Origin of the sequence: Actinomycetospora callitridis (assembly GCF_028737265.1) — a bacterium.
In the GTDB taxonomy this organism is placed as follows: domain Bacteria; phylum Actinomycetota; class Actinomycetes; order Mycobacteriales; family Pseudonocardiaceae; genus Actinomycetospora; species Actinomycetospora callitridis.
On record NZ_JAQZAK010000002.1, the window covers coordinates 1 to 55241 of the forward strand.

The 55241-nt window shown below is 73.9% G+C and carries 60 protein-coding genes (1 of these 60 running past the window's edge); 22 read left to right on the forward strand and 38 right to left on the reverse strand.

What is annotated here, in order from left to right; all coding sequences use genetic code 11:
- Positions 1–277 (forward strand): hypothetical protein (locus PH191_RS05885; RefSeq protein ID WP_274193706.1); only part of this gene is annotated, 277 nt, incomplete at its 5' end.
- Between the two features lie 222 nt (positions 278–499).
- Here PH191_RS05885 and PH191_RS05890 read toward each other — a convergent pair.
- The 11 genes from PH191_RS05890 to iolC form a co-directional block, all read right to left on the reverse strand.
- A complete protein-coding gene (locus PH191_RS05890) occupies positions 500–859 on the reverse strand; it encodes a universal stress protein (RefSeq protein ID WP_274193707.1) in 360 nt (119 codons plus the stop codon).
- A gap of 34 nt (positions 860–893) precedes the next feature.
- On the reverse strand, positions 894–2312 hold the full coding sequence (locus tag PH191_RS05895; RefSeq protein ID WP_274193708.1) for a sugar porter family MFS transporter: 1419 nt from the start codon (positions 2310–2312) through the stop codon (positions 894–896).
- 491 nt (positions 2313–2803) lie between these two features.
- Positions 2804–3790: a sugar phosphate isomerase/epimerase family protein gene (locus PH191_RS05900; protein WP_274193709.1), complete on the reverse strand. Its 987-nt coding sequence runs from the start codon at positions 3788–3790 to the stop codon at positions 2804–2806.
- Positions 3791–3866: 76 nt separating this feature from the next.
- A complete protein-coding gene (locus tag PH191_RS05905; protein WP_274193710.1) occupies positions 3867–5372 on the reverse strand; it encodes a CoA-acylating methylmalonate-semialdehyde dehydrogenase in 1506 nt (501 codons plus the stop codon).
- Positions 5369–6274, reverse strand: a complete 906-nt coding sequence (locus tag PH191_RS05910) for a sugar phosphate isomerase/epimerase family protein (protein ID WP_274193711.1) — start codon at positions 6272–6274, stop codon at positions 5369–5371. Before PH191_RS05910 ends, PH191_RS05905 begins: the two co-directional genes overlap by 4 nt.
- On the reverse strand, positions 6271–7329 hold the full coding sequence (locus tag PH191_RS05915; protein WP_274193712.1) for a Gfo/Idh/MocA family protein: 1059 nt from the start codon (positions 7327–7329) through the stop codon (positions 6271–6273). Before PH191_RS05915 ends, PH191_RS05910 begins: the two co-directional genes overlap by 4 nt.
- 12 nt (positions 7330–7341) lie before the next feature.
- Entirely contained in the window at positions 7342–8271 is a 930-nt protein-coding gene (locus PH191_RS05920; RefSeq protein WP_274193713.1) for a sugar phosphate isomerase/epimerase family protein, read from the reverse strand.
- Positions 8268–10172: a 3D-(3,5/4)-trihydroxycyclohexane-1,2-dione acylhydrolase (decyclizing) gene (gene iolD, locus PH191_RS05925; protein ID WP_274193714.1), complete on the reverse strand. Its 1905-nt coding sequence runs from the start codon at positions 10170–10172 to the stop codon at positions 8268–8270. Before iolD ends, PH191_RS05920 begins: the two co-directional genes overlap by 4 nt.
- Complete coding sequence (gene iolB / locus PH191_RS05930; RefSeq protein ID WP_274193715.1) at positions 10169–11047, reverse strand: 5-deoxy-glucuronate isomerase; 879 nt, start codon at positions 11045–11047, stop codon at positions 10169–10171. Before iolB ends, iolD begins: the two co-directional genes overlap by 4 nt.
- Positions 11044–11937, reverse strand: coding sequence for a Cgl0159 family (beta/alpha)8-fold protein (locus tag PH191_RS05935; protein WP_274193716.1), 894 nt, complete (start codon positions 11935–11937; stop codon positions 11044–11046). Before PH191_RS05935 ends, iolB begins: the two co-directional genes overlap by 4 nt.
- Positions 11934–12899 (reverse strand): 5-dehydro-2-deoxygluconokinase, encoded by a 966-nt coding sequence (gene iolC, locus PH191_RS05940; RefSeq protein WP_274193717.1) that lies wholly within the window; start codon positions 12897–12899, stop codon positions 11934–11936. Before iolC ends, PH191_RS05935 begins: the two co-directional genes overlap by 4 nt.
- Positions 12900–13049: 150 nt before the next feature.
- Here iolC and PH191_RS05945 point away from each other — a divergent pair, with 150 nt between their 5' ends.
- Positions 13050–13799, forward strand: a complete 750-nt coding sequence (locus PH191_RS05945) for a GntR family transcriptional regulator (RefSeq protein WP_274193718.1) — start codon at positions 13050–13052, stop codon at positions 13797–13799.
- A gap of 15 nt (positions 13800–13814) precedes the next feature.
- Here PH191_RS05945 and PH191_RS05950 read toward each other — a convergent pair whose 3' ends face one another.
- The 4 genes from PH191_RS05950 to PH191_RS05965 form a co-directional block, all read right to left on the reverse strand.
- Positions 13815–14594: a CYTH domain-containing protein gene (locus PH191_RS05950; protein WP_274193719.1), complete on the reverse strand. Its 780-nt coding sequence runs from the start codon at positions 14592–14594 to the stop codon at positions 13815–13817.
- 156 nt (positions 14595–14750) lie between these two features.
- On the reverse strand, positions 14751–14987 hold the full coding sequence (locus tag PH191_RS05955; protein WP_274193720.1) for a hypothetical protein: 237 nt from the start codon (positions 14985–14987) through the stop codon (positions 14751–14753).
- Positions 14988–15055: 68 nt separating this feature from the next.
- A complete protein-coding gene (locus tag PH191_RS05960) occupies positions 15056–15655 on the reverse strand; it encodes a TetR/AcrR family transcriptional regulator (protein WP_274193721.1) in 600 nt (199 codons plus the stop codon).
- An 11-nt stretch (positions 15656–15666) separates the two neighbouring features.
- A complete protein-coding gene (locus PH191_RS05965; RefSeq protein WP_274193722.1) occupies positions 15667–15993 on the reverse strand; it encodes a DMT family transporter in 327 nt (108 codons plus the stop codon).
- Between the two features lie 135 nt (positions 15994–16128).
- Here PH191_RS05965 and PH191_RS05970 point away from each other — a divergent pair, with 135 nt between their 5' ends.
- Entirely contained in the window at positions 16129–17112 is a 984-nt protein-coding gene (locus PH191_RS05970; RefSeq protein ID WP_274193723.1) for a helix-turn-helix transcriptional regulator, read from the forward strand.
- 85 nt (positions 17113–17197) lie between these two features.
- On the opposite strand, the gene PH191_RS05975 is transcribed toward PH191_RS05970, so the two are convergent.
- From PH191_RS05975 to PH191_RS05985, 3 genes are all read right to left on the reverse strand, one after another.
- Positions 17198–18019 (reverse strand): adenylate/guanylate cyclase domain-containing protein, encoded by an 822-nt coding sequence (locus tag PH191_RS05975; RefSeq protein WP_274193724.1) that lies wholly within the window; start codon positions 18017–18019, stop codon positions 17198–17200.
- 50 nt (positions 18020–18069) lie between these two features.
- Positions 18070–18924, reverse strand: coding sequence for a GAF and ANTAR domain-containing protein (locus tag PH191_RS05980; protein ID WP_274193725.1), 855 nt, complete (start codon positions 18922–18924; stop codon positions 18070–18072).
- Positions 18925–19001: 77 nt separating this feature from the next.
- A complete protein-coding gene (locus tag PH191_RS05985; protein ID WP_274193726.1) occupies positions 19002–19931 on the reverse strand; it encodes a pseudouridine-5'-phosphate glycosidase in 930 nt (309 codons plus the stop codon).
- A 91-nt stretch (positions 19932–20022) separates the two neighbouring features.
- Here PH191_RS05985 and PH191_RS05990 point away from each other — a divergent pair, with 91 nt between their 5' ends.
- Entirely contained in the window at positions 20023–21537 is a 1515-nt protein-coding gene (locus PH191_RS05990; RefSeq protein ID WP_274193727.1) for a class I adenylate-forming enzyme family protein, read from the forward strand.
- 136 nt (positions 21538–21673) lie between these two features.
- Here the strand turns inward: PH191_RS05990 and PH191_RS05995 are convergent, their stop codons facing one another.
- From PH191_RS05995 to PH191_RS06020, 6 genes are all read right to left on the reverse strand, one after another.
- Complete coding sequence (locus PH191_RS05995) at positions 21674–22516, reverse strand: cytochrome c oxidase assembly protein (protein ID WP_274193728.1); 843 nt, start codon at positions 22514–22516, stop codon at positions 21674–21676.
- Positions 22517–22521: 5 nt separating this feature from the next.
- The gene (locus PH191_RS06000; RefSeq protein ID WP_274193729.1) at positions 22522–22989 is read right to left on the reverse strand and encodes a DUF2243 domain-containing protein; all 468 of its coding nucleotides are present in this window, start codon (positions 22987–22989) and stop codon (positions 22522–22524) included.
- A 37-nt stretch (positions 22990–23026) separates the two neighbouring features.
- Positions 23027–23503: a MarR family winged helix-turn-helix transcriptional regulator gene (locus PH191_RS06005; RefSeq protein WP_274193730.1), complete on the reverse strand. Its 477-nt coding sequence runs from the start codon at positions 23501–23503 to the stop codon at positions 23027–23029.
- A gap of 87 nt (positions 23504–23590) precedes the next feature.
- Positions 23591–25105, reverse strand: a complete 1515-nt coding sequence (locus PH191_RS06010; RefSeq protein WP_274193731.1) for a flavin-containing monooxygenase — start codon at positions 25103–25105, stop codon at positions 23591–23593.
- Entirely contained in the window at positions 25102–25569 is a 468-nt protein-coding gene (locus PH191_RS06015; protein ID WP_274193732.1) for a cupin domain-containing protein, read from the reverse strand. Before PH191_RS06015 ends, PH191_RS06010 begins: the two co-directional genes overlap by 4 nt.
- Positions 25570–25695: 126 nt before the next feature.
- A complete protein-coding gene (locus PH191_RS06020; protein ID WP_274193733.1) occupies positions 25696–26472 on the reverse strand; it encodes an IclR family transcriptional regulator in 777 nt (258 codons plus the stop codon).
- A gap of 34 nt (positions 26473–26506) precedes the next feature.
- Here PH191_RS06020 and PH191_RS06025 point away from each other — a divergent pair, with 34 nt between their 5' ends.
- From PH191_RS06025 to PH191_RS06040, 4 genes are read left to right on the forward strand one after another with little or no spacing between them, the layout of a single operon-like run.
- Positions 26507–27313, forward strand: a complete 807-nt coding sequence (locus tag PH191_RS06025) for an SDR family oxidoreductase (protein ID WP_274193734.1) — start codon at positions 26507–26509, stop codon at positions 27311–27313.
- A gap of 7 nt (positions 27314–27320) precedes the next feature.
- A complete protein-coding gene (locus tag PH191_RS06030) occupies positions 27321–27812 on the forward strand; it encodes a cupin domain-containing protein (RefSeq protein ID WP_274193735.1) in 492 nt (163 codons plus the stop codon).
- A complete protein-coding gene (locus PH191_RS06035; protein WP_274193736.1) occupies positions 27809–28726 on the forward strand; it encodes an alpha/beta fold hydrolase in 918 nt (305 codons plus the stop codon). The genes PH191_RS06030 and PH191_RS06035 overlap by 4 nt, the downstream gene beginning before the upstream one ends.
- On the forward strand, positions 28723–29652 hold the full coding sequence (locus PH191_RS06040; protein ID WP_274193737.1) for a DODA-type extradiol aromatic ring-opening family dioxygenase: 930 nt from the start codon (positions 28723–28725) through the stop codon (positions 29650–29652). The genes PH191_RS06035 and PH191_RS06040 overlap by 4 nt, the downstream gene beginning before the upstream one ends.
- 2 nt (positions 29653–29654) lie before the next feature.
- Here the strand turns inward: PH191_RS06040 and PH191_RS06045 are convergent, their stop codons facing one another.
- Both PH191_RS06045 and PH191_RS06050 read right to left on the reverse strand, forming a co-directional pair.
- Positions 29655–30587 carry an endonuclease/exonuclease/phosphatase family protein gene (locus PH191_RS06045; RefSeq protein WP_274193738.1) on the reverse strand — a complete coding sequence of 311 codons (933 nt, stop codon included), beginning with the start codon at positions 30585–30587 and terminating at the stop codon, positions 29655–29657.
- A 75-nt stretch (positions 30588–30662) separates the two neighbouring features.
- Positions 30663–31247 carry a TetR/AcrR family transcriptional regulator gene (locus PH191_RS06050; protein WP_274193739.1) on the reverse strand — a complete coding sequence of 195 codons (585 nt, stop codon included), beginning with the start codon at positions 31245–31247 and terminating at the stop codon, positions 30663–30665.
- A gap of 91 nt (positions 31248–31338) precedes the next feature.
- Between PH191_RS06050 and PH191_RS06055 the strand changes: the two genes are divergently transcribed.
- From PH191_RS06055 to zwf, 3 genes are read left to right on the forward strand one after another with little or no spacing between them, the layout of a single operon-like run.
- Positions 31339–32373: an NAD(P)-dependent alcohol dehydrogenase gene (locus PH191_RS06055; protein ID WP_274193740.1), complete on the forward strand. Its 1035-nt coding sequence runs from the start codon at positions 31339–31341 to the stop codon at positions 32371–32373.
- Between the two features lie 59 nt (positions 32374–32432).
- Complete coding sequence (locus PH191_RS06060; protein ID WP_274193741.1) at positions 32433–32861, forward strand: SRPBCC family protein; 429 nt, start codon at positions 32433–32435, stop codon at positions 32859–32861.
- Positions 32862–32915: 54 nt separating this feature from the next.
- A complete protein-coding gene (zwf, locus tag PH191_RS06065) occupies positions 32916–34412 on the forward strand; it encodes a glucose-6-phosphate dehydrogenase (RefSeq protein WP_274193742.1) in 1497 nt (498 codons plus the stop codon).
- Between the two features lie 6 nt (positions 34413–34418).
- Here the strand turns inward: zwf and PH191_RS06070 are convergent, their stop codons facing one another.
- From PH191_RS06070 to dinB, 3 genes are all read right to left on the reverse strand, one after another.
- Positions 34419–34742 (reverse strand): hypothetical protein, encoded by a 324-nt coding sequence (locus tag PH191_RS06070; protein ID WP_274193743.1) that lies wholly within the window; start codon positions 34740–34742, stop codon positions 34419–34421.
- A 219-nt stretch (positions 34743–34961) separates the two neighbouring features.
- A complete protein-coding gene (locus PH191_RS06075) occupies positions 34962–35483 on the reverse strand; it encodes a VOC family protein (protein WP_274193744.1) in 522 nt (173 codons plus the stop codon).
- 43 nt (positions 35484–35526) lie between these two features.
- Positions 35527–36726 carry a DNA polymerase IV gene (gene dinB, locus PH191_RS06080; RefSeq protein ID WP_274193745.1) on the reverse strand — a complete coding sequence of 400 codons (1200 nt, stop codon included), beginning with the start codon at positions 36724–36726 and terminating at the stop codon, positions 35527–35529.
- A gap of 129 nt (positions 36727–36855) precedes the next feature.
- Between dinB and PH191_RS06085 the strand changes: the two genes are divergently transcribed.
- On the forward strand, positions 36856–37311 hold the full coding sequence (locus tag PH191_RS06085; protein WP_274193746.1) for an Hsp20/alpha crystallin family protein: 456 nt from the start codon (positions 36856–36858) through the stop codon (positions 37309–37311).
- A 105-nt stretch (positions 37312–37416) separates the two neighbouring features.
- Entirely contained in the window at positions 37417–37782 is a 366-nt protein-coding gene (locus tag PH191_RS06090; protein WP_274193747.1) for a MerR family transcriptional regulator, read from the forward strand.
- Here the strand turns inward: PH191_RS06090 and PH191_RS06095 are convergent, their stop codons facing one another.
- The gene (locus PH191_RS06095; RefSeq protein ID WP_274193748.1) at positions 37783–38205 is read right to left on the reverse strand and encodes a PPOX class F420-dependent oxidoreductase; all 423 of its coding nucleotides are present in this window, start codon (positions 38203–38205) and stop codon (positions 37783–37785) included.
- Between the two features lie 54 nt (positions 38206–38259).
- Between PH191_RS06095 and PH191_RS06100 the strand changes: the two genes are divergently transcribed.
- The 4 genes from PH191_RS06100 (at position 38260) to PH191_RS06115 (ending at position 40663) form a co-directional block, all read left to right on the forward strand.
- Entirely contained in the window at positions 38260–39303 is a 1044-nt protein-coding gene (locus PH191_RS06100) for a patatin-like phospholipase family protein (RefSeq protein WP_274193749.1), read from the forward strand.
- Positions 39304–39367: 64 nt separating this feature from the next.
- Positions 39368–39676, forward strand: coding sequence for a Dabb family protein (locus tag PH191_RS06105; RefSeq protein ID WP_274188328.1), 309 nt, complete (start codon positions 39368–39370; stop codon positions 39674–39676).
- A 25-nt stretch (positions 39677–39701) separates the two neighbouring features.
- A complete protein-coding gene (locus PH191_RS06110) occupies positions 39702–40145 on the forward strand; it encodes a universal stress protein (protein ID WP_274193750.1) in 444 nt (147 codons plus the stop codon).
- A 98-nt stretch (positions 40146–40243) separates the two neighbouring features.
- Positions 40244–40663: a hypothetical protein gene (locus PH191_RS06115; RefSeq protein WP_274193751.1), complete on the forward strand. Its 420-nt coding sequence runs from the start codon at positions 40244–40246 to the stop codon at positions 40661–40663.
- A gap of 19 nt (positions 40664–40682) precedes the next feature.
- On the opposite strand, the gene budC is transcribed toward PH191_RS06115, so the two are convergent.
- Positions 40683–41456 (reverse strand): meso-2,3-butanediol dehydrogenase, encoded by a 774-nt coding sequence (budC, locus tag PH191_RS06120; RefSeq protein ID WP_274193752.1) that lies wholly within the window; start codon positions 41454–41456, stop codon positions 40683–40685.
- Between the two features lie 125 nt (positions 41457–41581).
- Here budC and PH191_RS06125 point away from each other — a divergent pair, with 125 nt between their 5' ends.
- Positions 41582–42130, forward strand: a complete 549-nt coding sequence (locus tag PH191_RS06125; RefSeq protein ID WP_274193753.1) for a PadR family transcriptional regulator — start codon at positions 41582–41584, stop codon at positions 42128–42130.
- On the forward strand, positions 42127–43395 hold the full coding sequence (locus PH191_RS06130) for a cytochrome P450 (protein WP_337994042.1): 1269 nt from the start codon (positions 42127–42129) through the stop codon (positions 43393–43395). The genes PH191_RS06125 and PH191_RS06130 overlap by 4 nt, the downstream gene beginning before the upstream one ends.
- Positions 43396–43419: 24 nt before the next feature.
- On the opposite strand, the gene PH191_RS06135 is transcribed toward PH191_RS06130, so the two are convergent.
- The 4 genes from PH191_RS06135 to PH191_RS06150 all read right to left on the reverse strand — a co-directional run bounded on the left by PH191_RS06135 (position 43420) and on the right by PH191_RS06150 (position 51308).
- Positions 43420–44175 carry an ANTAR domain-containing protein gene (locus tag PH191_RS06135; RefSeq protein ID WP_274193754.1) on the reverse strand — a complete coding sequence of 252 codons (756 nt, stop codon included), beginning with the start codon at positions 44173–44175 and terminating at the stop codon, positions 43420–43422.
- Positions 44176–44307: 132 nt separating this feature from the next.
- Complete coding sequence (locus tag PH191_RS06140; protein ID WP_274193755.1) at positions 44308–45972, reverse strand: acetolactate synthase large subunit; 1665 nt, start codon at positions 45970–45972, stop codon at positions 44308–44310.
- Positions 45973–46048: 76 nt separating this feature from the next.
- The gene (locus PH191_RS06145) at positions 46049–49027 is read right to left on the reverse strand and encodes a cutinase family protein (RefSeq protein WP_274193756.1); all 2979 of its coding nucleotides are present in this window, start codon (positions 49025–49027) and stop codon (positions 46049–46051) included.
- Between the two features lie 163 nt (positions 49028–49190).
- Positions 49191–51308: a S9 family peptidase gene (locus PH191_RS06150; RefSeq protein ID WP_274193757.1), complete on the reverse strand. Its 2118-nt coding sequence runs from the start codon at positions 51306–51308 to the stop codon at positions 49191–49193.
- A gap of 74 nt (positions 51309–51382) precedes the next feature.
- Between PH191_RS06150 and PH191_RS06155 the strand changes: the two genes are divergently transcribed.
- A complete protein-coding gene (locus PH191_RS06155; RefSeq protein WP_274194670.1) occupies positions 51383–52408 on the forward strand; it encodes a tryptophan--tRNA ligase in 1026 nt (341 codons plus the stop codon).
- A gap of 25 nt (positions 52409–52433) precedes the next feature.
- Here the strand turns inward: PH191_RS06155 and PH191_RS06160 are convergent, their stop codons facing one another.
- Together PH191_RS06160 and PH191_RS06165 are read right to left on the reverse strand one after the other, a co-directional pair.
- Entirely contained in the window at positions 52434–52745 is a 312-nt protein-coding gene (locus tag PH191_RS06160; RefSeq protein WP_274193758.1) for a hypothetical protein, read from the reverse strand.
- Positions 52746–52961: 216 nt separating this feature from the next.
- Positions 52962–53384 carry an HIT family protein gene (locus tag PH191_RS06165; protein ID WP_274193759.1) on the reverse strand — a complete coding sequence of 141 codons (423 nt, stop codon included), beginning with the start codon at positions 53382–53384 and terminating at the stop codon, positions 52962–52964.
- An 83-nt stretch (positions 53385–53467) separates the two neighbouring features.
- On the opposite strand from PH191_RS06165, the gene PH191_RS06170 reads away from it, so the two are divergent.
- Positions 53468–54178 carry a type 1 glutamine amidotransferase gene (locus PH191_RS06170; protein WP_274193760.1) on the forward strand — a complete coding sequence of 237 codons (711 nt, stop codon included), beginning with the start codon at positions 53468–53470 and terminating at the stop codon, positions 54176–54178.
- Positions 54175–55104 carry a TIGR03854 family LLM class F420-dependent oxidoreductase gene (locus tag PH191_RS06175; protein ID WP_274193761.1) on the forward strand — a complete coding sequence of 310 codons (930 nt, stop codon included), beginning with the start codon at positions 54175–54177 and terminating at the stop codon, positions 55102–55104. Before PH191_RS06170 ends, PH191_RS06175 begins: the two co-directional genes overlap by 4 nt.
- On the opposite strand, the gene PH191_RS06180 is transcribed toward PH191_RS06175, so the two are convergent.
- Positions 55101–55241 carry the final stretch of a TIGR03618 family F420-dependent PPOX class oxidoreductase gene (locus PH191_RS06180; protein WP_274193762.1) on the reverse strand. It continues 270 nt past the right edge of the window, so only the last 141 of its 411 coding nucleotides appear in the window; the start codon falls outside the window, past its right edge; its stop codon occupies positions 55101–55103. The genes PH191_RS06175 and PH191_RS06180 overlap by 4 nt on opposite strands.

The window sequence follows — 55241 nt, forward strand, 5'->3', positions numbered from 1 at the left end:
CCCGAAGCCCCCGACGGCCTCCCCGGTCACGCCGACCCCGGCCACCCCCGCACCACCCCCGGCCCCCGATCACCACCGGGAGGGCGTCGTCGACACGGCGGTGGCCACCGCCTCGGAGGTGGCGCGGTTCGTCAACGGCGTGGTGCCGCAGCGCCTGCCCGCGTACCTCGGGGGCGCGGCACTGCTGGTACTCGGGGTCGTCGACCCGCCGCTGGTCCTCGGCGGCGTCCTCGCCTACGAGGCGATCCGGCGCTGGGGTCCCGCGCCGCGGGCATGACCAGCGGGCATCACGTCGACGGGCTGGACCCGGGTTCCCGGGGATGACCCCCGCCGCGCCGCCTCCTTCGCGTCCCCGCCCGCCGAGGCGATCGACCTGCCGCACGACCCGGTGCCCGCGTCGGCCTGAGGACGGCCCGGGGCCGCCCCCCGGAACGACCTCGGTGGCGGAACCCGCGCTGAGCGCGGATTCCGCCACCGAGGTCGCAGAGGTGGGGCCGGGTCAGTCCTCCGGCTTCACCGCCAGCACCGGGATCGGGCTCTCCAGCAGCAGCCGCTGACTGATGCTGCCGAGCAGGGCCTTCGACACGGGCGACCGGCGCCGCAGGCCGATGACGAGGCGAGAGACGTCGGGCCGGTCGGCGATCTCGTCGAGCACGGCGTCGGCCGGGTCGCGGTCGCCGGGGCCGGAGCGCTCGAGCAGCGTGACCTTGAGGTCCTCGGGCACGCCGGAGACGTCGATCGTGGACAGGGTCAGGTTGAGGACGACGAGGTCGGTGTCCAGCAGCCGGGCCTCGGTGATGCCGGCGTCCAGGGCCTGCGGACCCTCCCGCCCCTCGGGGACGGCGACGAGCACGGTCATGGGTCTCTCCTTCCGTAGGTCGAGGCGGGAATGATCATGAGTACTGGGTGCGGAACTGCTCTTCGAGCTGCTCGAGCGAGTGGCCGCGGGTCTCGGGCACCAGGCGGTACACGAAGACCAGGGCGAGCAGGCCGAGACCGACGAAGATGAAGAACGTCGACGCGATGCCCAGGTCCTCGACGACCACGGGGAACCCGAGGGAGACCACGGCGTTCGACAGCCACAGCACCAGGACGCTGATGCCGATCGCCAGACTGCGAATCTTCAGCGGGAAGATCTCGGAGAGCAGGAGCCACACGAGCGGGCCGATGGTGCCCTGCATGCAGAACACGAAGAGCACGACGAAGACGAGGATGAACCACGCCTTGGCGGTGCCGTCAGGCAGCAGGAACGCCGACAGCCCGACGAGCAGGTGGAAGAAGGTCGTCAGCGCGAACCCGGCGAGCAGCAGCGTCCGCCGGTTGACCTTGTTCATGATGAGCAGGCCGACGGTGATGCCGAGGACGCTGAACAGGCCGTTGGCGGTGTTGGCGATGATCGCGGCGCTGTCTGAGAAGCCGGCGTCGCCCAACAGCTGGGTGCCGTAGTACATGATCGAGTTGATGCCGGTGAACTGCTGGAACATGCCCAGGCCGGCGCCGATGAGAATGAGCCGGCGGATCCAGCGCACGCCCAGGTCGGTGGCGCCGGCGGTCTTCGAGGCGCGTTCCTCCTCGGCGAGCTGGTGGACCTCGGCCATCTCGGCACGGGCCCGGTCGGGAGCGCGGACCTGCTGGAGGACCGCCAACGCCTCGTCCTCCCGGCCCTTCGAGACCAGCCAGCGGGGGCTCTCGGGCATCCGCATCATGCCGATGAACAGGGCGATGGCCGGGAGCACCGCGACGACGAGCATGACGCGCCAGACGCCGGGGTTCTCCCCCCAGATGTTGAAGATCAGGGCGTTGATGACGAACGCGGCGAACTGGCCACTGACGATCATGACCTCGTTGCGGGTGACGATGCTGCCTCGACGCTCCACCGGGGCGACCTCGGCCAGGTAGACCGGCACCGTGGCCGAGGCGCCCCCGACCGCCAGGCCGAGGATGAAGCGGAACAGGGCCAGCACCGGCCAGCTCGGCGACAGCACGCAGCCGATGGTCGCGACGCCGAAGACGATGGCCAGCATCAGGATGTTGTGGCGGCGCCCGAATCGGTCGGACAGCGCACCGCCGACGATGGCGCCGATGGCCGCGCCGAAGATGAGGATGCTGACGACGACGCCCTCGGTGAAGGCCGTCAACCCGAGGTCGGCGGTCATCGGCTCGAGCGCGCCGTTGATGACGCCGGTGTCGTAGCCGAAGAGGAGGCCACCGAACGTGGCCACGACGGCGATGATCCCGAGTCGCTTGGAGTGGGGGCCGGGGACATCCGGCGGGAGAGCCGGGTGCGCCGGCTGCTGGTTGTAGGTGGTCATGCGAGAACTCCCCGTTGAGGAATGGCGAATCGCGACGTGATGAGGCGTACCGGGCCACTCGGCGAGACGCTCGCGAGCCTCCACGGAAACAAAAACACCGCAGGCATCGAGATCGACCGAAGGTCCCTTACCGTCATCGAGGATGACGGGGAAGTGTGATCGAAGTCAAGGCGTTCTCGAAGAATTGTTACAGCGACCTGACCAGCACGTATGGACGCCAGAAAGCCCGGAAAGCGCGACGGCTCTCCGGGCTGGCGCACAGTTTTCTGCGCCCTTTCGTTCGAAATCATCCACCGAACAGAAATGCGCGCGACGGGATCCTGAATTAGTTCGCAGGAGAAACACGGACCACGGCCCCCGGAGGGATGCCCCGCGGCACCCGCGGCGTTCCGCACCGGTGACGGGGACGCTACGAGCTGCCGAGCCCGTAGTCAAGACTTTGTCCTGACATTAGGTCAATAAGTCTGCGTCCGACAGGGTCACAGGCCCGCCTACACGTCCGCGGCCGCGGCGGTGAGCATCGTCGCCGCCACCTCGAGGCCCTCGAACTGACCCAGCTCGACGTCCTCGTGCTCGATGTTCACGGCCATGTCGGGGTCGACCTTGGCCAGGGCCTGCAGGAAACGGGCCCAGAAGGCCTGGTCGTGGCCCTTGCCGAGGGCGACGAAGTCCCAGCCGGCGTTCTGGGGCCAGGCGTTGAGGGTCGCGTCGCCGCCGAGGCGCAGCGGGTTCTCGGTGACCTTCCGGTGCCGGTCGTCCAGGACGCCGTGGATGCGAGCGGCGTCGTTGATGCGCGTGTCCTTCGCCGCGGCGAGGTACACGAGGTCGCCGAGGTACTCGATCGCCGCGACCGGGTCGATGCCTTGCCAGAACAGATGGCTCGGGTCCATCTCCGCGCCCACCGACGTCGCTCCGGTCTGTTCGACGAGGCGGGTCAGCGTCGAGGGGTTGAAGACCAGGTTGAACTGGTGCATCTCGATGCAGACCTTCACGCCGTGCTCGGTCGCCAGGGCGTCGATCTCCCGCCAGAACGGGACGCCGACATCGGCCCACTGGCGGTCGCGGACATCGGAATAGGTGGACTCGAACGGCATCGGGTTCCAAGCGGGGATCGTGCCGCCCGGCTCGCCGGCCGGCAGGCCCGACATGGAGACGACGCGCCGCACGCCGAGCTTTCCGGCGATCTCGATGGTGCGCCGCAGGTCCGCGGCGTGGACCTCGCCGATGCGCGTGTCCGGGTGTAGCGGGTTGCCGTTGCAGTTCAGGGCGGTGAGCTCCACACCGACGTCGGCGAAGACGCCGAGGTAGTCCTCCGCCGCGGTCGTGCCGGACAGGATGTCGTCGACCGGCAGATGTACCGGGGGCAGGAACCCGCCAGCATTGATCTCGATGCCGGTGAGCCCGAGCGAGCGGACGCTGCGCAGGGCCTCGGGCAGGGGCTGGTCGTGCAGGATCGCGTCGTACACGCCGAGCTTCATCGGACGGCCTCCACGTGGGCAGGGCGGAGCACCCGCGGCCGGCTCGGAGGCCGACCGCGGGTGCCGCGAGCGGGGATCAGGAGTTGCGGGGGAACCCCAGGTCGAGCTCGCCGGCCCCGCCGCGACGGGCCGGGTCGATCCAGCGTGCGGTGACGACCTTGCCGCGGGTGAAGAAGTGCACGCCCTCGGCGCCGTGGGCGTGGGTGTCGCCGAACAGCGAGTTCTTCCAGCCGCCGAAGCTGTAGTAGGCCATCGGGACCGGCACCGGCACGTTGATGCCGATCATCCCGACCTCCACCTCGTTCTGGAAGCGCCGCGCGGCGCCACCGTCGTTGGTGAAGATCGCAGTGCCGTTGCCGTAGGGGTTGGCGTTGATCAGGGCGACGGCCTCGTCGTAGGTGTCGACGCGGACCACGGCCAGCACCGGACCGAAGATCTCGTCGGTGTAGATCGACATGTCGGTGGTGACGTGGTCGAACAGCGTCGGGCCGACGAAGAAGCCCTGACCATCCGCGTCGGGCGTCACGCCCCGGCCGTCCACCACGAGCGTCGCCCCGGCGGCCTCGCCGGCGTCCACGTAGGACGCGACGCGATCGCGGGCGGCCGCCGTCACCAGCGGGCCCATGTCCGCGCCGCGACGGCCGTCGCCGGTGACCAGGCCGCGGGCCCGCTCGGCGATCTTCTCGACGAGCGCGTCCCCGGCCGAACCCACCGCGACCACCGCGGAGATCGCCATGCACCGCTCGCCCGCCGAGCCGAAGCCGGCGTTGATGGCCTGGTCGGCGGCCATGTCGAGGTCGGCGTCCGGGAGCACGACGGCATGGTTCTTCGCCCCGCCGAGGGCCTGCACGCGCTTGCCGTGGGCGGTGCCCGTCTCGTAGACGTAGCGCGCGATCGGCGTCGAGCCGACGAAGCTGATGCTCTTCACCTCGGGGTGGGTCAGCAGCCCGTCCACGGCGACCTTGTCACCGTGCAGGACGTTGAACACCCCGTCGGGCAACCCCGCCTCGCGCCAGAGCTCGGCGATCCACTGTGCCGCCGAGGGGACCTTCTCCGAGGGCTTGAGCACCACGGTGTTGCCCGCGGCGATCGCGATCGGGAAGAACCACATCGGCACCATCGCGGGGAAGTTGAACGGGCTGATGATCCCGACGACGCCCAGCGGCTGGCGGATCGAGGAGATGTCGATGCCCGTCGACGCGTTCTCGGTGGCCGAGCCCTTGAGCAGGTGCGGCATCCCGCAGGCGAACTCGACGACCTCCTGGCCGCGGGCGACCTCGCCGGCCGCGTCGGAGAGCACCTTGCCGTGCTCGGCGGTGATGATCTCGGCGAGCTCGCCGGCACGTTCGTTGAGCAGCTCGCGGAAGCGGAACAGGATCGACGTCCTCTTGGTCAGCGAGGTGTCGCGCCAGCGCGGGTAGGCCCGCGCCGCCGCCTCGATGACCTGCTCGACGTCGGTCTCGGTCGCCAGCGCGACCTGGCGGGTCACCTCACCGCTCGCCGGGTCGGTGACGTCACCGAAGCGGTCGGTCGCGGACTTCAGGACCGCGCCGGCGGCCCAGTGGTGGAGGGTCTCGGTCATGGGGACGTCCTTCCGGATGGCGACTCCAGAGCAGTGTCCGAGCCGAAGTGCTTGCTGACGAGGTCGGTGATGGTGGCGCGGTCCGCGGCGACGATCTCGCTCGCGCGCTCCTCCCAGCCGAACACGCAGTGGGTCAGTGTGCCGTCGAACCCGGCCGCGGCGAGCGCGGCGAAGACGGCGTCGAAGTCGACCTCGCCCGCGCCCATCGGGGCGTGCTGGTGCACGCGCACGGTGGAACCGGGCGGGTTGACGATGTAGCGCAGGCCGCCCGACGCGGTGTGGTCGAGGGTGTCGGCCAGGTGCACGTTGGTCACCCGGGCGCCGGCGCGGGCGATGATCCCCGCCGGGTCGTTGCCCTGGTGGAACGTGTGCGGCGTGCAGTAGAGGAACGTGACCCAGTCGCGGTCCAGGCCGGCGACCATGTCGACCGCGGCGTGCCCGTCCTCGATGAAGTCGTCGGGGTGCGGCTCGAGCACGAGGCGGATGCCCTCGCGCTCGAAGTCCGGCGCCAGCTCCTCGAACGAGCGCAGGAACATCGCCTCGGCGTGCTCGGCGCCCTCCGGGCGGCCGTTGAACTCGGTGTTCATCGTGTCCACGCCGAGGTCGACGGTGATCTGGAGGGCTCGGCGCCAGGCACGAACGGCGGCCTGGCGGGCGTCCTCGGACGGCCCCGACCAGCGCAGCACCGGCAGCACCGAGGAGATGCCCACCCCGGCGTCGGCGGCGCGGCGTCGCAGCGTGGCGACGGTCGCGGAGTCGACCCGGGGATGGGCGAAGAACGGGATGAAGTCCTCCTTCGGGGAGAGCTCCATCCACTGGTAGCCGGCGCGCGCGACGGCGTCGGGCAGGTCGGTCACCGCGTGGGTGCGGTGGAACATCTGGGCGTCCAGGGCGAGCCTCATGACTCATCCCCCGTCGCTCCACTCGCCTCCGAGCGGGCCTCCATCCCGGTCTCCACGCGCTCGCCCTTGATGACGGCGGCCACGCCGGCCTCGCAGATCGCGGCGGCCGCGTAGCCGTCCCAGCTGCCCGGGCCGTCGACGGCGTCGCCGCCCGTGGTGACGCCCCGGGTCGCCGCGGCCACCCAGCGCTGCATCTGGTCGTCGTAGGCCTGGCCGAAGCGGGCGACGAAGTCCGGCGTGCTCGTCCCGCCCCACGTCCCGCCGACCCGCTTCGTGACCACGTTCTGGTCGAGGCCGATCAGGGCGGAGCCGCGCTCGGCGACGACCTCGGTGCGGACCTCGTAGGCGATGCCCGTCCGCACGAAGATCTCGATGGTGACCAGGGCGCCGGACTCGGCCTCGAAGAGCACCAGCATCGGGTCGGACACCCCGGCCGGGGCGCTCCCGGTCGGGCGGCCGCGCACCACGCTGACCGCGGTGATCTCCTCGCCGAGCAGGAAGCGCGCGGAGTCGGCCTCGTGGACGACCGAGTCGCGGATCATGAACTCGGAGTCGAAGAACTCCGGCACGGCCGGGTTGCGGTGGGTGCAGTGCAGCATCAGCGGCGCGCCGAGCTCGTCGCCGGCGATCATCTGCTGCAGCGCGGCGTACTCGTGGTCGAAGCGGCGCATGAAGCCGACCTGGATCAGGCGGCGGCCGAGCTCGGTCTCGCGGCGGTGAACGGCGGCCGCGGTCGCGGCCTCGGTGGTCAGCGGCTTCTCGCACAGCACGGGCTTGCCGGCCTCGAGGCAGGCCAGGACCTGCTCCTCGTGCGCCGTCCCGGGGCTGGCGATCACGACGGCGTCGACGTCGTCGGCGGCGATCGCCGCGAGCGGGTCGGCGACCACCCGGGCGCCGATCGGGTCGGCCACGCGGTGGGCCTGCTCGTCCGAGAAGTCGCTGACCACGGTGACGCGGGCGCCGCGGGTGCGCCGCGACAGGCTCTCGACGTGGAACGACCCCATCTTGCCGACGCCGAGGACGGCCACCTTCAGTTCGGTGTCCTGGGAGCTCATGGCTGCCTCCTCTCAGGCCGGCGTGCCGATGCGGACCGAGCCGGTGCCGCAGGAGCCGAGGTAGGTGTGGGTGCGCTGCGCGATCGGCAGCGGCTGGTCGGACGGACAGGGGTACATGTCCTGCTCGACGATGGCGAAGACGTCGAGTCCCGCCTCCTCGACGGCCTGAAGCACCTCGGGCATCGAGGGCACGCCGTAGGGCGGCTCGATCATGGCGCCGGCCTTGACGGCGTCCGGGAACGGCAGGTCCTCGGCCTCGACGCGGTCGATCACCGCGGGGTCGACCTGCTTGAGGTGCAGGTAGCCGATGCGCTCGGGGTACTTCCGGATGATCGCGACGTTGTCGCCCCGGTAGTAAGAGACGTGCCCGGTGTCCAGGCAGAGGTTGACGTAGCGAGGGTCGGTCGACTCGACGAACCGCTCGATCTCCGACTGGTAGCCGACGTGCGAGTCGGCGTGCGAGTGGAACTGCACGCGCAGGCCGTACTCCTCGAGCACCCGGCGGCCGAGCTCGTCCATCCCCGAGGTCAGGCGGTCCCAGCCGGCGGCGTCGAGGGTGGGCGACTCGAGCGGCGCGCCGGTCTTGTGGTCGCGCCACGGCTCGGGGATGACGACGAGGTGCTCGCCGCCGACCGCGCGGGTCAGGGAGGCGACCTCGGTGACCTGCTCCCAGACGTGGTCGAAGCTGTCCGGGCGGTGCAGGTGCTCGAACACCGTGCCCGCTGAGACGGTCAGGCCGTGGGTCCGCAGGGTGTCGGCGAGCTCGGTCGGGTCGGTCGGCAGGTAGCCGTACGGACCGAGCTCGATGACGTCGTAGCCGGCGGCGGCGACCTCGGCGAGGAAGCGGTCGGCCGGGGTCTGGTCGGGGTCGCTGGGGAACCAGACACCCCAGGAGTCGGGGGCACTGCCGACCCTGATCCTGCTGGTCGAGCTCGAACTCACGAGGACACCTCTTCGCTGGGGTGGAGGAAGGTCTGCTGGGTGGACTTCGCGTCGTCGTAGGTCTTGCGGGCGCGCTGGGTCGTCTCGAGGGACGACACCTCGGCGACCGGGACGTCCCACCAGGAGCGGGAGTCGGGGGCGGGCACCAGCGGGTCGGTCTCGATGTGGACGACGACGCTGGTGGTGGCGGCCTTGGCCTCCCGGAGGGCGGCGGCGAACTCGTCGGCGGTGCGGACGCGCAGGACGCGGACGCCGAGCGACTCCGCGTTCGCGGCGAGGTCGACGGGCAGCCGGTCGCCGTCGAGGCGCCCGGTGCCCGACCGGTAGCGGTAGCGGGTGCCGAAGCGCTGCGAGCCGAGCTCCTCGGACAGGGCGCCGATCGAGGCGTACCCGTGGTTCTGCACGAGGACGGTGATCACCTTGACACCCTCCTGGACCGCGGTGACCAGCTCGGTGGCCATCATCAGGTAGGAGCCGTCACCGACCATGACGACGACGTCCCGGTCGGGGCACGCGAGAGCGACGCCCACGCCGCCGGCGACCTCGTAGCCCATGCAGGAGTAGCCGTATTCGACGTGATAGCCCTTCGGGTCCCGCGTGCGCCACAGTTTGTGCAGGTCACCGGGCATGGAGCCGGCCGCACAGACGACGACGTCGCGCGGCTCGGTGAGCTCGTTGACCATCCCGATCACGGCGTTCTGGGTGAGCAGGCCGCCCGACGGGGCGTCCGCGTGCACGCGGGAGACCGTCGCGTCCCACTCGGCGTCGAGCCGCTGGTACTCGGCCTCGTAGTCGGCGTCGACGCGGAAGTCGGCCAGGGACGCGGTCAGCGCCTCGAGGGTCTCGCGGGCGTCGGCGACGACCCCGATCCCGGAGTGCTTCACCGCGTCGAGCCCGGCGACGTTGATGTTGACGAACCGGACGCCGTCGGCCTGGAACGCGGTTCGGCTGGCGGTGGTGAAGTCGGAGTACCGGGTGCCGATCCCGATGACCACGTCGGCGTCGCGGGCGATCGTGTTGGCCGCCGTGGTGCCCGTGGAGCCGATCGCCCCGAGGCACTGCGGGTGGTCGAACAGCAGCGTGCCCTTACCGGCCTGGCTCTGGCCGACGGGGATGCCGGTGGCCTCGCAGAAGGCCGCGAGGGCGGCGGTCGCACCGCTGTAGTGGACGCCGCCGCCGGCGACGACCAGCGGGCGTCGTGCGGAGCGGATCGCCTCCGCGGCCCGTGCCACCGCGGCGCGCTCGGGCAGGGGCCGGGCGACGTGCCACACCCGCTTCGCGAAGAGCTCCACGGGCCAGTCGTGGGCCTGGGCCTGCACGTCCTGCGGGAAGCAGACCGTCACCGCGCCGGTCTCGGCCGGGTCGGTGAGCACCCGCATCGCCGCGAGCATCGCCGACGACAACTGCTCGGGGCGCCACACGCGGTCGAAGTAGCGCGACACCGGACGGAAGCAGTCGTTGACGGTGACGTCGCCGGAGTCCGGCAGCTCCAGCTCCTGGAGCAACGGGGACGCGGCGCGGTCGGCGAAGGTGTCGGCGGGCAGCAGGAGCACCGGCAGGCGGTTGATCGTCGCCAGGGCCGCGCCGGTGACCATGTTGGTGGCGCCGGGGCCGACACTCGTCGAGACGGCCCAGGTCTGGAGACGGTCCTTCATGCGGGTGTAGGCCGCGGCGGAGTGCACCATGGCCTGCTCGTTGCGGCCGAGGACGTAGGGCAGGAGCTCGGGTTCGGCGAGCTCGGCCTCGAGCAGCGCCTGCCCGATGCCGGCCACGTTGCCGTGTCCGAAGATGCCGAAGCAGCCGGCGAACAGCTTCTGCTCGACGCCGTCGCGCTCGGAGTACTGGGCCCCGAGGAAGCGGACGAGGGCCTGGGCGACGGTGAGACGGACGGTCTCGCTCATGAGGTGCCTGCCAGACGGGGATCGACCTGCTGGTCCGCCCACGTGGCGCGGATCCAGGCCTGGTCGGGGTGGTCGGTGATCTTCCAGGCGCGCTCGCCCGGGCCGGCCATAACGTTGAGGTAGTACATGTCGTGGCCGGGGGCGGCGGCGCACGGGCCGTGCCAGCCGTGGGGCACGAGGACCGTGTCGCGGTCGCGGACCTCGATGAGCACGTCGATGTCGCCCGCGTCCGAGGCGCTGGTGCGGTGGAAGCCGAGGCCGGGCTCGCCGTGCGGGCCGGGCGCGATCTCGTAGTGGTAGATCTCCTCGAGCTGCGACTCGTGCTCGGTCGCCTCGTCGTGCTTGTGGGCGGGGTAGCTCGACCAGTTGCCGCCGGGTGTGATCACCTCGACGGCGATGAGGTTGCCGGCCTCGAACACGCCGGCGGCACCGAAGTTGCGCACCTGGCGGCTGCACTGCCCGGCGCCGCGCAGCTCCACGGGGACGTCGGCGGCGGGCACGTACCGGAACGGCAGCGCGACCTCGGTGCGGGCTCCGGTCAGCGCGACCCGGACGGGCCCCTCATCCGCCCGGAGCGTCGCCGTGGTGCCGATCGGGAGGTACGCGACGTCGGTGGGGCCGGCGAAGACGTCGGGACGGCCCGCGAGCACGTACTCGGTGGTGCCGTCGCGGACGGTCACTCCGCCGGACAGCGGGACGACGATCATCTCCTCGTCACCGGTCACGACCTCGCGCCGCTCCCCCGCGGCGAGCGTCAGCGTCCGCAGGCTCGACCAGGTCCAGCCGGCGGTGGTCGGGGTGATCTCGAGGTCGTACCCGGACGTGGCGGCGGTGCCGGCCGGGACGTGCAGCTCGGCACGGGTGGGCGCGCTCATGCCCGCACCCCCGGCCGGACCATCGCCACGGCGGTGTCGACGGCGCCCGTGACGTCGTCGTCCGACGGGTAGAGCAGCGTGCGGCCGACGATGAGCCCGCGCACGCTCGGCAGGGCCAGGGCGTGGCGCCACGACGCGTACGTCTCCTCGGGCGCGGCCGCCGGGTCGCCGCCGAGCAGCAGGGTCGGCAGCGTCGTCGCGTCCATGACGCGCTCCATCTCGTCGACCACCGGCAGCTTCATCCACGTGTAGGCGCTGCTCGCCCCGAGCCCCTGCGTGATGTGGATCGAGCGCACCACGGCCGCGGGCGAGAGGTCGTTGACGACCTTCCCCTCCACGCGCCGGGAGATGAAGGGCTCGACCATGGCGACGGTCTGGGCCCGGTTGAGCTCGGTGACCGCGTCGGCGCAGGCCTGCAGGGTCTCGACGGTGCCCGGGTCGTCGTAGTCGATGCGGGTGAGCATCTTGGCGGCGTCGAAGCCGGCCTCGACCGTGCCGCGCACGTCGTAGCCGGTCATGCGGTCGTCCATCTCGAAGACCGCGCCGGCGAGCCCGCCGCGGTTGAGCGAGGACACGACGACCTTGTCCTCGAGGGCCCCGAGCAGCAGCAGGTCCTCGAGGATGTCGGAGGTGGCGAGCACGCCGTCGACGCCCGGGCGGGCGAGCGCGGCGCGCAGACGGTCGAGCAGCTCGGGGCGGCTGGCCATGGCGTCGGCGCGACCGCCGGCCGCCAGCGCACCACGGGCGGGATGGTCCGCCGCGACGATCATGAGGCGCCCGTCGGCGGGGACGAACGGCCGCCGGCGGCGGGCCGCGAGCAGCTTGGCGACCCGTTCCGGCTCCGTCGCGCGGATCGCGCGGACGTCGTCGTAGGTGGCGGCGAAGGTCATGCCGGGGAGCCCTTCTGGAGCAGGACGTCGATCTCGTCGGGGGTGGGCATCGCGGTCGAGCACTCGAGGCGGGAGGCGACGATCGCGCCGGCCGCGTTGGCGCGGTGCAGCACCGTCGCGAGGTCCCACCCGGCGAGCAGGCCGTGGGCCAGCGAGCCGCCGAAGCTGTCGCCGGCGCCCAGCCCGTTGAGCGGGGTCACGGGGATCGGCGGCGCCTCGACGCGCTCGCCGTCGCGGGTCTTGCCGAGCACGCCCCGCGGGCCCTGCTTGACGACGGCGATCTGCACGCCCGCGTCGAGCAGCGCGTCGGCGGCCCGCTCCGGGTCCGTCTCGCCGACCGCGACCTCGCACTCCTCGCGGTTGCCGACGGCGACGGTGACCTGGCCGAGGACCTTCTGGACCTCGGAGGTCGCCGTCGCGGCGTCGGCCCAGAACATCGGGCGGTAGTCGAGGTCGAGGACGACGTGACCCCGGCGGTCCCGGGCGTCCAGGACGTCGTGGTGCGTCTGGCGGCTGGGCTCCTCGGACAGGCCGGTGACCGAGAGCCAGAGCAGGTCGGCGGCGCGGGCGACGTCGAGGTCGACGTCGGCGGTGCGGACCTGCAGGTCGGGGGCGGTCGGGCGCCGGTAGAACCACAGCGGGAAGTCGTCCGGCGGGAAGATCTCGCAGAAGGTCACGGGCGTAAGGTGGTGCGGGTCGGTGACCACGTGGGCGTCGTCGACGCCGAGACGGCGCAGCTCGCGGCGCACGTAGCGGCCGAAGGGGTCGTCGCCGACCCCGGTGATGATCGCGGCGCGCCGGCCGAGCCGGCTCGCGGCCACGGCCACGTTCGCGGTGGTGCCCCCGAGGAACTTGCCGAAGGTCTCGACGTCCTCGAGCCCGACGCCGGTCTGCAGCGGGTAGATGTCCACCCCGCTGCGCCCGAACGTCAGGACCTCCGGCGCGGTGCTGGCGGTGCTCATGGGCTGTCCTCGTCCGTCCTTCTCGAGGGCCTCCGGCGATGTGCCGTGGCGATGACGAGGACGTTAGGCAGCGACCGGCGCCAGCGTCAATACTTTGTCCAGACATAGAGTCATTGAGACCAACGAAACTCTGCGGCTAGGATCGAGGTCATGACCGTCGCGTCCGGGCCCGTCGAGCTGCCGATCGAGCTCGATCGCTCCAGCCCGGTGCCCCTGTACCACCAGCTCTCCCTGGCCCTCGAGCGCGCGATCACCGAGGGGGCCCTGCGCCCGGGCGACCGACTCGAGAACGAGCTGGCCATGACCACCAGGCTCGGTCTCGCCCGCCCCACGGCCCGCCAGGCCATCCAGGAGCTCGTGCGCAAGGGCCTGCTCGTCCGCAAGCGGGGGGTGGGCACGCAGGTGGTCGCCGCACCGCCGATCCGCCGGGACGTCAAGTTCTCGAGCCTGCACGACGACCTCGCGTCGACGGGTCACGAACCCTCCACCGAACTGCTCGAGCGGTCGGCGGGCACGGCGGCGGAGCTCGGCGTCGACGACGTCGTGGAGGTCGACGAGCGGCTCGTGCACCTGCGCCGGCTCCGCCGTGCTGACGGCGACCCGCTCGCGATCATGACGAACTACCTGCCCGACCGGTTTCGCCTCGAGGAGGAGGAGCTGCGCGAGCGGGGCCTCTACGCCACCCTGCGCGCCCAGGGCGTCACGTTCGCCATCGCGCACCAGACCATCGGCGCCCGTCTGGTGACCTCGGAGGAGGCCGCGCTGCTCGGCGAGACCGAGCCGGCCGCGTGCGTCACGATGCAGCGGCTGGTCTACGACGACACGGGCCGTCTGGTCGAGCTCGGGCGCCACATCTACCGCGCGTCGCAGTACACGGTGCAGACCTCGCTGGTGATCTGACCCGGCGATCCGGCCTCAGACCCCCGCGGCCCGGAGCAGCTCGTCGAGCCAGGCGGCGGTCTTGGTGCGCTGCTGGGGCACCGGGGCGGCGTCGTGGAGGGCGAGGAAGCGGGTGACGGCGCGCGCGACGTCCGCGGCCTCGTCCGGGCCGCAGCGCGCCGAGAACTCCTCGAGCACCCCACCACCGGGGAAGCGGCAGCGCTCGTGGCGGGCGTGCGGGAGCTGGCAGCGCGGACGCGGCACCGTCACCCGCTCGACGGCCAGCGGCCCGTGCGCGCGCAGCGTCGCCACCCCCGGGGCGGCCTCGTCGAGCAGCGCGCCCTGGGCCGCGGTGAGCACCTCACGGGTGTCGAGCCGCCCGTCGCGGCAGGCGAGCGCGCGGTCGGCGTCGACCACCTCGCGCAGCTCGGTGGAGTGGAAGGCGTGACCCGGCAGGACGTCGAGCTCCACCCGCGCGCCGCCGGGGCGGGGCAGGTCGGCCACCGGGCCCTCCCCGCGCAGCCGGACGGTGACGTCCCAGCGGTCGCGTCCGCGGTCGCGCAGACGGACGTGGACGCCCGCGCGGGCGAGGACGAGGTCCGGGGTGTCCATCAGGTAGAGCCGGCGCTGCCGCACCCGGGTGGCGTGCCGCACCGTGAACCGCGCCCCCACCCCGGGACCGGGCCGGAGCAGGACCTTGAGCTCGACGCTGTCGACACCGGAGCCGGCGACCCACGTCCACAGGGCGTCGTCGGGCGGCGGGAACCCGATGGCTCCGGGGGGATCCCCCTGGGCCGTCCGGGCACGGTCGAGCATGCGGTCTCCCAGCGCGACGCTCGAGTGCTCCGCGTCGCCGGGTCGAGGACTCGGGTCGGCGCGGCACCGCTGCTGGACCGCGCTGCCCGACCGTAGGCGACCCCGGGGCCCGGGGACACCCCGATCGGGGACGGACCGTGCAGCGCGAACCGGACGTCAGGGACGCCGGGCCCCGCCCGGGCCCACCGCCGCCGGGCCGGCCTTCGGCTTGCCCTCCCACAGCTCGCCGCCGGTGAGCACGTAGACGAAGGGCACGATCGGGACCAGGGCGAGCACCGCCCAGACGATCTTGGCGGTGGCGCTGAGCTCGGGGCGCACCACGAGGTTGAGCCACACGAGGATCACGGCGATGGGGTGCAGGAAGCAGACCAGGAGCTCCGCAAGCTTCTTCATCGACCGTCCCCGGGCTCGGTGACCGGGACGGTCACGCCGAACGCCGACGGTAGCGGGATCATCGGGCGTCACACCAGATCTGCGGGGACCAGGGCGCGCAGGACCCGCTCGACGTCGGTGGTGGCCCACGGACGGTGGTCGCACCAGCAGCGCAGGAACAGGCCGTCGACGCCCGCCGCGGCCGCGAGCCGCCGTGACGGGTCGGGCACGAGCGGGAGCAGCAGGGCGTCGAGCGCGGCCGTCCACCGCTCCCACTCCCCGCGCAGCGCGGGACGGCGCCCGGCCTGCAGGAAGAGCTCGTACTCCGCGGCGACGGCGGGACCGCGGTCGGCGCCGCAGGCTGCGACGAAGCCGGCGAGGGCCCGCAGCGGGTCGTCGTGCCTCGCGCAGCGCTCCAGCGCGGCGACGTAGGCGTCGTTGACCGCAGCGAGTGTCGCCGACAGGAGCGCGTCGACCGTCGGGTAGTGGTAGCTGACGAGGCTCGGCGTGAGGCCCGCCTCGGCGGCGACGGACCGCTGGGTGACCGCGACGACCCCGCCGTCGGCGATCCGCCGCATCGTCGCCTCCCGGATCAGGCGGCGCCGCTCCTCGCCCTTGCGTCGCCGTCCGTCGGTCGTGGGGGCCGATGCCGTGGTCAGGTCGGCCCTGGTCACGTCGGCACTGGTCACGTCGGCTCTGGTCACGTCGGCTGGGCCCCGAGCTCGAGGGCCAGCACCCCGGCGATGACCAGCCCGATCCCGCCGATCTGGACCCACGTCAGGGTCTCGCCGAGCAGCACCGTGCCGGCGATCGCGACGAGCGCGACCCCCGCGGCGGCCCACAGCCCGTAGGCGACGCTCACGCCGAGCCCCCGCGCCAGGGCCTGCGACAGGAACCCGAACGCCGCGAGGTAGCCGACCACCACGACCACCGACGGGACGAGCCGCGTGAACCCCTCGGAGAGCTTGAGCGACACCGTCGCGACCACCTCGCAGGCGATCGCGAGGGCGAGGAGCACGTAGGACACGGGGCCGCCTTCCGCGGGACGGGGGAACAAACTGGGCGTCTGCCCAAATTGTACTCGAGTGTGTGCTCACACGTGGCCGAGCCGTTGCCTCATCCGCAATACTCGGTCGCGCACGATCGATCGGGAGGGTGAGGCATGGAGGGTGTGGCGACACGGCCGCAGCCGGTCACGCGGTACCGCTGGGCGAGCACCGATCCGGACGCCGCGACCGAGTACCTCCGCGAGACCTACACCGACATGCGGCCCGGGCGGATCGATCCGCACGGGTTCTCGTTCTGGACCGAGGTCGCCGCGACCGGTCCGGTCGTGATGGGGACGGTGCGCCACTCGGGTCCGCTCCGCGCGTGGTGCGAACCCCCGGAGGCCCTGGTCGTGGTGCAGACCCTCGCCGGCGGTCCGCACCACGTCCGCGACGGGCGCGGCGAGGTCAGCGGGTCGCTCAAGCTCACGCCGACCTGGGCGCCGTACGAGACGGGCTGGGACGACGTCACCGTGCTCGCCACGGCGCTCGACCCCGTCGAGGTCGCCCGCGTCGGTGCCGGCCTCTCCGGGCTCGACCCCGAGGCGATCACGTTCACCTCGTCGGCCCCGGTGTCGGCCCCGCTCGCCGGCTACTGGTCGCGGCTGAGCCACCACCTCAAGGACGAGGTCATCGCCTCCGACGCGCTCATGGCCGAGCCGCTGGTGCGCGCCACCGTCGTGCAGCAGCTCGCCTCGGCCCTGCTCGCGACCTTCCCGAACACCGCCCTCTCCGCGCTCACCGACCCGCTCGCGCACGCCGACGGGAACGGCGAGCCGGCCACGGTGCGCCGCGCGGTCGACTACATGGACGCCCATGCCGACCAGGACATCGGGCTCACGGAGATCGCCGAGGCCGCGCGGATCGGGGCGCGCTCGCTCCAGCTCGCCTTCCGCCGTCACCGGGACATGACGCCGCTCGAGTACCTGCGCCGCGTGCGGCTCGAGCATGCGCACCGCGACCTGCGCGACGGCGACCCCACGCGCGGCGACCGCGTCGAGGCGATCGCCGCGCGCTGGGGCTTCGCGCACCCCGGGCGGTTCTCGGTGGTGTACCGCGAGCACTTCGGGCGTTCGCCCAGCGCGACGCTGCGCCAATAGCTCACCCCGCGCCGCGGCGCGCTCGCGGGCTCCTGACCCGTGAGCGAAGTTCCCGGCCATAGCCGGGAACTTCGCTCACATGGGGTCAGGCCTTCTCGACCGCGAAGATCTGGAGGTCGGGCGGGGCGCCCTTGAGGTGGGTGTTCCAGCGCTTGCGGCGCACGCGCAGGCGGGACTCGTCGAGGCGGGCGAGCAGGTCGCCGCTGATGAGGATCTCGTCGGGCCCGGCCCGGTCGCCCAGGCGCGCCGCGGTGTTCACCGCGACGCCGAGGAAGTCGCCGCCGACGCGGCGCGGGCGCCCGATGTGCAGGCCCGCCCGCATCCTCGGCGTCCAGTCCGGCACGGTGAGCGCCGCGAGCCGCGTGCGGGCCTCGACCACGGCCTCGAGGGCGCCGGTCGGCTCGGCGAACGCGGCCATCATCCCGTCCCCGAGGCGCTTGACCACGGTGCCCGCGCGGTCGGTCACCGGCTTCTCCCAGGCCTCGCTGACCTCCCGCAGGACACGCTGGACCTCGTCGTCGCCGGCGCGCAGGGCCCAGCGGGAGAACTCCACGAGGTCGGTGAACACGAGCGTGACCTCGCGCTCGCCCACACCGCCGCCGAACCGCTCGAGCACCGACTGCCAGAGCTGCAGCCCGCCCAGGCTCACCTCGCGCGTGACGCCCGGCCGGTCCCCGGTCAGCCCGACCACGGCGCGCCCGGCGAACTCCGCGTGCCGCGCCCCGCCGAGGGACAGCGGGTCGCCGAAGTGCGCGTCGCCGGGCAGCGCCCGGCGCACCCGCGCGACGGCGGTGCGCAGGCCCTCCGACCGGTCCAGGTCGCGCGCCCGGCGTCCGGCCTGCGCCGCCGACGCGCGGAACCGCGCCCACCGACCGTCCTGCCCGTCGGGGCTCTCGTCCTCGGCCATGCGGGTGATCCTCGCCCGGGCGCCGGGAGCCGGCGCGGGCGGGACGGTCCTCAGATGTCGGCGCGACGCTCGGCGAGCGTGGCGGCGACGTCGCGCAGCTTCACGTTGAGGTCCTGCGACGCCCGGCGCAGCACATCGAACGCCTGGTCGGCGGGCAGGCCCCGGCGCTCCATGAGGATGCCCTTCGCCTGCCCGATGACGTCGCGGGAGTCCAGCGCGACGCGGAACTGCGTCTGGCGCAGCTCGGCGGCCTCGGTGGCCGTGACGTACGCGAGCGACGTCGACACGTGGGCGGCGAGGAGCACCGCGGCCTCGCGGTCGGCCTGGCCGAAGCCTCCGGCGTCGCGACGGTAGAAGTTGAGCGCGCCGCGCAGCGGGCGCGGGCCGCCGACGGGGAAGAGGCCGACCGCGAACACGCTGCCCACCCCGAGATCGGCGGCGGCCGGGCCGAAGCGCGGGAAGGTGGTGTCGTGCGCGAGGTCGTCGCTGCGGGCGACACCGAGCCCGCCGGCCTCCAGGGCCCGCACGCAGGGCCCCTCCTGCCGGTCGTACTGCACCTTGTCGAGCCGGACCGCGAGCTCGTCGGAGTACGCGGGCGTGGAGTAGCCGCCGTCGTCCTCGCGGCGCAGGGTGACGCTGGCGACGTCGGCGGCGGTGACCACGCGGGGTCCGAGGGCGACGACCCGCTCGAGCAGCTCGTTGACCCCGTTGGTGAGCGGGGTGTCGAGCAGCGCCGCGGACAGCTCGCCGACCGCCTCCGCGAGCATGCCGATCCGTGGGCCGCCGGTCGGCGCGTTCCCGTTGCTGGGGTACGCGTCGTTGCCCTTGAGCCGCTCGGTCGCGTCCTCGGCCACGAAGGCCGAGCGCTCGGCGTCCCAGTCGACCTCGCTGTCCTGCCTCGTCACCCCACCGCTCCTCCCGCGTCGTCCCCGACCGTGTGCAAGCCCCGTGCCGCGTACCCCGTGGCCGGGAGGGGTACGCGTCAGCCCCCGTCCGGGCCGCCCGCCAGCGCCCGGGCCACCTCGGCGCCGAGCGCCACGTTGCCCCGGTAGACCGCGACGTTGACCTCCAGACTGCGGTCCTCGGTCGAGCGTCGCATGTGGTCGAGCAGGAACGGTGTCGTGTCGTGGCCCACGACACCCCGCGCGACGGCCTCGGCGAGGGCCCGGTCCAGCACCGCGCGGTGCTCCTCGGGATCGAGCTGGGCCGACGCGTCGACGGGGTTCGCGAGCACCACCGCCGAACGCAGCTCCAGCGCGTCGCGGGCCCGGACGACGGCCGCGACCTGCTGCGGGCTCTCGACCCGGGCCGGCACCGGCGACCCGGAGTCGCGCACGTAGAAGCCGGGGAACGCGTCGGTGCGGTACCCGAGCACGGTGACGTTGAGGGTCTCGAGGCGCTCCAGGGTGGCGGGGACGTCGAGGATCGACTTCACGCCCGCGGAGACCACGAGGATCGGGACGCCGGCGAGCGCGACCAGGTCGGCCGACTCGTCGAAGGTCGTCGACGCCCCGCGGTGCACGCCGCCGAGCCCGCCCGTCGCGAAGACGCCGATCCCCGCCCGGTGCGCGAGCAGCGCGGTCGCGGCCACCGTGGTGCCGCCGTCGGCGCCCCGCGCGGCCGCCACCGGCAGGTCGCGCACGCTGATCTTCGCGACGCCCGGCGTCTCGGCGAGGCGCGCGAGCTCCGCCCGCGACAGGCCCACGACGGCACGCCCGCCCGCGACCCCGACCGTCGCCGGCACCACGCCGGCGTCGCGGAGCAGCTCCTCGGCCTCGAGCGCCGTCGCGAGGTTGCGCGGGCGCGGGAGCCCGTGGGTGATGATCGTGGACTCGAGGGCGACGACCGGCCGACCTGCGGCGATCGCGTCCCGGACCTCGTCGGCCACGAGCACGGTGGCGGGTGGTGTCACCTCGCGAGTGTCGCCTGCCGTCCTGCGGTGAACGACTGCTCACCCGATCAGCCGATGGTTCCCGGGTTCGTTCCGCGCGACGGTACGGAGCGTGACCGATACGGCCGCCGACCGGGCCGGCTCGACCCCCGCCCCGCACCCCTCGGTGGAGCAGGTGGTGGACGCCCTCGACGCCGCCGGCGACCGCGTCGTCCTGCGCCACCCCGACGGCGAGACCACCGGCACCGAGCTCCTCGCCGCGATCCACCGCTACGCGCGGGCCCTCGCCGGCCTGGGCATCGGCACGGGCGACCTCGTCGCGCAGTACGGGCCGAACCGGCCCGACGCGCTGGCGGTGCGCTACGCGACGCACCTCCTCGACGCCGCCGCGGTGTACGTCTCGGCCCCACCCGGGGCGGATCGGCGAGCGCAGCAGCTCGCGCAGATCGACCCGCGCCTCGTCGTCGTCTTCCCGCAGACCGCCCACCTGCTGCCGGAGACGACCGCCCCCGTGGTCGCGGTCGGCCCCGTGGCGGGCGTCCCGGAGCGCCTCGACGAGCTCGCCGCCCGGCAGTCGTCCGCACCGCTCGCGTCACGGGCGCACCTGGCGGACCTCGGCACGGTCCTGTCCTCCGGCGGCACGACGGGCATCCCCAAGAGCAGCGTGCGCGACGTCGCCGCGTGGGCCGCGGCGGTCGCCACCCCGCACCGCCCCGAGCGACGCCAGCTCGCCTCGGGCCCCGAGGCCTACCTCACCCAGATCCTCGTCGCCCAGACCCTGATCGGCGGCGGCACGGTGGTGCTGCGCGACGACTCCGAGCCCGCCGCCCTGCTGGCGTCGATCGAGGCCGACCGAATCACCGACCTGTTCCTCGTCGAGCCCCAGCTGGTCGCGCTGATGGACCACCCCGACGTGGCCCGCCGCGACCTGTCCTCGCTGCGGACGCTGACGCACATCGGCGCCTCCGCCCCGCCCACGCTGCGCCGGCGTGCCGTCGAACGCCTCGGCCCGGTGCTCCAGCACACCTACGGCGCCAGCGAGATCGGCATCGTCAGCGCCCTGCGGCCCGCCGACTACGACCCGTCCGACCCCGAGCGCGCCACCTGCGCCGGGACGGTCCTGCCCGGCGTCGAGGTCCGGTTCCGGCGCGACGACGGCGCGCTCGACCCCGCGTACGGGTCGATCGAGGTCCGCTCCCCCGCCATGGCGCACGGGTACCGGAACCGGCCGGTCGAGCAGGCGGAGCACTTCGTCGACGGCTGGTACCGCACCGGCGACCTCGGGCGCCTCGGCGACGACGGGCGCCTGCACGTCCTCGGGCGCGCCGCCGACTGCACGGTCGTCGACGGCCGGCTGGTGACGCCGACGGGGATCGAGGACACGCTCATGCGCCGGCCCGACGTGCGCTACGCGGTGGTCGTGGCCGACCCGGCGCGCGGCCGCCGGATCGCGGCGGTGCTGCCCTGGGGCGCGGGGCTCGACGTCGCGGCAGGCCGGGACGCCGTGGCCGCCGAGCACGGCCATTCGGTCGCCGACACGCTCGTCGTCGTCGAGCCGGACGACCTCCCGCTCACCGAGCAGGGCAAACCCGACCGTGCCGCGATCATGACCCTCGCCCCGTCGTGAGGGGAGCCTGCCGCCCGTGAGCGGATACACCGTCGCCGACCACCTCCTCGACCGGCTGGCGGAGCTGGGCGTCGACCGTCGTCGGCGTCCCAGGCCGTCGTCCCCCGCGACGACGTCCCGGACCTGCTCGCCGCGCTCACCCGCGTGCTGGGGACCCGCCCGGCGCCGGCGCACCGATCTGCTCCCGCGCCTGCTCCCGGGCCCGCTCCCGGCGCAGCTCCCGGCCGCCGCGGGCGTACCAGCCGGCCATCAGGGCCACGGCGAGCGCGATCTCCACCGCGCTGCCGCCGTAGTACATGACCTGCGCGCCGAGCCGGATCTCGTCGGGGCTGCCGGCGCCGGCGGGCAGGAGGCGCGCGTACATCAGCTTGGCCAGCACGTCGTGCCCGGCGGCCACGACCAGCAGGAGCACCAGCGCGCCGACGATCCCCGGACGGTGCGGGAGCGGGTCGCGGCCGACGAGGACCACGCTGAGCAGGAGGCCCGCGAGCACCATGTGCAGGTGCACGAGGGTCATCAGCGCCGGCCGCGCGTGGGCCAGCGCGAACAGGTCGGTGAGGTAGAAGGCGTACATCCCGCCGAGCTCGAGGACGGCGACCACGGGCGCCCACGTCAGCACCCGGGCGGGGCGGCTGTGCAGCACGGCGAGCAGCAGGCGACGCCCCGTGGGGGGCAGCGCGCGCAGGGCGAGCGTGACGGGTGCGGCCAGCGCGAGGAGCAGCGGCGCGACCATCGCCAGCAGGAGGTGGCCGACGACGTGCGCCACGAGGTCCGGGCGGTCGCCCAGGGGCGGGAGCAGCGCGGCGGCCATCGCCACGGCGCCGCCCGCGGCCGCGACCGACCGTGCGGGCGACCAGCGGTCCCCCCGCGCCCGCAGACGCAGGACACCGGCGGCGTAGAGCGCGGCGACCGCCAGCACCGGCAGGGCGGACACCCAGACCCCGGGCCCGACCGGCGCGTCGTGGACCCCGTGCTCCACGGCGGTCAGGCCCTGTCCCCGGCGATCGGGCGCGCGGGGCCCAGGAGCAGCACGACCCCGATCACGACGCCCACCGCGCCGGAGATGTTCCACGCCAGGTCGTAGGGCAGCAGGTCGACCTCGTAGCGGATCTGGTGCAGCCCCAGCACCTTGTGCTGGAACAGGCCGTCGTAGACCTGGAAGACGCCCCAGCCCAGGAAGCCCCCGGCCCAGACGCGCTTCGGCACCGTCGCGCGGCGGCGGTGGAGATCGGCGAACAGGAACAGGCCGACGACGATCGCGAGCCAGCCCCCGGCGTGGAACACGCCGTCGGAGACCAGCCCGGCCTCGAGCCCCGCGCCGTCGTAGAAGTGGTGCCAGTGCAGCAGCTGGTGGAAGACGGTCTCGTCGAGGAACGCCGCCACGCCCACCCCGATGAGCACCCCGGCGAGGACGGACCGACCCGTCGCCGCGCGCGTCGCTGTCGTGTCCATGCGGCGTGGTGCCCGAGGACGGCGCCGACCGAACCCCTCAGGCCGGCGGGAGGGTGCGGTAGCCGGGGTGCACGCCCGGCGTGAGGCCACGGTCGGCGGCGAGCTTCGCGAGCAGCTCGTGCAGTCGTGTGCGCTCGTCCGCGTCGAGCGACGCGAGGACGGCGTCGTCGTGCTCACGGGCGACCCGGCCGATGTCGGTCATGAGCGCCGTGCCGGCGTCGGTGAGGTGCACGGCGTGGAGGCGGCGGTCGCTCGGGTTGCGGCGGCGCTCGACCAGACCGCGCTCCTCGAGCCCGTCGACGAGTGCGACGAGCCGGGTCGCCGGCGTGCCCAGCAGCTCGGCGAGGGCCTGCTGGCTGCTGCCGGGCGCCTGCGCGACGGCGCGCAGCAGGCCCGTCTGGGGCGGCGTGAGGTCGAGCTCGCCGATCCGCCGGGCGAAGGCCTGCGCGCAGTGCGTCCCGAGCTGGGTGAGCAGGAAGGCGGACCCCGCCACCGGCAGTCCCTCCGCGTCCACGGTCGAGAACGGTAGTGCTCGACGAATGGTGTCGCCAGCGCAACCATGACGCCTTGTCACGATTGCCGAGCGCGGCCGTGATCGCCCTCAGGCCCGGGCCACCGTCTCGGCGGACGAGGTGACGCGCTCCCCGGCCGTCCCGAGACGCTCGACGAGCCGGGGGACGACGCCCGCGTAGGCCGACGGGTCCACCGGGTTCAGCCACTGCTTGAACCGCGCGCCGCGGGAGATGTCGAGGTCGAGGTCACCGAGCACCTCGTCGACGTTGTGCAACGAGAACGGGATGATCTTGGTGCCGCGGCAGTGGTGGCCGTCGGTGGCCTCGTCCATGAACACCAGCTGGGCGTCCACGCGGCGCCGGAGCTCCGCGCGGTCGGGCAGGTCGAGGCGGCCGGCGAGCAGGGCGGCGATCCAGGCCGCCGCCATCTCGGCGTTGAGCGGGCTGAAGAACGACGAGTTGTAGCCGGCGAAGGTGACGTCCTCGACGTCCACCGGGAGGATCTGGCGGTGGAGCAGGAAGTTGCCGCGCTCGTCGACGAGGCGCTCGGCCACGTCGGCGGGCAGGAACGGCACGCCCTGCGTGAAGCCGGTGGCGCACACCAGCAGGTCGGCGCGCAGCACGGACCCGTCGGAGAGCTCGACGTGCGGCGCGCCGTCCTTCTCCAGCAGCCGGGCGATCGTCCGGTCGCGGCGCACCGCGATCTCCCCGGAGCGCACCGCCTCGAAGAAGCCGTCGGTGGTCAGCCCGATCGCGCCGCGCACGATGCCCTCGAAGGTGCCGCGCGGGACGAGGTCGAGCTCGCGGAGCCCGAACTGGCGCGCACTCACGGGCCCCAGCGAGTCGAGGATCCGCCGGCGCACCCCGTTCGCCGGCCCGTGCAGGAACGTCTCGATCCCGCGCAGGTAGCGGTAGCGGAAGAGCGACTCGCCGAGGCGGGTCAGCAGCAGGTGCTTGAAGTTGAGGAACCCGCCGACCCAGCGCGGCACCTTCCAGACGAGCTGCCGCGCGACCACCGTCGTCGACTCCGCGGTGCCGGCGACGGCCACGGCGACGTCGCAGGCGGTCTTGCCGTAGCCGAGGACGACGACGTGGCGGTCGCGGGTCTGCTCGGCGTCGTGCAGCTCGGTGGCCGGCATGACCGATCCGCTGGCGGCGGTGAACTCCGCGACGCCGGGCAGCTCGGGCATCGCCGGCTCGCAGAACACGCCGTTGGCGACGACGAGGTGGTCGACCTCGTCGCGGCCCGGGTGCGCGCCGGTGGTGGTGAGCACCCAGCCGGTGTCGCGCCGCTCGACCGACGTCACCTCGGTCTCCAGGCGCAGGAGCCGGTCGACGCCGGTGTGCGCGGCGTACGCCGCGAGGTAGGCCTGCACCTGCTCGCCCGACGGCCACTCGGGGTGGTCGGCGGGCATCGGGAAGTCCGAGAGCGTGTACGTGTCGCGCGGGCTCTGCGTCGACAGCCCGGGGTAGCGACGGGTGGCGCTCCAGACGCCCCCGACGTCGGGCGTGCGGTCGTAGACGACGACGTCGTGGCCGACCTCGGTGAGCACCTTCGCGGTGACGAGCCCGGCGACCCCGGCGCCGACGATCCCGACCCTCACGACGGGCTCCCCGCGGGCAGGCGCAGCTCGATGCCGAAGTCGGCCATGATCGCCTGCAGCACCGAGATGTCCCTCGGGCCGGGCGGCAGGTCGGCCAGCGCCTGGTAGTAGGCCTCGAGGCCGGCCGGCGAGACCACCGAGATCACGCGCGCCTCGTCGTCGAAGGGGTTCCTGAAGGTGTGCACGACGTCGCGCGGCAGCAGCAGGTAGTCGCCCGTCCCGAGGACGAACGTCTCGCCGCCGAGCATCACCTCGAGCGTGCCGGCGAGGCAGATGAACGACTCGTCCTCACGGGTGTGGACGTGCGGCGGGGGCCCGTTCACGCCGCCCGGGACGGCGTACTCGAACAGCGAGTAGGCGTCCCGGGTGTTCTCGCCGGTCGCCTTCGCCGTGATGCCGATCCCGATCGCCGGGATCTGCCGGCCCTCCCGGGACGAGAGCATGTACCCGCCACCCAACGACATCTGCGCCTCCTCCTGCCGACACCGGAGCACTCCGGTGTGCGTGGGGTCACAGAGTCCGTTCCGCCCGACCCGGCACCAACATCGTGTCCCGCTGAGTGGGATCCGTGACGCTCCGGGACGGGCCGGTCACCGTCGCGACGAGTACGCCCGGGACGCCGCGGCGGCCGCGAGCTGCACGGGCGGACCCGCCCGCTCGGAGCGCACCGCGGCCGACGGGCCGGTGACCGACAGCGCCGCGACCACCTCGCCCAGCGGCCCGAACACCGGGGCGGCGACGCAGGTGACGCCGATGTTGCCCTCCTCGCGCTCCACCGCCCAGCCGCGGTCCGGGATGGCGGCGAGCTCGCGGCGCACCGCGTCCGGGTCGGTGAGCGTGCGCGGGGTGCGCGCGGCCAGGGCCCCGGACAGCGCGGTGTCGACCGCCTCGGCGGGCGACCACGCGAGGATCGCCCGGCCCAGGGCCGAGCAGTAGGCCGGGATCGTCCCGCCGACCTGCGAGAGCATCGGCATCGGCCGGTGGCCGGTGATCTTCTCGACGACGAGCACCTCGGTCCCGTGCAGCACCCCGAGCTGCACCGCGACCTTCACCGCCGCGTGCAGGTCGTGCAGGAACGGCAGGACGGCCTCGCGCAGCTCGTGGCGGAGCGGGACCAGGCCCGAGAGCTCGAAGAGGCGCTGACCGATCCGGTACCGGTCGTCGGGCTTGTCCAGCCAGCCGAGCCGCAGCATCCGGTCGGCGGTGCGGTGGGTCGTGGACCGCGGGAGGCCGCACCGGCGCACGAGGGACGCGAGCGTCAGCTCCCGGTGCGTCGCGTCGAACGCGTCGAGGATCGCCGCCGCCCGGTCGAGGCCGCCGGCGACCTCGACACCGTCCCGGGTGTCCCGCTGGATGGGACTCGCCATCGCTGTCTCCTCCCCGGGCCGGTCACGCTGCTCGGTGTCGGGAGCATCCAGGGAGGGCGTCATCAAGGCAACCACGGCACTGGTCGGCGGCGGCGGGAGCGGGATCGGCCGCGCGAGCGCCGCACGTCTCACCCGGGCCGGCATGGACGTGGTCCTCGTCGGCCGCACCGAGGAGCGTCTGCGCACCGCCGCGGCGGAGATCGGGGACGCCTGCGGGCGCCCCGTGCACCACGCCGTGGCCGACCTCGCCGACCCCGCGGCCGCGGCCCCGCTCGTCGCCGACGTCGAGGGGCGCGTCGGCGAGATCGGCGTCGTCGTCCTCAACGCCGGCGGCCCGCCGCCCGGCACGATCCTCGACATCGACGACGACGCCTGGCGCCGCGGCACCGACCTGCTGCTGCTCGGACCGCTGGCGCTCGCGCGGGCGGTCCTGCCGGGCATGCGCGAGCGCGGGGAGGGGCGCCTGGTGCTGGTGACGGGCACCGCAGTTCGCCAGCCCATGGCCGAGCTCGCCGTCTCGACGGTGCTGCGCTCGGCCGCGACCGCGGCGATGAAGCTCCTGGCCTCCGAGGTGGCCGCCGACGGCGTCACGGTCAACTGCGTCGCGCCCGGCCCGACCGCCACCGAGCGGCGGGACCAGATCCTCGCGAACCGCGCGGCGGCGTCCGGCGCGAGCGCCGAGCAGGCCGACGCCGACGACCTCGCGGTCGTCCCGGCGGGCCGCGCGGCCGACCCCGACGAGGTCGCCGCCGCCATCGCCTTCCTCGCCTCGCCCGACGCGGGCTACGTGACCGGGACGGTGCTGACCGTCGACGGCGGACGGACGGAGACGACGTGGTGATGGACGAGTGAGCGCCTTCGACATGGCCGCGTTCCTGGCCGGCCTCAACCCCAGCGTGCCGCCGGGCGGCGCGCGCCCGCTCGTGGTGCACGCCGACGAGCTGCAGCCGCTGCCGGCCGGCGAGGTGCACAACCCGACGGCGCTCTCGGTGGTCGGGAACCTGCCGACGGCGACGTTCGAGCTCTTCCGCCAGACGATCCCGCCGTCGCAGAGCTCGGACATGCAGCGCCACCACCACGAGACCGTCCACTTCGTGATCGCCGGCGAGGGCCACAGCGAGATCGAGGACGAGACCGTCGAGTGGGCGACGGGCAGCTTCGTCTACACCCCGCCGTGGACCTGGCACCGGCACTACAACGCCTCGGCCGAGCACCCGGTCGAGTTCCTGACGATCGAGAACTCGCGGCTGCTCGGCGCGCTGGGCGTGAACCGCCGGCAGAGCGCCGGGCTGGTCACGGTCGCCGAGGCGCGGACGATGTTCGAGGGAGACGACTCATGACCTCTGCCGCACCGAGTGGTGGCCCGCCGATCCCCGACCACGTGAGCATCTGGGGCGAGCTCGCCGACGTCGACCACGAGCTGCGCCACGTCGCCGTGGAGGTCAGCGGGGTCGGCGCCGTCCGGACCCGCGTGCTGCGCGCGGGTGCCGGCCCCGATCTCGTCCTGCTCCACGGCACCGGCGGGCACCTCGAGGCCTACGCGCGCGACATCGCCGGCCTCGCGCGGAGCTTCCGCGTCACCGCCTACGACATGGTCGGGCACGGCTGGTCGGCGTTGCCCGACGTCCCGTTCACCGTCGACGTCCTCTCCGACCACCTGCTCGGGCTGATGGACGCGCTGGGCATCGGGTCCGCGCACCTGTCGGGCGAGTCGCTCGGCGGCTGGGTCGTCGCGTGGACCGCCGCGCACCACCCCGAACGCGTCGAGCGGATCGTGCTCAACACCCCGGGCAACGTCGCGAACAAGCCGGAGGTCATGTCCCGGCTGGTGGCGAGCACGACGGCCGCCGTCGAGGACCCCTCCGACGAGGCCGTACGCGCCCGCGTGCGGTGGCTCTTCCACGAGAAGGACAGGGTCACCGACGAGCTGGTGAACCTGCGCCGGAGCGTCTACTCCCGCGAGGGCTTCCGGCGGGCCGTCGACAACATCCTCGTCCTGCAGGACCCCGTGACGCGCGCCCGCTTCAGCTGGGACCCGTCCTGGGTGTCGTTCGTGACCGCGCCGACGTTGCTGCTCTGGACCGACCACGACCCCACCGGCGGGCTCGACGAGGCACAGATGCTCCTCGACTGGCTCCCCGACGCCCGCCTGCACGTGATCACCGGCGCGGGGCACTGGCCGCAGTGGGAGAAACCCGAGGAGTTCGTCGAGCAGCACGAGGCGTTCCTGGACGCGGCGACGGTTCGCGCATGACCGAGATCGTCGGGTTCGTGGGCATGTCCCACTCCCCCTTCGCCACCCTGCTGCCGCCCACCGGGCCGGACGCGCCGGGCGCGCCCTTCCTCGCGGACGCCGCGCGCGTCCGGGAGGCCGCCGCGCGGCTGGCGCCCGACGCCGTCGTCGTCGTGGGCCCCGACCACTTCCACGGCAACTTCTACGACGTCATGCCCCCCTTCGTCCTCGGCGTCGAGGAGGCCGTGGGGTTCGGCGACTACGGCAGCACCCCGGGTCCGCTGCCCGTCGCCACCGAGCTCGCGTGGTCGGTGTACCGGGGGCTGACGGGCGCGGGGTTCGACCTCGCGCTGTCGTACTCGCTGACCGTCGACCACGGGATCGTGCAGGGCTACGAGATGGTCACCGGCACGGCCGTCCCGCTCGTCCCGCTCGTGGTCAACACCGCCGCGCCGCCGTTGCCGACGCTCGAGCGGTGCGTGGCGCTGGGCCGCGCGCTCGGGCCGGCGCTGGCGGCCGGGCCGCCCGGGCGGGTGCTCGTGGTGGCCAGCGGCGGCCTGTCGCACTGGCTGCCCTCGAACGACCCGCGCGACCCCTCGGTGGTCGGCGAGAAGCGCGACGCGCTCATCCACGGACGCCGGGACGCACAGGCCTTCGCCGCCGCCCGCGAGCCCAAGGTGCGCGCGATGGGCGGTGACCCCGACGCGCGGGTCAACGACGCCTGGGACCGGTGGTTCCTCGAGCGCCTGAGCGCGGGCGACCTCGACGCGATCACCGAGCTGGGCCACGACGGCCTCGAGAAGGAGGCGGGCACCGGCGGGCACGAGGTCCGCGCCTGGCTGGTCGGCGCCGCCGCGGTCGCCGCCCCGCTGCGGTGGACCAGCTACGAGGCGGTCCCGGAGTGGATCACGGGGATGGGGAGCGGGGCGACCTTCCCGGTGGGTTGAGGTCAGCCGAGGTGCGCGATCACCGCGCGGTGGTCGCTGCCGGGCAGGTCGAGCACGCGCGCGGTGCGCACGGCGAGGCCGCCGCCGGCGAGGACGTGGTCGATGCGGAACCCGAGCCATCGCGGCCAGCGCCGCGGCCACGTCGGCGGACCCGGGACGCCGCCGTCGCCGAGTGCGGCGAGGGCGCGGTGCTCGACGGTGGTGTTGAGGTCGCCGGCGACCACGGTGCGGCCCGGCGCGGCGGCGCGCCACGCCGCGACGAGGTCGAGCTCGTCGGCCCACCGCTCGACGAGGCCGGGCACCGGCGCGACGGTGTGCGTGGCGAGCACCCGGGCGTCGCCCAGCTCCCCGCCGGTGACCTCCAGCCAGCCGTACAGCCCGCCGGAGACCAGGCGCGCGACGCGGACCTTGCCGAGCGAGGGCGCCGTGAGCACCGTGGTCCACGGGCCGTCGGCGTGCTCCGGGACGTGACGGTGCGCCCGGGGCGGCGGGGCGCAGTGCGCGACGTAGCCGAGGTCGGGCTTGAGGCGGTCCTCGAGCCGGGCCCGGAACCGCTCGCCGGACTCGGGCAGGACGACGAGGTCCGGGCGCTCGGCCTCGACGATGGCGGCGAGCGACTCGGGGTCCGCCCGGCCCTGCCAGACGTTGGCGACGAGGACGGTGAGCGTGACCGGGCCCGCCGACGTCGCCGCCGGTCGCCGGCCCGCGGCCAGCACGAGCCCGGCGACACCCACCGCGCCGAGCGCGGCCGGCCGCGCCCGGGACGAGCTCGCCGCGACCACCCCCGCGAGCACGCCGAGACCGCCCGCGAACGCGGGGCGCGCGGCGAGCAGGACCGGCCAGGGCGGCCGGCGCTCGAGCCCGAACACCTCGGGCACCAGGAGGGCCGTCGCCGCCGCGGCTCCCGTCACGAGTCCCGCGGGCCAGCGCGTCACACGATCCTCCCCGCCTCGGCAGCCGTCGCCGATCATCGTGGCGGGTCGGGGATCGGTTCGACGTGATCGCGCCGGTCAGGCCGTCGGGCGGCGCGGCGCGAACGCCCCGCTGACCGCCGCGGCGAGGGCCGTGCGCCGTCGCTCGTGCTCCGCCGGGTCGTCGTCCGTCGACGCCGCGATCGTCACGCTGGCCGGTGACCACGCCATCGACAGGGCGATGACCATGGAGTAGACGTCCGCGGGCGTGGGCTCCGGGTCGATCAGGCCCGCGTGCTGCGCGTCGGCGATCCGGGCGAGCTTCACCGCCACGTCGTCGGCGGCGACCGCGAGCAGGTCGCCGGTCGGGACGCGCTCGAGGCGCGCCCACGTCGCGAGCAGCACGACCTCGGGCCGGTCGAGGTAGGCGTCGTAGAGGCGCACCGCGTAGCCGGGGAGGTCGGTGGCGTCGAGGGGAACGAGGCCGACGATCAACGACAGGTGCTCGACGAACACGGCGTCGAACAGGCCGTCCTTCGACGAGAACCAGGCGTAGATCTGCGCCTTGTTGGCCTGCGCGGACGCCGCGATCCGGTCGACGCGGGCGCCTGCGATCCCGTACCGCGCGAACTCGGCCGTCGCTGCGTCCAGCAGCCGTCGCCGCGTCGCCTGTCCATCGCCCACGGCCGAGAGAATAACCAGTTGGTTTGCATCGGGCACAGGTCCGACCTACGGTGGGCCACGAGTAACCAACCGGTTTGTTTGCGGAGGAACCATGCACGAGGTGACGGGATGGGCGGCGCACGCGCCGGGGGCGGCGCCGGCGCCGTGGACCTTCGAGCGCCGCGACCCGGGCGAGCGCGACGTCGTGGTGCGCGTGACGTACTGCGGGCTCTGCGCGACCGACCTGCACGCGATGCGCCACGGTGACCCCGCGGGCTTCCCGCTGGTCGCGGGGCACGAGATGGTCGGCGAGGTGACCGCCGTCGGGGCGGGCGTCACGGGGTTCGCCACCGGTGACGCGGTGGCCGTCGGCAACATCATCGGCTCCTGCGGGGTCTGCCGCGAGTGCCGCGCCGGGCGGGAGAACGACTGCCGGGAGTTCCCGACGCTGACCTACGGCGGCGTCGACCGGGTCTCCGGCGGCGTCACCCAGGGCGGGTTCTCGCGGGAGATCGTCGTGGACGAGCACTTCGTCCACGACTCCCCCGCCGGCCTCGACCCCGCCGGCGTCGCCCCGCTGCTCTGCGCGGGGGTCACCACGTGGTCGCCGCTGCGCCGGTTCGGCGCGGGGCCGGGCACGACCGTCGGCGTGGTCGGTGTCGGCGGCCTGGGTCACCTCGCGATCCGCTTCGCCCACGCCCTGGGCGCGGAGACGGTCGCCTTCACCTCCTCGGCGTCGAAGGCCGACGCCGCCCGGGGTCTCGGGGCCGACGACGTCGTCCTGACCTCGGACGGCAAGGAGATGGACGCGCAGCACCGGCGCTGCGACATCGTCCTCGACACCACCGGCGCGAGCCTCGACCTCGCCCCCTACCTCGCCGCGCTCGCGGTCGACGGCACCTTCGTCCTCGCCGGCATCCCGACCCGCCCGCTGACCATCGACCCGATGAGCCTCGTGGTCGGCGAGAAGCGGATCGCCGGCACGGGGAGCGCGGGCGTGCCCGACACGCGGGAGATGCTCGCGTTCTGCGGCGAGCACGGGATCACCGCCGACGTCGAGGTCGTGCCCGCCGAGCGGCTCGGCGAGGCGATGGACCGCCTCGCGCGCGGCGACGTCCGCTTCCGCTTCTCGGTGGACCTGGGCTGAGCGCCCGCCCGTCCGATGCGTCCACGACCCGGCCGGGGCACGGGTCCAGGATCGTCGCCATGACGACGCAGACCCGTTTCGTGGCGACGACGATCGCGCGGCCCTGGCGCGAGGTGTACGCGTACGCGTCCGACCCCCGTCACCTCGTCGACTGGGCCGCGGGCCTGGCGAAGGCGCAGGTGGAGCCCGTCCCCGACCGGCCCGGGACGTGGATCGCCGACTCGCCGATGGGGCGTGTCGAGGTGGAGTTCGCGCCGGAGAACGAGTTCGGCGTGCTCGACCACGTCGTGCGCCTGCCCGACGGGTTGGAGATGCCGAACCCGCTGCGGGTGGTCCCCCTCGGCGACGGCGCCGAGGTCGTCTTCCACGTGCGCCGGCGGGACGGGATGAGCGACGAGGAGTTCGCGGCGGACGCCGACCACGTCGCCCGCGACCTCGAGACGCTGCGGCGGATCCTCGAGAGGAGCCGGAGTCCTGCGCGCCGGTGAGTCCTCGCGCCGCGGACCCACGGACGTCACTTTCTCCGACTACGGTCCCGTCCCATGACCGACCGCGAGGTGGAGTCCGTCGCGTACCCCGGCCCCGGGTCGCGTCCCTTCCGCCGCGATCTCGACCCGATCGTCCCGCACGTCATCGTGCTGTTCGGCTGCACCGGTGACCTCGCCAAGCGCAAGCTCCTGCCGGGCCTGGCCTACCTCGCCGAGTCCGAGCTCGCCCCCGCGATCCGGATCGTCGGCACGGCGATGGAGGACATCGACACCGAGGCCTTCCGGGCTCTCGCGAAGGACGCGGTCCAGAACTACGGCATGCACCGGCTCGGGGACGAGGCCTGGGACGACTTCGCCGCGCGGCTGAGCTACGTCCCCCAGGGCGCGGGCCCCGAGGGTCTGACCTCGGCGGTGAAGGAGGCCCAGGCGCAGCTCGGCGACGACGCGCGGCTGCTGCACTACCTCTCGGTGCCCCCGCGGGCCGCCCAGGCGGTCGTGGAGATGCTGCGCGACGCCGACCTCACCTCCGGCGCCCGCGTGATCATGGAGAAGCCGTTCGGGCACGACTTCGAGAGCGCGGTGAAGCTCAACGACTTCGTCCACCGTGTCTTCGACGAGTCGCAGGTCTTCCGCATCGACCACTTCCTGGGCAAGGAGGCCGCACAGAACATCCTCGCGTTCCGCTTCGCCAACGGCCTGTTCGAGCCGATCTGGAACCGCAACTTCATCGACCACATCCAGATCGACATCCCCGAGGAGCTCGGGCTCGACACGCGGGCGAACTTCTACGAGGCCACGGGCGCCTTCAAGGACATGGTCGTCACCCACCTCATGCAGGTGATGGCGTTCGTGGCCATGGAGCCGCCGACGGCCCTCGAGCCCCGGTCGATCAGCGAGGAGAAGAACAAGGTCTTCCGCTCGATGCTCCCGATCCACCCCCACGACGTGGTGCGCGGGCAGTTCGGCGGCTACCGCGACCACCCCGACGTCGCGAACGACTCCGACACCGAGACGTTCATCGCGCTGAAGGTCGGGCTCGACAACTGGCGCTGGGCCGGCACGCCCTTCTACCTGCGCACCGGCAAGCGCCTGGCCGAGGGCCAGCGGATCATCTCGATCGCGTTCAAGGAGGCCCCGCGCACGATGTTCCCGCCGGGCTCCGGCGTCAGCACCCAGGGTCCGGACCACCTGACCTTCGACCTCGCGGACTCCTCCCGGGTCTCGCTGTCGTTCTACGGCAAGCGGCCCGGCCCGGGGATGCGGCTGCAGAAGCTCTCCATGCAGTTCTCCACCCAGGAGACGGGCGAGGCGTCCGACGTCCTCGAGGCCTACGAGCGCCTGATCCTCGACGCGATGCGCGGGGACCACACGCTGTTCACCACCTCCGAGGGCATCGAGTCGCTGTGGGAGCGCTCCATCCCCCTGCTCGCCGATCCCCCGCCGGTGAAGCCCTACCCCGTCGGTTCGTGGGGTCCGAACGCGATCCACCAGCTGATCGCGCCCAACGCCTGGCGCCTGCCGTTCGAGCGCGCGTGGCGGGAGAAGAAGTAGGACCCCTCAGCCCGTCGGGGGCGCCGGCGAACCCTTGAGAGCAAGGGTGACGACGGCGGCGATGGCCGAGGCCGAAGCGGCGATCGCCGAGATCGCGGTGGCGTTCCCGGACACGGTGGAGAACACGTGTGATCCCAGCCTGGCCCAGCTCTGACGCTTCACCAGCGCCTTGGCGTTCTGCCACTTGGGTGCCTTGAAGTGGCAGCCGCCCAGCAGGCCTCGACCGTTGTTGCGGCAGAACTCGCCACCGCGCGTCTCAGCGCAGCACGGCATCGGAGCCGCGAACAGCGAGAAGAGAAGGACGAGGACCGATCCGAGCGCCAGGGGCACGGGACCGACGTACGGTAATCGGTCACGTCATCGCTGCTGTGGGACAAGCAGGTGGATCTCGATCCCGCTTCGGTATCTGCCTCGTCGCGGTGGCGCAACAATAATGATCCGTAGCCGGTCGATACTTCTTCGTCGCCACCACATGAGCTAGCGACACGACAACGCTTCGGAAATCGAAGCATCTGCCGAGGTACGCCGACGCCCGGCGGCGCGGCGCGACTACTCAGACTCCGGTGCCGTGAGGGCCTCGTCGATCGTCCGGTGCACGGAGCTCGGGGGCGCCGAGGGGTCGGGCCGCCAGGTCGGCAGTTCGTCGGGACCTTCGGACGGCGCCACGCTGTCCGCGCGTACTCGTGGAGCCACCCAGGGATTGCGCAAGCGCGCGAGGCGCTGGCCGCCGTGGAACGGGGTCGGCTCGGTGACCACCTCGGCGTCCGCCGCCCGCGCCCGCACCACGACGTCGTCGACGTCGCGCACGTAGACCTGAAAGAGGGCGGGGGTGGACGCCCAGTGCGGCTTGGCGTCACACACCATGATCGTCGAGCCGCCCACCCGGATCTCGGCGTGGATCAGCAGGTCGTCGGCGTCGACCGTGTGGGCCGCGCGGGTCTCGCGGCCGTCGAGGACGTCGGTGACGAACCGGAGGAACGCCGGCGCACCACCCGGTCCGCGGACCACGACGAAGGGGTTCACCGTGCCGTAGCCGGGCGGGAGGGCGGCACCGTCGAGCACTGGGGTCATGACCGCAGGCTGGCGAAGGGGACGGACAGGAAAGGTCCGCCGCCTAGTCCGGGAGCATCGGCATCTCGATCCCCTGCTCACGACCGAGGAGCGTCGCCCGCGTGACCGCGGAGAGGCCGTAGCGCTCGCGGACGTCGTCGACGGCGACGTCCAGCGCGAGGGGCGCGGCGTCCCCGGCGAACGGCAGCTCGAGCTGGCGGGTGCCGGTGTCGTCGAGGTTGCCGACGGCCACGCCGAGCATCGACAGCCCGCGCTCGAACATCATCGGGGCCGCGGCCTCGGCGAGCAGGCGGACCGCGCCGAGGATCGCGTCGGTCTCGGCCGTCGGCGTGGCGAGGGTGTGCGAGCGGGTGGCGCGGCTGAAGTCGCCGAAGCGCAGCCGGAGCGTCACCGTGCGACCCGTGCGGCCGGCGCGACGCATCCGGCGGGTGACCCGGTCGACCAGGCCCATGAGCACCGCGTCGGTGCGCGAGGGCGAGACGGGCTCGCGACCGAGCGCCCGCTGCGCGCCGACCGAGCGCCGGCGGCGCCCGACCTGCACGCGGCGGGGGTCGCGTCCGTGGGCCAGGGCGTCGAGGTGCCGCCCGGCGGCCTTCCCGAGCAGCGACTCGAGACCCGGCCCGCCCATGGCCGCGAGGTCGCCGACGGTGGTGATGCCCTGGCCGCGCAGCTTGCGGCTGGTCACCTCGCCGACGCCCCAGAGCACCTCGACGGCCAGGGGGTGCAGGAACTCGAGCTCGCCGCCGACCGGGACGACGAGCAGCCCGTCGGGCTTGGCGACGCGGCTCGCGACCTTGGCCAGGAACTTCGTGCTCGCCACCCCGACGGTGATCGGCAGCCCGACGTCGTCGGCCACCTCCCGCCGCAGGCGTGCTGCGATCTCCGGCGGTGGTCCGGCGATACGTCGTAGCCCGCTGACGTCGAGGAACGCCTCGTCGATGGAGATGCCCTCCACCAGCGGCGTCACGGAGTGGAACACCGAGAAGACCGCCCGGCTCGCGCCGGTGTAGGCCTCCATGCGCGGAGGGACCACGACCGCGTCCGGGCACAGCGCCCGTGCCATCCGCCCGCCCATGGCCGTGCGCACCCCGCGGGCCTTGGCCTCGTAGCTGCAGGCGAGCACGACTCCCCCGCCGACGATCACCGGGCGCCCGCGCAGCGCGGGGTCGTCGCGCTGCTCCACCGAGGCGTAGAAGGCGTCGAGATCCGCGTGCAGGATCGTCGGCTCGCCGGACACGAACACACGTTCGCACGCCGTACCGACGGACGCGATCCCTCGGAAGCACTTGACGGAAACCTGTAGGTGGAGCTATAACTATCTGCGTCAGGAACAGCAGGTTTGCAGTGCGGCAACGGAAGGAGCTGACCGATCGTGCTGCTGAACTACGACCCCTTCGACCCGTTCCGTGCGCTCGAGCGCCTCGCCGGCTCGCCCCGGCAGCAGGCCGTCAGCGGTATGCCGATGGACGTCCACCGCGCCGGTGACCACTTCGTCGCCTCGTTCGACCTCCCCGGCGTCGACCCCGGCTCGATCGACGTGTCGGTCGAGGGCAACGCGCTGACCGTGACGGCCGCCCGTACCGCCCCGAGCGGCAACGGCGACTACCTCGTGGCCGAGCGGCCGCGTGGGCGCTACAGCCGCCAGCTCCTGCTCGGGCGCGACCTGGACACCGATCGCCTGCACGCGTCCTACACCGACGGCGTGCTGACGCTGACGATCCCGGTCATGGAGAAGGCCAAGCCGCGTCGCATCGAGATCGAGCACTCGGGGGCCACGACCAGCATCGAGAGTCAGGCCCACGAGCAGGAGGAGGCGCCCACCTCCTGATCATCGTCCGGACCGTCTCCCCAGCCGCGAGCACCCGTCGGGACCCCCGGCGGGTGTTCGCGCACGTCCGCGCCCGGCGGCCGGCGCACCCCGAGGAGGGCCACCATGGGCGTCGAACGCCTCGACGACCACGACTACCCCGCCCTGACGATCGGTCAGGCCGCCGACCTCATCGGCGTCGCGCCGGCGTTCCTGCGCAGCCTCGACGCCGCCGACCTGCTCCACCCCCACCGGTCGGACGGCGGGCAGCGGCGGTACTCACGGCGCCAGGTCGACTTCGCCGCGCGCGTGCGCGAGCTCGCCGACGACGGCCACACCATCGCCGGCGCGGCGTCGATCCTCACCCTGCAGGGCGACCTCGCCGACGCCCGGCGCGACCTGCAGGACGCCCGGGCGGAGCGCGACGAGGCCCGCGCCGAGCGCGACGAGGCCCGCGCGGACCTCGACCGGCTGCGCGACGCCCGGGCCTGATCAGTCCCGCAGCCGCAGGATGACCCGCTCACCGGGCGCCCGACCCAGGAGCTGCGCCACGCGCCCGACGAGCCCGAGCACCGACACCAGACGCCACTGGACGCCGTACTTCGCCGCGAGCGCCCGGCGCGGGCCCGCCTGCCCGTCGGGATCGTCGACGACCTCCGCCCGCCCGTCGACGCTCGGGGCGTCCGGCGCGACGTTGCCCCGCCGGTCGCACGGCCGCAGGACGACGCGGGGGTCGCGGCGCACCCGCTTGACCTTCCCGCTGGCCCCGCCCGTGATGACGACGAGGACACTGGCGTCGTCGACGTCCCGGGCCACCCACACCGGCGTCGACACGGCGTCACCATTGCGGCGGTAGGTCGTCAGGGAGACGAAGGGCTCGTCGCCGAGGGCGGAGAGGTCCGTGGGCGCGCTCACCGATCCACTCCAGCACGGAGGACGTGGCACCGCGCGACAGGGGGAAGGAGTCCCGTGGCCAGGAGCACCACCGCACGGCCGGCCGACCTCGTCCTCGAGGGCGGCGGGGTGAAGGGCATCGGGCTCGCCGGGGCGGTCGCGGCGATGACCGACCGCGGCTGGGCGCCGCACCGCATCTCCGGCACCTCGGCGGGCGCGCTCGTCGGCGCGATGGTGGCCGCCGGCGCCCGCGGCGAGCAGCTGCGCGAGATCACCGCCCGGCTGAACTTCCGCGAGGTGGCCGACCCCAGCGGCCTCGGGCGCGTGCCGCTCGTGGGCCCGGCGTTGGCGTTCCTCGGCGGCCAGGGCCTCTACCAGGGCGAATGGCTGCACTCCTGGGTGGAGGAGGAGCTCGCCGCGCTCGGCGTCCGCACGTTCGGCGACCTGCGCATCGACGACCCGGCGCTGCCGCGGTCGCAGCGCTACCGCCTGGTGGTGACGTGCTCGGACCTCACCCTCGGCCAGCTCGTACGCCTGCCCTGGGACTACCGCTCGGTGTACGGGCTGGACCCCGACCGACAGTCGGTGGCCGACGCGGTCCGGGCGTCGATGGCCATCCCGTTCCTGTTCAAGCCCACGACCCTGACGAACCCGCGCACGGACGTCACGTCCACGCTGGTCGACGGGGGCCTGCTCTCGAACTTCCCCATCGACTCGCTGGACCGCACCGACGGGCGCGAGCCCGCGTTCCCGACCTTCGGCGTCACGATCACCACCGCCCCCAAGCCGGGCATCGGCGACCGGGTCGCCCTGTTCCACTCGCGCTGGTTCGACATCCCCCAGCCTGCGCCGCTGCGCCTGCTCGAGCAGCTGATCACCACGATGCTGCTGGGCCGCGACCAGGCCGTGCTCAACCAGCCGTGGGTCGCCGCGCGCACCATCCACATCGACGCCGGCGCGGTGGGGCTCCTCGACTTCGGGATCAGCCCCGAGCGCGCCCGCGCGCTGTACGACACGGGCTACGCCCAGGCCGCGGAGTTCCTCGAGCAGTTCGACTGGCGCGCCTACAAGCGCCGCTTCCGCCGCGACGCGCACGCCGCGGTAAGTGGCGCAGGCTGAGCCGCTGCTCGCCGACGTGGTGGCCCATGCCGGGCGTCCTGCCCACAGGGCAGGATGACGGGCCATGAGCTTCACGCACGTCGTCACCTTCTCCTGGACCGGCGACGCGGCCGAGGACCCCGCGGTCGTCGACGGCATCGCCGACGCCCTGCGGCGGTTCATCGCCGACGCCGACCTGCCGGGGCTGCGGTCGTGGAGCTGCGGGCGCGACGCCGGGATCGCCACGGGCAACGCCGACTTCGCCGTCGTCGGGGTGTTCGACGACGTCGACGCCTTCGCCGTCTACCGCGACCACCCCGAGCACCGGCGGATCATCACCGAACAGATCGCGCACAGGGTGGGCCAGCGCACGGCGGTCCAGTTCGCCGGGTAGGCCGACCCCGGAGCAGGATCGGGGGATGACGGGCTTCGAGCTCGGGACCGACGGCCCCGGCACCATCCTCACGGCGGTCGACGGCTCCATCACCTCGCTGCGCGCCGGCGCCTACGCCGCCGGCCTGGCCCGCCGGCAGCACGCGCACCTGCTGGTGGTGACGGTGGCGACCACGCCGGCGATGGCGGCGATGGCCCCCGGCGCGCTGGCCGTGCTCAGCGAGACCGCGCAGGACCTCGCCACGGACGTCCAGGCCCAGGCACGCGAGTACCTCGAGGACCTCTCGCTCACCGGGGAGCTCGTGCGGGTCGCGGGCGACCCGTACACCGAGATCGTGCGCCTGGCCGACGAGCGCCGGGTCGACGCCGTGGTGGTCGGTGCGTCGGCGAAGGCCGGGCACCGGATCGTCGGGTCGCTGGCGGGGCGCCTGGTGCGGGCCGGGAAGTGGCCGGTCACCGTCGTTCCCTAGCCGTTCGGCGCTGAATCACCCATCTGTACCAGTGATGCCGACGACACTTCACCTACAGTCATTCTGGTCGCTGCTCCAGCCCTGCCCTCGAGGTCGCCGTGACCACGCATCTCACGCCCGCCAGCCCGACTCACCTCGCCCCGTCCTACGCGACGCCGGCCTGGTTGCTCCGAGGGCTGACCAACGAGCCCGGGGTGCTGAGCCTCTACGCCGGTCGGCTGCGGCTGGTGACGGGCGAGGGCGTCGTGTTCGACGCCCCCCTCGGCGCCGTCGAGCGGCTGGCGTTCCCCTGGTACGAGGGCGCAGCCGGCCTGCGCGTCACCGTGGGCGGGCGCCGGCACCGCGTGTCGCTGCACCGCCCGCGCGGCTCCGCGCTGCCGCCGGCCCGGCTGATGGGCCAGGACGTCGAGCCGGTGATCGGGGCGGGACGCGCCGACGCCGACCGCGGCATCACCGTGCACTCGGTGCTGCAGGGACGCGGCGCCGGGCGGGTCTGGCGCACGCTGCTCCAGGGCTGAACCCGCCCCACGGCATGGTTCAGCTCATGTGGGGCTGACCGTTCGAGGCGCCCAGCCCGCCGTCGACGGGGATGTGCGCGCCGTTGACGAAGCGCGCGTCCTGGCTCGCGAGGAACGCGATCACGTCGGCGACCTCGGCGGGCTCGGCCGGGCGACCGATCGGGATGCGGGCGCGGAAGGCGGCCATGTTCTCGTCGTCGTCCCGGATGCCCTGGCTCATCTCGGTGGCGGTCAGGCTCGGGTGCACCGCGTTGACGCGGATGCCCTCCTGCCCGTGGTCGAGCGCCATGGCGTTGGTCAGGTTCGTGACCGCGCCCTTGGCGGCGTTGTAGGCGGCCATCCCCCAGTCGCCGGCCAGCCCGGACACCGAGCCGACGTTGACGATGCTCCCGCCGACCGCGCGCAGGTGGGGCAGGACGGCCTTCGAGGCGTGGAAGACGCCCTCGACGTCGATCGCCATGACCTCGCGGAACGTCTCCGCGTCGAGGTCCTCGACGGTGCCGGGGCGGGCGATCGCGGCGTTGTTGACCAGGGTGTCGACGCGGCCGTACTCGCGGGCCACGTCGTCGATCAGCGCGGTGACCGCGGCGCCGTCGGAGGTGTCCGCGGCGCGCGCCACGAGCGTCGCGCCCTGCGGGGCGTCCGCGACGACCTCGTCGAGCTTCTCCTGCGTGCGCCCGGCGATCACCACCGTGGCGCCCTCGGCGCCGAAGCGGTGCGCGGTGGCGGCGCCGATGCCGGAGCCGCCGCCGGTGACGACGACGACCTTGCCCGTGAAGCGGCCCTCGGCCACGAGTCCTCCTGGAACGGTTGAACGCTGGACGAGGCCCGGTTACCCGGTCGTCCGGGCGTGACCCGTGGTGTCGAGAGGCTCACGTCGAGTGGCGGGTCAGACATACCTAGGTCACGCTGACCTATGTGTGGGTGGACGTGCTGTTGCTGAGCCAGCTCGCCCGCCGCCCGTCGCACGGCTACGAGCTGCGCCGGCGGGTGGAGGCGGCGACGGGGATCAAGCTGCACAACAACTCGCTCTATCCGGCGCTCAAGCGTTTCGGGGAGGCGGGCGCGGTGACGCGCACGCTCGAACCCCAGGACGGCCGCCCCGCCCGGCACGTCTACACGCTCACCGACGTCGGCCGTGAGCTCCTGCACGACCAGCTGGCCGACCTGCCCGACGAGCTCGCCGGCGACGAGGCGGAGTTCCTCGCGCGCCTGGCCGGCTTCGGCCGCCTGACCCCGTCCGAGCGCCGCGGCGTGCTCGCGGCCCGCAGCCGGGTGCTCGCCGAGCGCCGCACGCGGCTCGCGGGGCTGGCCGAGGCGACGGCACCGACCGACGCCACCTCCGGCGGGAGCGACCCCTGGGCCGCTCTCGTGCTCGACGAGGTCCTGCGCCGCATCCGCGAGGAGCAGGGCTGGCTGGACCGCCTCACCCACCGGGCCGACGACCCCACCGAGGAGATGCCGTGACCACTGCGTCCACGCACGAGCCGACCATCACCACCTCGACCGGGCACGACGACGATGCCGCCCTGCCACAGCTCCCCTTCGCCCGCGAGGGCGTCCTGCGCATCTCCCCGCTCTACGAGCGCCTGCGCGCGGCCGGTCCGGTGACGCGGGTGCGCACGCCCGCGGGCGACGTCGTGTGGCTGGTGTCGCGGTACGAGGAGGCGCGGACCCTCTTCGCCGACAAGCGCCTCGGGCGCTCCCACCCGAAGCCGGAGGAGGCCGCGCGGGTCTCCGACGCCGGCGTCATGGCCGGGCCCAGCGGCGACCACGAGCACGAGGACGCCGACCACAGCTCGATGCGCCGGCTGCTCACGCCGGCCTTCTCCGCCAAGCGCATGCGGCGCCTGCACGACCGGGTTGCCGAGCTCGCCGAGGGTCTCGTCGACGACCTCGTCGCCGCGCACGAGGCCGGCACCGACCCCGTCGACCTGCACGCCGGGTTCTCCGTCCCGCTCCCGATCTTCGTGATCTGCGAGCTGCTGGGCGTGCCGGTCGAGGACCGCGTCTACTTCAAGGACCTCTCCGAGCGCATGGCGACGCTGACCGGCGACGACCCGGCCGTGGCGCGCGCCGAGTTCGAGCGCTACACCGCCCGGCTGGCCGAGGCGAAGCGCGCCGAGCCCGGCGAGGACGTCATCTCCGACCTCGTCGCCGCGCAGGCGCACGACCCGCGGCTCACCGACGCGCGCCTGGCGGAGCTGACCGTCGGGCTGCTCTTCGCCGGGCACGAGACGACGGTCAACCGGCTCTCACTCGGCGTGGTGCTGCTGCTGGTGAACCCCGAGGTCCGGGACCGGCTCGTCGCCGACCCCGAGGGATCGGTCGACGCGGTCGTCGAGGAGGTCCTGCGGCTCGCCGAACCGGGCGGGATGGGGCTGCTGCGCTACGCGCACGAGGACGTCACGGTCGGCGAGGGCGACGAGGAGGTCACCATCGCGACCGGCGACGGAGTCGTCATCGTCACCAGCGCCGCCAACCGCGACGAGAGCGCCTTCGACGCCGCCGGCGCGTTCGATCCGGACCGGAGCCCGAACCCGCACCTGTCGTTCGGGCACGGGCCGCACTTCTGCATCGGCGCGAGCCTCGCGCGCACCGAGCTGCGCGTGGGCCTCGCGACGATCTTCACCCGGCTGCCCGAGCTGCGCCTCGCCGTCGAGCCCGACGCCCTCACCCTGCACACCGAGCGCCTCACCGGCGGGCTCGAGGAGCTGCCCGTCACCTGGTGACGTGCCCTGCGCGTCAGCGCACCCCTACAGCTCCGCGCGACGGCTCACGAGGGTCTCGGCGACGTCGCGGAGCTTGACGTTGAGGTCCTGCGACGTCCGGCGCAGCACGTCGAACGCCTCGTCGGAATCCAGACCGCGGCGCTCCATGAGCACGCCCTTGGCCTGGCCGATGACGTCGCGGCTCCTCAGGGCCTCCTGGAGCTGGGACTCGCGCAGCTCGTGGGCCGTGCGGGCCTGCACCGCGGAGATCGCCGTCGCGGCGTGGGCCGCGAGGACGAGGGCCACGTCGCGGTCGGCGGCGTCGAGGCCGCCGGGCGACCAGGAGTAGAAGTTCAGGGCGCCGAAGCGCGGGGGCGCTCCCCCGGGGAACATGCCGGTGGAGAGCACCGCGTGGAGGCCGAGCTCGCCCGCGGCCCGCTCCGCGAACGCGGGCCACGACGGGTCGCCGCCGCTGAGGTACCCCGTGGCCGCGCCGACCCCGGAGCTGAGCATCGCCGTGTGGCTGGGCCCCTCGCCGGCCTCGTCCTGCAGCCCGTCGGCCTTCTGCGCCGCCGGGTGGCTGAACGCGACGGTGTCCAGCCGGCCGTCGGGCCCGCGCAGGACGGCCGAGACGACGTCGGCACCCGGCACGATCGACTGCGCGGCGTCGATCACGCGCTCGACGACACCCACCACCCCGGCCTCGCGATCGACGGCGAACAGCGCGTCGGCGAGGCCGACGAACGCCGTCGCCAGACCACCGTCGATCTCGCCGGAGTCCGACGGGCTGTCGATGGTCATCGCGCACCTTCACGGGAGAGCAGCGTGGACGGGGGTTCTGCGGCAGTATCCGCGACCCCGGGCCGCGCGCAACGTCCAGGCCCCACGCGTGGGCCGGCCCGTGGGCACCGTCACGGGCCGGTGCTCACCGACTCACCGGGCGATGAGCTGTCCCAGGCGCTTGGTGAGCTTCACGTTCTCCCGGTAGTCGACCGGCACGACGATCACCGACGGCTTGTCGCGACGGTCGAACGCCTCCTTGAGCGCCGGGCGGAACTCGTCGGCCGAACCGATGCGCCGGGCGTGGCACCCGAGGCCCTCCGAGATCGTGACCAGGTCGGGGGTCGTGAACTCGGTGCCGAAGTGGTGGCCGAATTCGACCTCCTGCTTCCAGGAGATCAGCCCGTAGTCGTTGTCCTCCCACACCACGTTCACCGGGGCGACCCCCAGGCGCGTGGCGGTCGCGAGCTCCGCCATGTTCATCATGAAGCCGCCGTCGCCCGACAGCGCGACCACCCGGCGGTCCGGTGCGACCAGCGCCGCCGACACCCCGCCGGGCACCGCGATCCCCATCGAACAGAAGCCGTTGGAGATGATGCAGGAGTTGGGTGTGTACGTCGGGTAGTGCCGCGCCACCCACATCTTGTGGGCGCCGACGTCACTGATCAGGATGTCCTCGTCGTCCATCTCGGAGCGCAGGTCCGCGAGGATGCGCTGCGGCTTCATCGGGAAGGCGCCGCTCTCGGACTCGGCGCGGGCCCCCGCCTCGGTGATCTCCTCGGTGAGCGACTGGCGCACCCGGCGGTGCAGGTCGATGTCCGGGTAGTGGTGCTTCTCGGTGAGGCCCTCGTTGATGGCCCAGAGCGTGGCGGCGACGTCGCCGACGATCTCCACCGTGGGGCGGTAGGCGTCGTCGACCTCGGCGGGGTCGAAGTCGATGTGCAGCAGCCGCTTCGTGCGCCCGATGTTCCAGCGGGCGGGCGGCCACTCGACCATGTCGTAGCCGACGGCGATGACGAGGTCGGCGGCCTCGAACACCTCGGTGACGTAGTCGCGCGACCCGAGCCCGACGGCGTAGAGGCTGCGCTCGTGGCGGTCGGACAGCGCGCCCTTGCCCATGAAGGTCATGCCGGCGTAGATGCCGGTGGACTCGACGAAGCGCTGCAGCTGGCGGCTCACGCGGGTGCGCACGCAGCCCTGGCCGACGAGCAGCACGGGGCGCTCGGCGCGGGCGATGAGGTCGAGGGCGGCCTGGATGCTCTTCTCGTCCGGCACCGGGCGGCGGACCTTCTCCGGCGGCACGATCGGGGCGGAGCCCTCGATCTCGTGCTTGGCGATGTCCTCGGGCAGCTCCACGTGTGTGGCGCCGGGCTTCTCGGCCACCGCCAGCTTGAACGCCTTGCGGATGACCTCGGGGATCGTCGACTCGTCGCGCAGCGACGTCGTCCACTTCGTGATCGGCGTGAACATGTTGACCACGTTCATGGCCTGGTGCGACTCCTTGTGCAGGCGCGTCGTCGCGCCCTGCCCGGTGATCGCCACGACCGGGGAGTTGTCCATGTTCGCGTTGGCGACGCCGGTGACCAGGTTCGACGCGCCCGGCCCGAGCGTCGACAGGCACACGCCGGGACGGCCGGTCAGACGGCCGTAGACGTCGGCCATGAACGCCGCACCGGCCTCGTGGTGCGTCGGCACGAACCGCACCGAGGATTCGCGCATCGACATGAGGAGATCGGCGTTCTCCTCACCGGGAACCCCGAAGACGTACTCGACGCCCTCGGCCTCGAGACAACGCATGAACAGATCGCTGGCCCTCATGGATTCGGTCCCACTCCCCGGTGTCTCGGCGCACATCGGACCGTGGTCAAGTGCCCGCAGGGCGCGATCGGCACACTCATCCGGGCGCTCGGGGCAGTTCGGACGGCCTGACGACGCCGCGGGTGGCGGTCGTGCCGGTGCCGGCTGAGCCCGAGGAGCCGGCCCCGGTGGACGCCGGCTCCGCACGGGTGCGCGTGCTGGTGCCCGTCCCGGCGCCGGTGTTGGACGCGTCGGTGCCGCCGTCGGCGTCCCCGGCCTGCGCGCCGCCCTGCCCGGACCCGCCGGCCGTCTCGGCGCCCGTCTCGGCGCCGGCGAGGCCCGACACCGACTCGAGCGTCTCGCCGATCTTGAGATCGTTCAGGAAGATCGTCGCCGGCTCGGCGGGCCCGCCGGTGTGGCGGTAGATGCCGGTCTTCAGGTAGTCGAACGAGTCGATCATCGTGCCGCGCGGCGGCCGGAAGTCCTGCAGCACCTGCCGGCCCCCGCGGTACACCGACACCGAGCCGCCGCCCTCCTCGAACCGGATGTCCAGCTGGACGTCGAGGTTGCGGCCCGCCTGCACCGGCCCGAGGTCGCGGACGCGATCGCCGACGTTGGCGAGCCACAGGTTGCCGTCGACGATCTCCAGCGCGACCGGCGGCGAGGTGTTCGTGCCGCCGTCGTGGAGCTGCCAGATGACCTGCCAGTCCGAGGTGTCGACCGGGAAGTCGGCCGGCAGGAAGGCGCTGTAGCCGAAGAACAGGTGCTCTCCGGCCCGGATGTCCTGGGCCTCCTCGGGACGGACCTCCGAGCGCTTGGCGCCCCCGGGCACCTCGAGCTTGACCACCTGCCGACCCGGCACGTTGGGGCTCTCGACCTCCTCCGGATCCAGCCCGCCACCCTCGACGTTGCCTCCGTTGGAGTCCTGGAAGCCCGCCAGGCCCGAGGTCAGCGACCACAGGGCGTCGGTGGCCTCGCCCGCGCTGCCGCCCCGCGACCCGCCGACCTGTCCGGAGCTGCCGGCCTCGTCGGCCGCGTCGGAGGGCGTGGGGCGGGTGGTCGTGGTCTCGGCGCCCGCACCCCCGGAACCCGAAACATCGGCACCAGACGCTTCGGAATCCGAAGCATCCCCGCCGGCGTCCTCACCACCCGAGCCCGTCGCGTCGGAGCCCGGTGCGCTTCCGGTGCTGCCCGTGCCGGTGCTGCCCGTCCCGCGGCCGCGCCCCGTGGTCGGCGGCTCGTCCGGTGGTGTCGTGGACCGGGGCGCCGCGCTGCTGTCTGCCGATCCGGTGCTCGATCCCGTCCCCGTGCCGCCGGTGCGGGGCGCCGTGGTGGGGGTCGGACCGCGCGAGCCCGTCGGCGTGGAGCCCGAGCCGGTGCCGGTGCCACCCGAGCTGCCGGTGCCCGGGGGCGTCGTGGCCGTCGCCCCGCCCGCGCCCGTGCCCGTGCCCGTGCCCGTGCCCGTGGCCGGCGGGGTGGTGGGCGTCGCGGCGCCCGAGCCGGTGCCGGTGCTCCTCCCGGGAGCCGTGGTGCCCGTGGACTCGGCCGCGCCGGCACCGGTGTCGTAGCCCGGGTCGGTGCCCGCCCCGGGCGCCGTGGTCCTCGGCGCCCCGGTCCCCGCGCCCGTGCCGGGAGCCGTGGTGCCCGTCGGCTCGGTCGCGCCGGCACCGGTGTCGTAGCCCGGGTCGGTGCCGGTGCTCGGGACCGTCGACCCCGTCGGCGCGGCCGAGCCGGTGCCCGCCCCGCCGGTGCCAGCGGGGGCGGCGGACCCGTCGCCGTCGTCGTCCCCGCCCGCGGGCGCCTGGCCGGTCGGGGCAGCACCGCCGGGCGTCGTCGTCCCCGGCGCCGTCGTGCCCGGCGCCGTGGTGCCGGCGGACGGAGCACCCGTGGCGGTGCCGGACGGCTGCCCGCCCGCGGGAGCCGTGCCGGGGGCCGGTAGCGAGGTGATGAGCCGGCCCAGCGACTCCGACGCCCAGGCCGTCGCCGGGGTGTCGGGAGCGACGGTCAGCTGCGGGTAGTCGATGTGCGCCGGGGCGGCGACGGCCTGCTCCAGCGGCGGCGGGGTGGCGCCCGCCGGAGTGGCGCAGACCGGGTCCTGGGGCGCACAGACCTCGATGGTGCGCGCGGCCAGCGCACCGAACCCGCCCTCGCGGGCCGCCAGCACGCCCTGTCCGGTGACGCCGGCGGGAACGGTGCGGACCCCGGCGCTGCGGGCGGGATCGCCGAACAGCCCGACGGCGAGGACCCGGTCGGCGGGGACACGCGGGTCCTGACCGGCCCCGATGCGGGCGGCGACGTCGCCGGCGACGTGGGCGCCCTGGGAGTAGCCGAACAGCATGGCGCGGCTGCCCGGGCACGCGGCGAGCTGCGCGGCCACCTGGTCGGTGAGGGTGCTGACCGCCTGCTGCTCGCTCGCCTCGTACGACGCGCCGACCTCCGGCCCGGCGACGGCGACCACGGCGAGCCGCTCCCCCACCTGCTGCACGAGCGGGTCGGTGACCGCCGCGAGCGTCTCGCCGCCCGCGGCGCCGCTGCCGTTCACGGCGAACAGCGTGACGTCCCGGCACTCGGCGGGCGCCGCACTGGGGGCAGCCAGGGTGACGACGCCCGTCCCGAACGCGCCGACCAGCAGCGTCGCGGCCAGCGTCCCCGCCACGGCGAGGACGCCCACGGGGCGCCGTCGCGGCCGGTCGGCCACCCCCGCGAGCACCGGCGCCCTCCGACGAGACCTCCGGCCGACGCCGTCCCACGCCCCACCGGTGCCGGGCACCGGCGTCGCGCGGGGCGCCCGCGCGTCGTCGACGGCGCCATCGGGGTGCACGACCAGCGGCCACGCGCTCCACCGCCCGGCCATCTCGACGCGGACGGGCCGCCCGAGGTGGGCCGCACGGCGAGCGGCGACCGCGAGCCCGGCGCGGTGCGGGTCGGCGCCGCGACCCACGGGCACGACCACGTCGTCGACGAGCAGCGGCACGCCACCCGGCGTGCGGTCGACCCGCAGCCGCACCACCGGCGCGGCGGGCACGGCGCGGCCGAACCGGTCGACGAGCTCGCCTCCGCCGCGCACCGACCGCATTCACGCCCCTCCAGCCCGGCGGGACCCGGCCGGGGCCGGGACGGGGGCGGGACCGGTCACACGGCGCCGGATCGCCCTCGCGCGGTCAGCATCGGCGAGCGCGCCGGCGCGTGGGTGCGGTTCCGGACAAGTCGCCGAAGTCTTCCCGAGTGCAAAGGCGCGGCTACCCCAGCGCGTCCCGCAGGAAGGCGACCTGCAGCAGGAGCAGGTTCTCGGCGACGACCTCCTGGGGCGTCATGTGCGTGACACCCGACAGCGGCAGCACGGTGTGCGGATGCCCCGCGGCGAGCAGGGCGGAGGAGAGCCGGAGGGTGTGCGCGGCGACGACGTTGTCGTCCGCGAGCCCGTGGACGAGCATGATCGGCCGAGCCGGAGCCGTCGTCCCGGGGTCGTGGAGGATCGAGGAGCGCTCGTAGGCGTCCGGGCGCATGTCCGGGTGGTCGAGATAGCGCTCGGTGTAGTGGGTGTCGTAGAGGCGCCAGTCGGTCACGGGCGCGCCCGCGACCGCCGCGTGGAAGACGTCGGGCCTGCGGAGCACCGCGAGGGCGGCGAGGTACCCACCGAAGGACCAGCCGCGGATCGCGACACGGTCCAGGTCGAGGTCGCCGACCTGCTCGGCCGCCGCGTGCAGCGCCGCGACCTGGTCCTCGAGCACCGGGGTCGCGAGGTCGCCGAACACCGCCCGCTCGTAGCCGGGCCCCCGCCCGGGGGTCCCGCGGCCGTCGGCGACGACGACGGCGAAGCCCTGGTCGGCGAACCACTGGCTGGTGAGGAACGCCCCGCGCGACGCGAGGACCCGCTGGGAGTGCGGCCCGCCGTAGGGGTCGACCAGCACCGGGAGCCGGCGGGAGCCCGCCACGTGGTCGTGCGGAAGCAGCACGGCCACCGACGGACCACCGGGGTCCGTCGCGACCCGCCGCACCTGCGGGACGAGCCCCGGCGACTGCGCGTGCGACACCACCCCGACCGAGCTGCCGTCGGCCCGCAGGACCGTGGTGCGGGTGCCGTCGGAGTCGAGGTCGGCGCCGGCGAGCACGGTGACCCCGCCCGCGCGGCGTCCCGACCACACGCCGTACTGCGGCCCCAGCCGCACGGCCCCGTCCGCCCGCGACCACGTCCACACCGTCACGTCCTCGGGCCGCTCGGAGGCGGTGAACAGCACGGTGTCGCCGTCGACGTCCGCGACACCCCGCACCTGCAGCCCGGCCGGCGTGACGGGCACGCCGTCGACCACCAGGCGGCGCGTGTCGTCCCGGTCGGCGCAGCGGACGAGGGCGCCGTCGGAGAGGTGCGTGGGGACGCCGCCCACGAGGTCGACCCAGACGTCGTCGGTCTGCTCCACGGCCACCGTCGTCTCGCCCGTGTCCGGGTCGACGCGGCGGACGTCGACGCGGCGCTGGTCGCGCGTGGAGACGGTGACGAGCATGTCGTGCACGCTCCACGCCACGTCGGCGAGATACGCGGTGTCCGCCCCGAGGTCGACGGCGGTACGGGTGCCGTCGAGGTCGACGAGGACGAGGTCGACGACGGCGTTGGCGGTGCCGGCCGCGGGGTAGGGCATCTCCGTCGGGCGGCGGTCGGGGTGCGCCGGGTCGGCGATCCACCACCGGCTCACCGGCCCGTCGTCGACGCGGGCGACGGCGAGCTGCGAGCCGTCGGGCGACCACCAGTACCCGCGGTAGCGGTTCATCTCCTCGGCGGCGATGAACTCCGCGAGCCCCCAGCTCACCCCGGGGCCGTCGCCGTCCTCGGGGCCGGCCAGGGCGTGGGTCGTGCCGGTCGCGCGTTCGTGGACGTACAGCGTGCCGGCGCGCACGGCCGCGACGCGGGCGCCCGTCGGGTCGGGCCGCGGGTCGATCACGGGCCCGTCCACCGGCAGCGGCTCCGGGCTCGCTCCGGGCACCAGGTCGACGGTGAACGCCCGGCCGGACACCACGAAGACCGCCAGGCTGCCCGCGGCGTCGAGGGCGTACTCGACGATCCCGCCCGACTGCTCGCGAACCCGCTCGCGGCGGGCGCGCTCCTCCGGCGGCAGGTCCTCCTCGCCGGGGACGTCGAGATCGCGCGGGTCGACGAGCAGGTGCTCCTGCCCGGAGGGGACGTCGAGCAGCCACAGGCACGTCACGGGGTCGTCGCCGGCGCGGCTGCGCAGCAGCACCACGCGGCGTCCGTCGGGCGAGACCGTGGGCCGGCGGGGGGCGCCGAGGGTGAACCGGCGCGTGGCGGCCTGGCGGCGCGGGAAGCTGGCCGTGGGATCGGAGGCGGCGGGGTCGACGGTCACGGGGCCGAGTCTGCCTGCTGCCACCCCCTCGACGCCCGAACCCGGTCGCCCCCTCCCGTTAGGCTCGGCCCGTGGTGGAGACGCAGCGGCGCAAGATCGCCCTGACCGGGATCAAGCCCAGCGGCGAGCCGCACCTGGGCAACTACGTGGGGGCGATCCGGCCGGCGCTGGAGCTCGCCCGCACGGCCGACTTCGACTCGCGGTACTTCATCGCCGACCACCACGCGCTCACGGGTACGCCCGCGGCCGGCGACATCGCCGCGTGGACCCGCTCGGTGGCCGCGACCTGGATCGCGGCGGGCCTCGATCCCGAGCGCACCGTCTTCTACAAGCAGTCCGACGTGCCGGAGACCTTCGAGCTGACCTGGATCCTGTCCTGCGTCACCGGCAAGGGCCTGATGAACCGCGCGCACGCCTACAAGGCGGCCCGCGACCGCAACGTCGAGGCCGGCGAGGACCCGGACGCCGGGATCAACCTCGGCCTCTTCGACTACCCGGTGCTCATGGCCGCGGACATCCTGATCATGGAGTCCGACCTGGTGCCCGTCGGTCGCGACCAGCTCCAGCACGTCGAGATCGCCGCCGACGTCGCGGGCAGCTTCAACCACCGCTACGGCCAGGGCTTCCGGTTGCGCATCCCCGAGGCGGTGGTGCCGCCGGAGACGACGGGCCACACGCTGCCCGGTCTCGACGGCCGCAAGATGAGCAAGTCCTACGACAACTACATCCCGCTCTTCCTACCCGCGCCGAAGCTCAAGAAGATGGTCCGCCGCATCCCGACCGACTCCACGCCGGTCGAGGCGCCGAAGGACCCGGACTCGTCGGCGGTGTTCCAGATCCTCGCCCAGTTCGCCGAGCCCGACGTCGTGGCCGACACCCGCAAGCGGCTCGAGGCCGGCGGCGTGGGCTGGGGTGACCTGAAGAACCAGCTCGCCGACGTGCTCGAGGCGCAGCTCGGCCCGCTGCGGGCGCGGTACGAGGAGCTCGTCGCGCCGGACAGCGAGCTCGACGCGATCCTGGCCCGCGGCGCCGAGGTGGCCCGCGAGCAGGCGTCGCGCGTGCTGCGGGGCGTGCGGCGCGCCGTCGGCGTGGAGGTCTGAGCCCGGCTCGGCCGGACCCGACGCGTCAGCCGATGGTGGTGCGCTCGGCGATCCCGGCCGACTCGCGGCGCGGTGCCGGCAGACCGGCGACCAGCCCGTCCCAGCCGCCGCGACGGCCCATCTCGTCGGGCGTCTCCGGGACCTCGGGGACCTCGCCCAGCCAGAGACGCAGCGGTCCCGTGTCGAGCGGACGCAGCGCGCCGTCGGGGTCGGTGGCCTCCGCGCGCCGGCGCAGCCAGGTGCCGAGCGCGACCGCCGTGACGATCGACGCGACGCACCAGCCGGTCACCACGATCGCGACCCACATGAGGACCGGCACGAGCACCTCCGACGTCACAGGGAGCGCGGTGACCGAGCGTGCTCGGGGGACCACCGCGTGCGTTGCGCTGAGGATGACATCTCACGTGGACCGGCGGGTAGGTTCTCACTCGATCGGACGTCCGGACACCAACCGTTGGGCGACCCTGAAGGACCGTTTGCGGCATCCGCGACCGTTGAGCGTCGAGTAGAGACCTTTCGGCGCGTCAGCGGGACCGACGACCAACGGTGAGAGTCATCCGGCTTCGAGAGCAGCAGCGATACTCCGAGCGACGGCAGCTGACTCGTCCGGAGAGGCGTAGGGGTGGCGCGGCCCGAGGAAGAAGCGCAGCCCGTCCTTGGGCCGGCGGGGGATCACGTGCAGGTGCAGGTGCGGCACCGACTGGCTGATCACGTTGTTGATCAGCACGAGCGATCCGGGCGCGTCCATGGCGCCCTCCACCGCCCGCTCGAGGCGCTGGGCGAGCGTGAAGAACGCCGGGAGCTCGGCGGGGGGCAGGTCGGCGAGCGTGGTGACGTGCGTCCGCGGGACGAGCAGGACGTGACCCGGGAAGACCGGCTTGGTGTCCAGGAACGCCACCGTCGTGGGGCCGGAGTGGACGACGTCGGCCGGCGCGTCGCCGGCGACGACCGCACAGAAGGCGCAGGGCTTGCTCACGGGTCGCAGCGTGTCAGGGTCACCGGATGGATCGACGCACCCGGGGCGTTGGGACGACCATGGAATCGGACATGGACCCGGCCGTGGACTCCCCGACCCTCCTCGTGATCGGCCACGAGACGGACACCGACACCGTGCCCGTGCTGGCCGGGACCCTGACCACCTGGGCGACGGACCGCGGCGTCACCGTCGTACCCGTCGTCGCCGGGCAGTCGCTGCCCGATCCCGCCGACGTGGACGCGATCGCCGTCCTCGGCTCGGCGCAGGGCGCGTGGGACGACGACGTGCCGTGGCTCGCCCCCGAGATCGAGCACCTCCGGGCGGCGATCGCCGCCCACACGCCGGTGCTCGGCATCTGCTTCGGCGGCCAGCTGCTCGCGCGCGTGCTCGGCGGCCGGGCCGAGCCCGCCTCGGGACGCCGCGAGAACGGGTGGCAGGAGATCATCACCACCGCCCCGGACGTGGTGCCCGCCGGGCCGTGGATGGAGTTCCACTTCGACACGTTCACCGCGCCCCCGTCGTCGGAGGTGCTCGCCACCTCGCCCCGCTGCGACCAGGCGTTCCGCGAGGGCCCGCACCTGGGCCTGCAGTTCCACCCCGAGGTCACCCCCGAGGAGTTCGATCTCTGGATGCGCCGGTTGTCCGCGGAGCGCCTGATCGAGCTCGGCATCGACCCCGCGGCCCTGCGCGCCGAGACCGTCGCGCGCGCCGAGGAGTCGCGCGTCGCGAGCTGGGGCCTGTTCGACGCGTTCGCCGAGCGGGCGGGACTGGTGAACCGCACAGTGGCCCGATGAGCAGTGCCCAGACGACGAGTGACCCGATGAAGGTCCGGGTCGGCATCGGCGCCGGACCCTCGCGCGACGACCCGGCCGCGGCCACGCTCGAGCTCGTCGACGGCTGCGAGGCGCGGGGCATCGACTCGGTGTGGTTCCCCGACCGCATCGCCGCGCCCGCCATCGAGCCGCTCGTGGCGATGGGCTGGGCCGCCGCCCGCACGAGCTCGCTGAAGGTCGGCAGCGGCGTGATCGTCCTGCCGGGCCGCAACCCGGCGGTCGTGGCGGCTCAGCTGGCCTCCCTCGCCGCCCTGGCACCGAAGCGGATCCTGCCGGTCTTCGGCCTGCGCCCCGCCACCGCGGCCGAGCGCACCGCGTACCCGGTCAAGGGGCCGCGTGCGGCGGTGTTCGAGGAGGCCCTGACGGTGGTGCGGCGCCTGCTCACCGAGGAGTCGGTGACGTTCCACGGGGCGTTCTTCGTGCTCGACGACGCCGTCGTGGCGCCGCGCCCGGCCCGTCCGCTCGACCTCTGGCTCGGTGGCCTCGTGCCGGCCGCCCTGCGCCGGGTCGGACGGCTGGCCGACGGGTGGCTCGCCTCGTTCGTCACCCCCGCCGAGGCGGGCGAGGCACGTCGCACGATCGCCGCCGCGGCCGACGAGGCGGGTCGCGAGGTCGAGGACGACCACTACGGCACGAACCTCCTCGTCCTGCCGCCCGGGACGTCCGCGCAGGACGCGGACCGGGCGCGCGCGTCCTTCGCGCACCGGCGGCCCGAGATCGACCCGGACGAGCTCCTCGTCGACGGCTGGGACGCCGCGCGCGCTCAGGTGCAGCGGTTCGTCGACGAGGGCATCACGAAGTTCGTCGTCCGGCCGGCCGTCGCGCCGGTGTCGTGGCCGGGGTTCCTCGACGAGTTCGCCGAGCACCTCGTGCCGCTGGAGAGTTAACGACTGCCCATCACTCGGGTCAGCGCGATCTCCAGGACGACGCGCTTCGGGTTCTCCCGCGGGACGCGGTAGCGCTGCGCGTAGCGGTGCTCGCCGTCGGCCACCGACTCCGGATCGTCCCGGACCACCGCCAGCCC

What these genes read in the sequence shown, in the direction of transcription:
- PH191_RS05890 (WP_274193707.1), bottom strand. Translation starts at nt 859, where the DNA reads ATGACCGTGCTCGTCGCCGTCCCCGAGGGGCGGGAGGGTCCGCAGGCC.
- PH191_RS05895 (WP_274193708.1), bottom strand. Translation starts at nt 2,312, where the DNA reads ATGACCACCTACAACCAGCAGCCGGCGCACCCGGCTCTCCCGCCGGAT.
- PH191_RS05900 (WP_274193709.1), bottom strand. Translation starts at nt 3,790, where the DNA reads ATGAAGCTCGGCGTGTACGACGCGATCCTGCACGACCAGCCCCTGCCC.
- PH191_RS05905 (WP_274193710.1), bottom strand. Translation starts at nt 5,372, where the DNA reads ATGACCGAGACCCTCCACCACTGGGCCGCCGGCGCGGTCCTGAAGTCC.
- PH191_RS05910 (WP_274193711.1), bottom strand. Translation starts at nt 6,274, where the DNA reads ATGAGGCTCGCCCTGGACGCCCAGATGTTCCACCGCACCCACGCGGTG.
- PH191_RS05915 (WP_274193712.1), bottom strand. Translation starts at nt 7,329, where the DNA reads ATGAGCTCCCAGGACACCGAACTGAAGGTGGCCGTCCTCGGCGTCGGC.
- iolD (WP_274193714.1), bottom strand. Translation starts at nt 10,172, where the DNA reads ATGAGCGAGACCGTCCGTCTCACCGTCGCCCAGGCCCTCGTCCGCTTC.
- iolB (WP_274193715.1), bottom strand. Translation starts at nt 11,047, where the DNA reads ATGAGCGCGCCCACCCGTGCCGAGCTGCACGTCCCGGCCGGCACCGCC.
- PH191_RS05935 (WP_274193716.1), bottom strand. Translation starts at nt 11,937, where the DNA reads ATGACCTTCGCCGCCACCTACGACGACGTCCGCGCGATCCGCGCGACG.
- iolC (WP_274193717.1), bottom strand. Translation starts at nt 12,899, where the DNA reads ATGAGCACCGCCAGCACCGCGCCGGAGGTCCTGACGTTCGGGCGCAGC.
- PH191_RS05945 (WP_274193718.1), top strand. Translation starts at nt 13,050, where the DNA reads ATGACCGTCGCGTCCGGGCCCGTCGAGCTGCCGATCGAGCTCGATCGC.
- PH191_RS05950 (WP_274193719.1), bottom strand. Translation starts at nt 14,594, where the DNA reads ATGCTCGACCGTGCCCGGACGGCCCAGGGGGATCCCCCCGGAGCCATC.
- PH191_RS05955 (WP_274193720.1), bottom strand. Translation starts at nt 14,987, where the DNA reads ATGAAGAAGCTTGCGGAGCTCCTGGTCTGCTTCCTGCACCCCATCGCC.
- PH191_RS05970 (WP_274193723.1), top strand. Translation starts at nt 16,129, where the DNA reads ATGGAGGGTGTGGCGACACGGCCGCAGCCGGTCACGCGGTACCGCTGG.
- PH191_RS05975 (WP_274193724.1), bottom strand. Translation starts at nt 18,019, where the DNA reads ATGGCCGAGGACGAGAGCCCCGACGGGCAGGACGGTCGGTGGGCGCGG.
- PH191_RS06000 (WP_274193729.1), bottom strand. Translation starts at nt 22,989, where the DNA reads ATGGACACGACAGCGACGCGCGCGGCGACGGGTCGGTCCGTCCTCGCC.
- PH191_RS06015 (WP_274193732.1), bottom strand. Translation starts at nt 25,569, where the DNA reads ATGTCGTTGGGTGGCGGGTACATGCTCTCGTCCCGGGAGGGCCGGCAG.
- PH191_RS06020 (WP_274193733.1), bottom strand. Translation starts at nt 26,472, where the DNA reads ATGGCGAGTCCCATCCAGCGGGACACCCGGGACGGTGTCGAGGTCGCC.
- PH191_RS06035 (WP_274193736.1), top strand. Translation starts at nt 27,809, where the DNA reads ATGACCTCTGCCGCACCGAGTGGTGGCCCGCCGATCCCCGACCACGTG.
- PH191_RS06040 (WP_274193737.1), top strand. Translation starts at nt 28,723, where the DNA reads ATGACCGAGATCGTCGGGTTCGTGGGCATGTCCCACTCCCCCTTCGCC.
- PH191_RS06055 (WP_274193740.1), top strand. Translation starts at nt 31,339, where the DNA reads ATGCACGAGGTGACGGGATGGGCGGCGCACGCGCCGGGGGCGGCGCCG.
- PH191_RS06060 (WP_274193741.1), top strand. Translation starts at nt 32,433, where the DNA reads ATGACGACGCAGACCCGTTTCGTGGCGACGACGATCGCGCGGCCCTGG.
- zwf (WP_274193742.1), top strand. Translation starts at nt 32,916, where the DNA reads ATGACCGACCGCGAGGTGGAGTCCGTCGCGTACCCCGGCCCCGGGTCG.
- PH191_RS06075 (WP_274193744.1), bottom strand. Translation starts at nt 35,483, where the DNA reads ATGACCCCAGTGCTCGACGGTGCCGCCCTCCCGCCCGGCTACGGCACG.
- PH191_RS06090 (WP_274193747.1), top strand. Translation starts at nt 37,417, where the DNA reads ATGGGCGTCGAACGCCTCGACGACCACGACTACCCCGCCCTGACGATC.
- PH191_RS06105 (WP_274188328.1), top strand. Translation starts at nt 39,368, where the DNA reads ATGAGCTTCACGCACGTCGTCACCTTCTCCTGGACCGGCGACGCGGCC.
- PH191_RS06110 (WP_274193750.1), top strand. Translation starts at nt 39,702, where the DNA reads ATGACGGGCTTCGAGCTCGGGACCGACGGCCCCGGCACCATCCTCACG.
- PH191_RS06135 (WP_274193754.1), bottom strand. Translation starts at nt 44,175, where the DNA reads ATGACCATCGACAGCCCGTCGGACTCCGGCGAGATCGACGGTGGTCTG.
- PH191_RS06140 (WP_274193755.1), bottom strand. Translation starts at nt 45,972, where the DNA reads ATGAGGGCCAGCGATCTGTTCATGCGTTGTCTCGAGGCCGAGGGCGTC.
- PH191_RS06145 (WP_274193756.1), bottom strand. Translation starts at nt 49,027, where the DNA reads ATGCGGTCGGTGCGCGGCGGAGGCGAGCTCGTCGACCGGTTCGGCCGC.
- PH191_RS06175 (WP_274193761.1), top strand. Translation starts at nt 54,175, where the DNA reads ATGAGCAGTGCCCAGACGACGAGTGACCCGATGAAGGTCCGGGTCGGC.